This window comes from Winogradskya humida, from assembly GCF_016862215.1.
Lineage (GTDB): Bacteria > Actinomycetota > Actinomycetes > Mycobacteriales > Micromonosporaceae > Actinoplanes > Actinoplanes humidus.
Genome location: NZ_BOMN01000092.1, coordinates 1 through 57,671, shown reverse-complemented (window position 1 = coordinate 57,671; position 57,671 = coordinate 1). Strand labels below are relative to the sequence as shown.

Annotated in this window: 39 protein-coding genes (1 of these 39 running past the window's edge); 27 read left to right on the top strand and 12 right to left on the bottom strand. The window is 71.0% G+C overall.

The genetic code is table 11. From position 1 onward, the window contains the following. The 6 genes from Ahu01nite_RS32655 to Ahu01nite_RS32630 all read left to right on the top strand — a co-directional run. Positions 1-328 carry the final stretch of a fumarylacetoacetate hydrolase family protein gene (locus Ahu01nite_RS32655; protein WP_203840548.1) on the top strand. The gene continues 506 nt to the left of window position 1, outside the view, so the window shows 328 of its 834 coding nt (coding positions 507-834); its start codon lies beyond the left edge, outside the window; the stop codon is at positions 326-328. Beyond that, positions 325-1,605 carry an enolase C-terminal domain-like protein gene (locus Ahu01nite_RS32650; protein WP_203840547.1) on the top strand — a complete coding sequence of 427 codons (1,281 nt, stop codon included), beginning with the start codon at positions 325-327 and terminating at the stop codon, positions 1,603-1,605. Before Ahu01nite_RS32655 ends, Ahu01nite_RS32650 begins: the two co-directional genes overlap by 4 nt. A 188-nt stretch (positions 1,606-1,793) precedes the next feature. Next, on the top strand, positions 1,794-3,317 hold the full coding sequence (locus Ahu01nite_RS32645; protein ID WP_203840546.1) for an aldehyde ferredoxin oxidoreductase N-terminal domain-containing protein: 1,524 nt from the start codon (positions 1,794-1,796) through the stop codon (positions 3,315-3,317). Between the two features lie 12 nt (positions 3,318-3,329). Beyond that, positions 3,330-4,076 carry an SDR family NAD(P)-dependent oxidoreductase gene (locus Ahu01nite_RS32640; RefSeq protein ID WP_203840545.1) on the top strand — a complete coding sequence of 249 codons (747 nt, stop codon included), beginning with the start codon at positions 3,330-3,332 and terminating at the stop codon, positions 4,074-4,076. A 137-nt stretch (positions 4,077-4,213) separates the two neighbouring features. Continuing rightward, positions 4,214-6,448 carry a GH92 family glycosyl hydrolase gene (locus Ahu01nite_RS32635; protein WP_307794632.1) on the top strand — a complete coding sequence of 745 codons (2,235 nt, stop codon included), beginning with the start codon at positions 4,214-4,216 and terminating at the stop codon, positions 6,446-6,448. A 7-nt stretch (positions 6,449-6,455) separates the two neighbouring features. Beyond that, positions 6,456-7,730 carry a glycosyltransferase gene (locus Ahu01nite_RS32630; protein ID WP_203840544.1) on the top strand — a complete coding sequence of 425 codons (1,275 nt, stop codon included), beginning with the start codon at positions 6,456-6,458 and terminating at the stop codon, positions 7,728-7,730. 43 nt (positions 7,731-7,773) lie between these two features. Here Ahu01nite_RS32630 and Ahu01nite_RS32625 read toward each other — a convergent pair whose 3' ends face one another. After that, complete coding sequence (locus Ahu01nite_RS32625) at positions 7,774-8,673, bottom strand: LysR family transcriptional regulator (RefSeq protein WP_203840543.1); 900 nt, start codon at positions 8,671-8,673, stop codon at positions 7,774-7,776. 142 nt (positions 8,674-8,815) lie between these two features. Between Ahu01nite_RS32625 and Ahu01nite_RS32620 the strand changes: the two genes are divergently transcribed. After that, positions 8,816-9,682 (top strand): amidohydrolase family protein, encoded by an 867-nt coding sequence (locus Ahu01nite_RS32620; RefSeq protein WP_203840542.1) that lies wholly within the window; start codon positions 8,816-8,818, stop codon positions 9,680-9,682. 56 nt (positions 9,683-9,738) lie between these two features. Then, positions 9,739-10,548, top strand: coding sequence for an SDR family NAD(P)-dependent oxidoreductase (locus tag Ahu01nite_RS32615; RefSeq protein WP_203840541.1), 810 nt, complete (start codon positions 9,739-9,741; stop codon positions 10,546-10,548). A 9-nt stretch (positions 10,549-10,557) separates the two neighbouring features. Here the strand turns inward: Ahu01nite_RS32615 and Ahu01nite_RS32610 are convergent, their stop codons facing one another. Beyond that, complete coding sequence (locus Ahu01nite_RS32610) at positions 10,558-12,420, bottom strand: AfsR/SARP family transcriptional regulator (RefSeq protein ID WP_203840540.1); 1,863 nt, start codon at positions 12,418-12,420, stop codon at positions 10,558-10,560. A gap of 294 nt (positions 12,421-12,714) precedes the next feature. On the opposite strand from Ahu01nite_RS32610, the gene Ahu01nite_RS32605 reads away from it, so the two are divergent. Further along, positions 12,715-14,163 carry a glycoside hydrolase family 16 protein gene (locus Ahu01nite_RS32605; RefSeq protein ID WP_203840539.1) on the top strand — a complete coding sequence of 483 codons (1,449 nt, stop codon included), beginning with the start codon at positions 12,715-12,717 and terminating at the stop codon, positions 14,161-14,163. Here Ahu01nite_RS32605 and Ahu01nite_RS32600 read toward each other — a convergent pair. Next, complete coding sequence (locus tag Ahu01nite_RS32600; protein ID WP_203840538.1) at positions 14,153-14,527, bottom strand: helix-turn-helix transcriptional regulator; 375 nt, start codon at positions 14,525-14,527, stop codon at positions 14,153-14,155. The genes Ahu01nite_RS32605 and Ahu01nite_RS32600 overlap by 11 nt on opposite strands. 210 nt (positions 14,528-14,737) lie before the next feature. Here Ahu01nite_RS32600 and Ahu01nite_RS32595 point away from each other — a divergent pair, with 210 nt between their 5' ends. Beyond that, positions 14,738-15,337 (top strand): DUF998 domain-containing protein, encoded by a 600-nt coding sequence (locus tag Ahu01nite_RS32595; protein WP_203840537.1) that lies wholly within the window; start codon positions 14,738-14,740, stop codon positions 15,335-15,337. Between the two features lie 11 nt (positions 15,338-15,348). Here the strand turns inward: Ahu01nite_RS32595 and Ahu01nite_RS32590 are convergent, their stop codons facing one another. Then, positions 15,349-16,005, bottom strand: coding sequence for a TetR/AcrR family transcriptional regulator (locus tag Ahu01nite_RS32590; RefSeq protein WP_203840536.1), 657 nt, complete (start codon positions 16,003-16,005; stop codon positions 15,349-15,351). Between the two features lie 101 nt (positions 16,006-16,106). On the opposite strand from Ahu01nite_RS32590, the gene Ahu01nite_RS32585 reads away from it, so the two are divergent. Then, positions 16,107-17,594 (top strand): MFS transporter, encoded by a 1,488-nt coding sequence (locus tag Ahu01nite_RS32585; protein WP_203840535.1) that lies wholly within the window; start codon positions 16,107-16,109, stop codon positions 17,592-17,594. Positions 17,595-17,628: 34 nt separating this feature from the next. Here Ahu01nite_RS32585 and Ahu01nite_RS32580 read toward each other — a convergent pair whose 3' ends face one another. Continuing rightward, the gene (locus tag Ahu01nite_RS32580; RefSeq protein WP_239159316.1) at positions 17,629-18,966 is read right to left on the bottom strand and encodes a serine hydrolase domain-containing protein; all 1,338 of its coding nucleotides are present in this window, start codon (positions 18,964-18,966) and stop codon (positions 17,629-17,631) included. Positions 18,967-19,107: 141 nt separating this feature from the next. On the opposite strand from Ahu01nite_RS32580, the gene Ahu01nite_RS32575 reads away from it, so the two are divergent. The 4 genes from Ahu01nite_RS32575 to Ahu01nite_RS51470 all read left to right on the top strand — a co-directional run bounded on the left by Ahu01nite_RS32575 (position 19,108) and on the right by Ahu01nite_RS51470 (position 40,993). Beyond that, positions 19,108-19,998, top strand: coding sequence for a hypothetical protein (locus Ahu01nite_RS32575; RefSeq protein ID WP_203840534.1), 891 nt, complete (start codon positions 19,108-19,110; stop codon positions 19,996-19,998). A 68-nt stretch (positions 19,999-20,066) separates the two neighbouring features. Further along, positions 20,067-24,962 carry a diguanylate cyclase gene (locus Ahu01nite_RS32570; protein ID WP_203840533.1) on the top strand — a complete coding sequence of 1,632 codons (4,896 nt, stop codon included), beginning with the start codon at positions 20,067-20,069 and terminating at the stop codon, positions 24,960-24,962. 51 nt (positions 24,963-25,013) lie between these two features. Then, positions 25,014-26,318, top strand: a complete 1,305-nt coding sequence (locus tag Ahu01nite_RS32565; protein WP_203840532.1) for an MFS transporter — start codon at positions 25,014-25,016, stop codon at positions 26,316-26,318. 65 nt (positions 26,319-26,383) lie between these two features. Further along, positions 26,384-40,993, top strand: a complete 14,610-nt coding sequence (locus Ahu01nite_RS51470; RefSeq protein WP_203840531.1) for a non-ribosomal peptide synthetase/type I polyketide synthase — start codon at positions 26,384-26,386, stop codon at positions 40,991-40,993. Here Ahu01nite_RS51470 and Ahu01nite_RS32555 read toward each other — a convergent pair. Then, a complete protein-coding gene (locus Ahu01nite_RS32555) occupies positions 40,974-42,275 on the bottom strand; it encodes an IS256 family transposase (RefSeq protein ID WP_203840530.1) in 1,302 nt (433 codons plus the stop codon). The two genes, Ahu01nite_RS51470 and Ahu01nite_RS32555, sit on opposite strands and share 20 nt — an antisense overlap. A 298-nt stretch (positions 42,276-42,573) precedes the next feature. Between Ahu01nite_RS32555 and Ahu01nite_RS32550 the strand changes: the two genes are divergently transcribed. From Ahu01nite_RS32550 to Ahu01nite_RS32540, 3 genes are all read left to right on the top strand, one after another. Next, positions 42,574-43,428: a hypothetical protein gene (locus Ahu01nite_RS32550; RefSeq protein WP_203840529.1), complete on the top strand. Its 855-nt coding sequence runs from the start codon at positions 42,574-42,576 to the stop codon at positions 43,426-43,428. Between the two features lie 44 nt (positions 43,429-43,472). Next, positions 43,473-43,877: a DoxX family protein gene (locus Ahu01nite_RS32545; protein WP_203840528.1), complete on the top strand. Its 405-nt coding sequence runs from the start codon at positions 43,473-43,475 to the stop codon at positions 43,875-43,877. Positions 43,878-44,031: 154 nt separating this feature from the next. Next, a complete protein-coding gene (locus Ahu01nite_RS32540; RefSeq protein WP_203840527.1) occupies positions 44,032-44,340 on the top strand; it encodes a GlsB/YeaQ/YmgE family stress response membrane protein in 309 nt (102 codons plus the stop codon). A gap of 144 nt (positions 44,341-44,484) precedes the next feature. Here the strand turns inward: Ahu01nite_RS32540 and Ahu01nite_RS32535 are convergent, their stop codons facing one another. Next, on the bottom strand, positions 44,485-45,198 hold the full coding sequence (locus tag Ahu01nite_RS32535; RefSeq protein ID WP_203840526.1) for a hypothetical protein: 714 nt from the start codon (positions 45,196-45,198) through the stop codon (positions 44,485-44,487). Positions 45,199-45,324: 126 nt separating this feature from the next. On the opposite strand from Ahu01nite_RS32535, the gene Ahu01nite_RS32530 reads away from it, so the two are divergent. The 3 genes from Ahu01nite_RS32530 (at position 45,325) to Ahu01nite_RS32520 (ending at position 48,103) form a co-directional block, all read left to right on the top strand. Further along, entirely contained in the window at positions 45,325-45,651 is a 327-nt protein-coding gene (locus Ahu01nite_RS32530) for a hypothetical protein (RefSeq protein WP_203840525.1), read from the top strand. Continuing rightward, a complete protein-coding gene (locus tag Ahu01nite_RS32525; protein WP_203840524.1) occupies positions 45,651-46,607 on the top strand; it encodes a WXG100 family type VII secretion target in 957 nt (318 codons plus the stop codon). The genes Ahu01nite_RS32530 and Ahu01nite_RS32525 overlap by 1 nt, the downstream gene beginning before the upstream one ends. A 92-nt stretch (positions 46,608-46,699) precedes the next feature. Then, positions 46,700-48,103: a M4 family metallopeptidase gene (locus tag Ahu01nite_RS32520; protein ID WP_203840523.1), complete on the top strand. Its 1,404-nt coding sequence runs from the start codon at positions 46,700-46,702 to the stop codon at positions 48,101-48,103. Here Ahu01nite_RS32520 and Ahu01nite_RS32515 read toward each other — a convergent pair. The 3 genes from Ahu01nite_RS32515 to Ahu01nite_RS32505 are packed head-to-tail and all read right to left on the bottom strand — an operon-like array spanning position 48,096 to position 52,038. Further along, positions 48,096-48,497 carry a hypothetical protein gene (locus Ahu01nite_RS32515; protein ID WP_203840522.1) on the bottom strand — a complete coding sequence of 134 codons (402 nt, stop codon included), beginning with the start codon at positions 48,495-48,497 and terminating at the stop codon, positions 48,096-48,098. The two genes, Ahu01nite_RS32520 and Ahu01nite_RS32515, sit on opposite strands and share 8 nt — an antisense overlap. Continuing rightward, positions 48,494-48,973 (bottom strand): hypothetical protein, encoded by a 480-nt coding sequence (locus tag Ahu01nite_RS32510; protein ID WP_203840521.1) that lies wholly within the window; start codon positions 48,971-48,973, stop codon positions 48,494-48,496. Before Ahu01nite_RS32510 ends, Ahu01nite_RS32515 begins: the two co-directional genes overlap by 4 nt. Positions 48,974-49,032: 59 nt before the next feature. Further along, positions 49,033-52,038, bottom strand: coding sequence for an ATP-binding protein (locus tag Ahu01nite_RS32505; RefSeq protein WP_203840520.1), 3,006 nt, complete (start codon positions 52,036-52,038; stop codon positions 49,033-49,035). A gap of 142 nt (positions 52,039-52,180) precedes the next feature. Between Ahu01nite_RS32505 and Ahu01nite_RS32500 the strand changes: the two genes are divergently transcribed. Next, positions 52,181-52,747, top strand: a complete 567-nt coding sequence (locus Ahu01nite_RS32500; RefSeq protein ID WP_203840519.1) for a hypothetical protein — start codon at positions 52,181-52,183, stop codon at positions 52,745-52,747. On the opposite strand, the gene Ahu01nite_RS32495 is transcribed toward Ahu01nite_RS32500, so the two are convergent. Then, entirely contained in the window at positions 52,688-53,521 is an 834-nt protein-coding gene (locus tag Ahu01nite_RS32495; protein ID WP_203840518.1) for a hypothetical protein, read from the bottom strand. The two genes, Ahu01nite_RS32500 and Ahu01nite_RS32495, sit on opposite strands and share 60 nt — an antisense overlap. A gap of 126 nt (positions 53,522-53,647) precedes the next feature. Here Ahu01nite_RS32495 and Ahu01nite_RS32490 point away from each other — a divergent pair, with 126 nt between their 5' ends. Then, a complete protein-coding gene (locus tag Ahu01nite_RS32490) occupies positions 53,648-53,788 on the top strand; it encodes a hypothetical protein (protein WP_203840517.1) in 141 nt (46 codons plus the stop codon). A gap of 28 nt (positions 53,789-53,816) precedes the next feature. Here the strand turns inward: Ahu01nite_RS32490 and Ahu01nite_RS32485 are convergent, their stop codons facing one another. Further along, positions 53,817-54,503 (bottom strand): NUDIX hydrolase, encoded by a 687-nt coding sequence (locus tag Ahu01nite_RS32485; RefSeq protein WP_203840516.1) that lies wholly within the window; start codon positions 54,501-54,503, stop codon positions 53,817-53,819. A 105-nt stretch (positions 54,504-54,608) separates the two neighbouring features. Here Ahu01nite_RS32485 and Ahu01nite_RS32480 point away from each other — a divergent pair, with 105 nt between their 5' ends. From Ahu01nite_RS32480 to Ahu01nite_RS32465, 4 genes are all read left to right on the top strand, one after another. After that, positions 54,609-55,250, top strand: coding sequence for a DedA family protein (locus tag Ahu01nite_RS32480; protein ID WP_203840515.1), 642 nt, complete (start codon positions 54,609-54,611; stop codon positions 55,248-55,250). A gap of 98 nt (positions 55,251-55,348) precedes the next feature. Then, positions 55,349-55,843, top strand: a complete 495-nt coding sequence (locus tag Ahu01nite_RS32475) for an RNA polymerase sigma factor (protein ID WP_438874848.1) — start codon at positions 55,349-55,351, stop codon at positions 55,841-55,843. Then, positions 55,840-56,868: a hypothetical protein gene (locus tag Ahu01nite_RS32470; protein WP_203840514.1), complete on the top strand. Its 1,029-nt coding sequence runs from the start codon at positions 55,840-55,842 to the stop codon at positions 56,866-56,868. Before Ahu01nite_RS32475 ends, Ahu01nite_RS32470 begins: the two co-directional genes overlap by 4 nt. Positions 56,869-56,899: 31 nt before the next feature. Further along, complete coding sequence (locus tag Ahu01nite_RS32465; protein WP_203840513.1) at positions 56,900-57,586, top strand: hypothetical protein; 687 nt, start codon at positions 56,900-56,902, stop codon at positions 57,584-57,586. Positions 57,587-57,671: the final 85 nt, after the last annotated feature.

Below are 57,671 nucleotides of genomic sequence, written 5' to 3'. Positions count from 1 at the left end.
CAAATCGTGCGAGACGTTCAACCCGCTCGGGCCGTGGCTGGTCACCCCGGACGAGACCGGCGACCCCGGCAAACTCGGGCTGCGCAGCTGGGTCAACGGCGAACCCCGGCAGAACTCCGGCACCACCGACATGATCTTCGACGTCCCCTACCTGATCTGGCACCTCTCGCAGTACACCGTCCTCGAACCGGGCGACCTGATCAACACCGGAACCCCGCAGGGCGTGGCACTGTCCGGCCGCTTCCCGTACCTGTCGGCCGGCGACGTGATGGAGGTCGAGATCGACGGCCTGGGCCGCCAGCGCAGCATCCTTCGGGACGCCTCGTGAAGATCACGGCGGTCGACACGTACGACGTCCGCTTCCCCACCTCCCGCGAGCTCGACGGCTCCGACGCCATGAACCCCGACCCCGACTACTCCGCGGCGTACGTCATCCTGCGCACCGAAGCCGGGTTCGAAGGGCACGGCTTCACGTTCACCATCGGCCGCGGCAACGAGGTGTGCCGCGCCGCGATCGACGCCCTCGCCCCCATGGTTCTCGGCCAGGACGCCACGGACCTCGGCGAATTCGCCCGCCGGCTCACCCACGACTCCCAGATCCGCTGGCTCGGCCCCGAGAAGGGCGTCGTCCACCTCGCCGCCGCCGCCCTCATCAACGCCGCCTGGGACCTCGCCGCCACCGCCGCCGGGAAACCGCTGTGGCGCCTGCTCAGCGACCTGACCCCGGACCAGATCGTCGACCTCGTCGACTGGCGCTACCTCACCGACGCCCTCGCCCCGTCCGAAGCGCTCGATCTGCTGGAAAAGGCCCGGCCCGGCCGTGAGCAGCGGATCGCCCACCTGATCGAGCACGGCTATCCCGCGTACACGACATCGCCCGGCTGGCTCGGCTACTCCGACGACAAACTCGTGCGCCTGTCCCGCGAGGCGGTCGCCGACGGCTACACCCAGATCAAACTCAAGGTCGGCGACAACCTCGAGGACGATGTACGCCGCCTCGCACTGGCCCGCCGCACGGTCGGGGACGATATCCGCATAGCCGTCGACGCCAACCAGCGCTGGGATGTCGGGCCGGCGCTGGACTGGATGCGATCGTTGGCGCCGTACAAGCCGTGGTGGATCGAGGAGCCGACCAGCCCCGACGACGTGCTCGGGCATGCCGCGATCCGGCGCGGGCTCGGTTCATCCGGCATCAAGGTCGCCACCGGGGAGCACGCGCAGAACCGGATCATCTTCAAGCAGCTGCTCCAGGCCGAGGCGATCGACGTCGTGCAGATCGACGCGTGCCGGGTCGCCGGCGTCAACGAGAACCTTGCGATCCTGCTGCTGGCCGCGAAGTTCGGTAAGCCTGTGTGCCCGCACGCCGGTGGGGTCGGGTTGTGCGAGCTGGTCCAGCACCTGTCCATGTTCGACTACGTCGCCGTCTCGGCCAGCCTGCAGGATCGCGTCATCGAGTACGTCGACCACCTGCACGAGCACTTCGAGAACCCTGTTGTCATTCGGCGCGGTGCTTACCAGGCGCCCGTTGCGCCAGGCTTCTCCGCCCGGATGAAGGCGTCGTCGCTGGAGCGCTACTCGTTCCCGGACGGGCCCGCGTGGGCCTGATCGCGGTCAGCCTCGACGGCTCTCCGATCCCCGATGTTCCGGATGTCGACGGCGACTTCGACGGGCCGGTCGCAGCCGCGCGGCATGTGCTCGCTGCCACCCGAAACGTTGTGCACAACCAAATTGCGCACAACTTAGTTGTGGGCAATCAAATTGCACACAACGGAGTTAGTGGCGACGAGCAAGCTGTGGACGAACAGCCTGTGGACGAACAGCCTGTGGATGAGCGGGTTGTGGACGGCCGGCTTGTGGATGAGCGGGTTGTGGACGGCCGGCTTGTGGATGAGCGGGTTGTGGACGAGCGGGCTCTGGACGCAGCGGCAGAAGCGCCGTTGGCGATCGTTGCCGGAACTGTGGCCGGTGCGGGGGCGCCCGGGACGGCACGTTGCGCGGCGGTCGGGTTGTCGCCGTTGTCCGGGGGAGTGGCTGAGACCAGGGCCGAGGGACCGTACGCGGCGGGGCTGCGGAAAGCCGGCGTCACCGGCATCGTGCTCTACGGCCGCGCATCGCACCCGGTCTGCGTGGTGGTCACCGAGGGCACCGCGCGCCTCGAGCCGGCGGCCGACCTCTGGGGACTGACGACCGGCGCGGCAACCGACAGGCTGCTGGAACGCCACGGGGCTGACGCCGCGGTGGCGGTGATCGGGCCGGCGGGCGAGCGCGGGGTCCCGTACGCCTCGATCATCACCTGCCGGCACCATCCACTGCCGCGACTGGGGCTCGGAGCCGTGCTCGGTCGTAAGAACGTCAAGGCCGTGGTGTGCGTGGGCGACGCGGTCCCCCCGGTCGCGGACCCGGCCACCGTGGCGACCATCGCTGCCGAGTACGCCGAAGCGGCCCGCACCGACGGCCTCTCGACCTGGCAACACGGGATGCCCGGCTTCGGTGTGTGGAGCGGTGAACCCGGGTACGCACCCGTGGCCCAGTTCACCGACACCAGCCGCCGCGGGGGAGTGGGGACCGTACCCGATGAGATTGCTCGCAGCGCGACCGTCGCGCCCTGCCCGGGTTGCCCGACCGACTGCATCAAGGTGTACGCCGGCGCAGGCCTGCACCAGGAGGCCCTCGCGATGCTGGGCCCCGGCCGGGGCGACCCGGACCCCTGGCCACAGCTGAGTGTCCACGAGCAGCAGGGCACCGACCCGGTCGACGCATCCGGCACTCTCACCGTGCGCGGCGTGGCGATCCCGCCGTTCGACCCGCGCGTGCAACCGAACCTCGGACTGGCCTACGTGGTCGCGCCGATCGGCCCGCGTTACGACATCGTGGAGCATGACCTCGATTTCGACCCGGCCGAGGGCATCCCCTCCGCGTATCCCGAGCTTGCACAGCTCGGCGTGCGGGTGCCCCGGCCACGCGGTGAGCTTGACGTGTACCGCACCGCCCAGCTGATGCGGTTGTGGAGCGGGCTCGACGCGCTCGGCGTGTGTGTTTTCGCGGCGACCCCGACCCGCCCGCTCACCCTGCGCCGCGTCACCGACCTCGTCGAGGCGGTAACCGGGCGGCGCCCCGACGTCCTCGCGCTCGGAGTCACCCGGCTACGCCTGCAGCACGAGATCAACACGAGGCTGGGCGTCGACAAGATCGGGACCTTGCCCGATCTGTTCTTCACCGAGCCGGTCCGGGCCGGCGGACGGTACGCGGGCGCGGTCCTCGACCGGGACGCGTTCACCGCCGCGGCCCAGGACCTGCACGACCACCTGTTCTCCTAGAGAGGAATCACCATGGCTTCGATGGACACACTGGTCGCGGTCGTCACCGGCGGCGGCTCCGGCATCGGCGCGGCCGTCACCGCCGAGTTCCGGGCCCGGGGTGCCCGCGTCGGCGTTCTCGACCTCGACCCCGGCAAGCCCGCGGACGGGCTGCTGCCGGTTGTCGCCGACGTCGCCGACCGCGGCTCGCTCGAACGGGCGGCGGCCCAGGTCGCGGCCGAGTTCGGCGGCATCGACATCCTGATCAACAACGCCGGGATCAGCGCCGTCGGCACGGTGGAGGCCAACGACGACGACGAGTGGCAGCGCGTGCTCGACATCAACGTCGTCGGCGTCGCCCGGACCACGGCCGCGGTGCTGCCCTACCTGCGGCGCAGCAATCACGCCGCGATCGTCAACACGTCCTCGATCGCCGCGACCGCCGGGCTCGTGCAGCGCGCCCTGTACTGCGCGTCGAAGGGAGCCGTCCACGCGCTGACCCTCGCCATGGCCGCGGACCTGGTCGGCGAGGGCATCCGGGTCAACTGCGTCGCTCCGGGTACGGTCGACACGCCCTGGGTGGCCCGCCTGCTCGCCCGTACCGACGATCCCTCCGGCGAGAAAGCCCGTCTGGCGGCGCGTCAGCCGACCGGTCGCCTGGTCACCGCCGAGGAGGTGGCGACCGCGGTGGCATACCTCGCGGCCCCGGAGTCCTCCGCGACCACCGGCATGTCCCTGGCGGTCGACGGTGGCATGTCGGGCCTGCGTCTGCCCCGGTGAGGTCAGGTTACGACTTCGTGTCGGAGCCCAGCAGTGCCTGTACCGGCCCGGATACGGTCCTGGCCGCCCGGGAAACGTGACCGGCCCCGCAGCTGGTTAACCTCGTTGTAACCAGTTGCGGGGCCGGATCTGGGTAGATTGTTGAGATCTTTGAACACATAGATCCCTTCATCGGCACCGCGGCGACCGAGTTGCCGCGGTCGCACGGCCTCGCCGCCAGCTGGTGGTGGCCGAAACCTCAGGTCGGCAACACCCACCCGGGCGCCACCTCGCCGCTGGGCATGGTCTCGGCCTGCGCCTACTCCGGTGCATACCCGACCGGTTACGGGCGTTACAAGAAAGGCACCGAGGGCCTGCCGGAGGAGATGTTCGACCGGCTCCAGGCCTCGGGCTTCACGCACTTCCAGCAGTCCGGCACCGGCGCGATCCGCAAGTATTACAACTATGTCCGCGTGACGCCGATGGTGCAGCCGCTCGACGAGCTCGGCCAGTCCTGGCCGCTGCACGACGAGATCGCCAGCCCCGGCTACTACGCGGCGACGCTCGACACCGGCGTGCGCAGCGAGATCACCGTCGGCGAGAAGGTCGCGGTGCACCGCTACACGTTCCCCGAGCAGCGCAGCGCCCGCGTCGTCATCGACCTGTCCATCGGCGGGCTGTCCATCGACCTCGGCCGCACGGTCCCGCTGCGGGCCCAGGTCGAGAGCATGGGGTACGGCTGCGCGCAGGGCACCGTCGTCATGGAGGGCGTCCCGCTCTCCGTCTACATCGAGGTCGACAGCCCCGGCTGGCGCCAGATGCTCTGGTACGACAGACGCCTCGTCGACGGCGGCACCCGACTCGACTTCGACAGCATCCGGCACACCACGCTGCGCCCGTTCGGCCTCATCTTCATGGGCCCCGCCACCGCGGGCCAGACCATCGAGGTGCGCCTCGGCTTCTCCCTGCGCGGCCACGAGCAGGCCCGTAAGAACCTCGAGCGCGAATGCGGCCAGACCCGTCCGGCCTTCGACACCGTGCACGCCGACACCCGCGACCGCTGGCGGGACACCGTCGGCAAGGTCCAGGTCGAGGGTGGCACCACGGCACGCCGCACGGTCATGTCGACCGCGCTCTACCACTCCCTGATCAAGCCGTGCGTCGCCGATGACGAGAGCCCGTTCTGGCCCACCTCCGGGCCCTACGCGTTCGACATCTGCACGATGTGGGACATCTACAAGACCCAGCTGCCGCTGATCGCCGCCATCGCCCCGGAACGCCACACCGCGATCCTCGAATCGCTCATCCGGGTCTGCGAGGAGGAGGGCAACTTCCCGATCGGCTACCGGATGGCGCGCGGTGCGGACCGATTCTTCCGGCAGGCGAGCGCACTCGCGCACACCGCACTGTCCGACGCGTACGCATTGCGCCCGCAGAGCATCGACTGGAGCTGGGCGCTCGTCCACATGGTCGACGATCTGCGCCGGATGTACGGCGAGGACTTCTTCGAGCACGGCGTCGTGCACCCGATCACGCACACGCTCGACCTCGCGTACGCCCATCACTGCACCGCGCAGGTCGCCCGCGCCCTCAACGACCACCGTCTCGCCGACGACCTCGCCGACCTGAGCCGCGGCTGGATCAACGCGTTCGACCCCGCCACCGGTCTGCTGCTCGACTCGTCGTTCTACGAGGGCGGCAAATGGAACTACTCGTTCCGGCTCGTGCACGACATGGCCGCCCGCATCGCCCTCGCCGGCGGCGACAAGACGTTCATCGACATGCTCGACCAGTTCTTCGGCTACGGCGCAGCCCCCGTCACGCAGCCCGGGGTGCGCCCGCTGCCGGCCGAGATGCGCCGCGGCTTCGCCCTGAACAGGTTCGAGGGCCTCAACAACGAGCCCGACATGGAAGCGCCCTGGTCCTATCACTACGCCGGGCGCCCCGACCGTACGGCCGAGGTGGTCAACGCCGCGCTCACGTGGCAGTTCGGCACCGGGCGCGGTGGCCTGCCCGGCAACGACGACTCCGGCGGCCTCTCCTCCTGGTACGTCTGGGCGTCACTCGGCCTTTTCCCGGTCGCCGGCCAGAACCTGTTCCTGATCAACGCCCCCGCGTTCGAACGCGGTGCGCTCACGATCGGTGACCAAGAGTTCGTGGTGGAGACTAGCGGTCACCGGGAGACTCCGATCGGTGCTGACGGCATCGACCGCACCCCACCGACACAATATGTTCAGTCGGCGACCCTTAACGGGAAAGCCTTGCATGGTGCACACTTGAGCGCCGCCGACGTGCACAAGGGCGGACGGTTGCACCTGAAACTGGGTCCGGAACCGTCGGCTTGGGCGCAAGGCGTGCGACCCCCCTCAGTGTCGGATCTGCACGCACCCTAGGAACCTCATGAAACACCCCCCTCGTCGCCTGATCATCGCCGTACGCGCCGACCCGGTCATCTGCGGTCACTCCGGTGAGGCCCGCAACCTGGCCGAGGTCGCGCTCACCCGCGGCTTCGACGACGTCCGGATCCTCACCTGGCCGATCGCCGCCCTCGAAGCGGCCGGTCTGCCGTTGAAGCCGCTCGACCGGTTACTGCCCTACAGCCCGGGCATCACCGTCGAACGCCCCGAGCCGGTCGGCGACTACCGGGTCCCCGACGGGCGCTACCAGGCCGGCCTCACGGGCCGCCTGGTCGAGCTGCTCGCCGAGCCGGTGCCCACGGTCTGCCTGTCGATGTATCTCGTGCCGCACACCGCGATCATGGTCGACGCCGTCATCTCGGCCCGCGCCGCCGGCTTCGACCCCGACGTGCACACGATCGCCAAGGCAGTCGGCTCCGACGTCACCAACGTCATCAAGTCCTGCCTGCGCGACGGCAGCTTCGGCGCCGCGATCGCCCTGTTCACCACGTTCCTCGCGAACGACGAGCTCACGGCCGTCTCGGAATACACCCGCGACGAGATCATCGCCTCGGCCGAAGAGGTCGACGAGAAGTGCGGCACCCACTTCGCCGAGCAGTGCCGCCGCCGCGTCACGGTCAGCTACCCCCCGATCGACACCAGCGCCTACCTCGACCTCGACGAGAACGCCGTCGACGCCGCCCTCGCCGCCCGCGGCCTCGAACGCGACGGCTACGTCCTGTTCCTGTCCCGCGTCGCACGGGCAAAGGGCATCTACGACCTGGTCACCGCGTACGGCCAGATGCGCTGCCGCTCCGACGTCAAACTCGTCGTCGCCGGCACCGGCCCCGCCCTCGAACACGTCCAGGCCATGGCCCTCGAGGACGAGCAGGTCATCTTCCTCAGCGACGTCGACGACACCGAGAAGGCCCTGCTCATGCGCGGCTGCGCGGCCTACGTCCTGCCGACCAAACCCGAACCCGAGTTCGTGGAGACCTTCGGCATCGCCCTCTCCGAGAAAATGCTCGCCGGCGGCGGCCCCATCATCACCACCCTCACCGGCGGCACCGGCGAAGCAGTAGGCGACACCGCCATCATCGTCGAACCGGGCGACGTCGTGGCCCTGGCCGCCGCGGTCGACGCGGCAGTCCTCGAAATGCCGGCCGAGGAACGCAAGGAACGAGAGACCCGGGCCCGCGACTACGCCCTGGCCTTCGACCGGGGCCGAGTCTTCGACGACCTCTTCTCCCGCATCCCCCTCACCCCCGACCCCGCCTGACGGTCCCAGCCCGGCGGAGGGTACGCCTTCCGCCGGGCTCGGCTCACCGATGCTGGTCGTCGCCCGCGTAATGATCCGTGGTGATCTCGCAGAATGCCTCGACCAGGGCGCTGTGCTCGCCGGCGCGGGTAGCGAGCACGATGCTTGCTGGTTCGACGCCTTCCAGCGGGACGGCGGTGACTCCTGGGCGGAGGCGGCCGAGGTGTTCCCCGCCCGGGACGATCGCGAGGGCGTGGCCCGCTGCGACGAACTCGGTCTTGTCCTCGACGTGGTCTGCCAGGGGGCCGGTGGGCACGGGGCTTCCGTCCGGGCGGGGGTCGATGCGCCAGAACGCGTCCCATTCCGGGTCGGAGGTGCGGGGGAGAGCGACGCCCGCGATGTCGGCAAGCGTGACGGACCACCGGCCGGCCAGATGATGGTCATCGGGGACCAGCAGGACCCGCGGTTCCCGGTAGAGGGTGGTGACGTTCAGTCCACCGGTACGCAGGGGCATCCGCGCAAGCACCGCATCCACTCGCCGTTCGAGCAGGGCAGGGCGGGGCTGGTTCCAGGCCAGGTGTAAGGTCTTGATCTCCGCGCCGGGGTGGCGCCGGCGTAGCTCGCCGGCCGCCGGGGTGACGATGATGTTCGTCGTGTAGCCGATGGTGATCCGGCCAGGGCGGGCGGCGGCGCGGGTGCCGATCACCGCCTGCGCGGCCGCGTCCAGCAGCGCCTCGGCGTGAGAGAGCAGGACCTCGCCGGCAGCGGTGAGGTCGGTGCCGCGCGCGCCACGGTCGAACAGGCTGACACCCATCTGCTGCTCGAGGCGGCGGATCTGCCGGCTCAACGCGGACTGGGTGGTGTGCAGGACCAGCGCGGCCCGGCCGAAGTGGCGGTGCTCAGCGACGACGGTGAAACTGCGCACCAGCCGCAGGTCGAGCTCCTCCGGCAGCGGCTCAGACATGCCGGAACCCTATCCCGGCCCGCCCGGAGGCCCGGCCCGCCCGGAGGCCCGGCCCGCCCTGAAGTGGGGTGATGCGGGAAGCGCAACGGCACGTGCCGAACTTTCATTGGCCACGGCGGGGGTTGGCGCCCAGCATGAGGGCGTGGACATCATCGACGCGCATCTGCATCTGCCGGCCCCGTGGACACCGTGGGAGCACGGCGAGGAATCGTTTCTGGATCTGCAGGCCGAGTTGCTGCTGGCCCAGATGGACGCGGCCGGGGTGGACGCGGCCGTTCTGATCAGCGGTCCGTTGTTCGCGCCGGCCGGGTGGTGCAGGGCGGTTGTCGCCCGTTATCCGCAGCGGCTGGCGGTGGTGCTGCCGCTCGACGAGACCGCGCCCGACATCGCCGAGCAGGTCCAGGCTGTCCGGGACACCCCCGGCGTTCCCGGGATCCGGATCACGACGGCCTTCCCTCCGGAGAATGCCGGGCGGCTGCGGGCCGGGGCGTACGACGCGCTGTTCGACGCCGCTGACAAGTACGGCGTACCCGTCGGGGTGCTGGGTGCTGGAACCCTGCCCGACCTGGCGGCCGTCGCACGGGCCCGTCCCGGTCTTGCGCTGGTCGTGGATCATCTCGGGCTCGATCAGCCGCCCTACCTGCCGGTCAGCGACTCACCGTGGCGTGGTCTCGATCAGTTGGTGGCGCTCGCCGAGTTCCCGAACGTCACCGTGAAGCTGTCGGGTGCGCCGACGCTGTCGGCCGAGCCGTATCCGTACCCGGATGTCTGGCCGCATCTGCGCAGGGTGCTGGATGCGTTCGGCGCCGACCGCTGCATGTGGGCGACGGATCAACACCGGGTCTCCGGGCGGCTGCTCGGCTTCGACCCACTGCCGAGACACCCCGCCTATCACTCGTACGCCCAGGGCCTGCACTACCTGCTCGACCGCACCGACCTGTCCACGGCGGAGAAGGTGGCCCTGTTCGGCGGCACCACCCGGCGGATCCTGGGCTGGCCGACGGAATAATTCGAGTCTCGAAGCTTGTGCTAGCGTACTTCGAGACTCGAAGTATTGGGGGAACGGTGGACGACTACCGCGCACGGACCGCACTGGTCACCGGGGCGTCGAAGGGCATCGGCCTGGCGTACGCGAACGAGCTGGCCCGCCGTGGCGCCGACGTCATCCTCGTGGCCCGGTCCCAACCCGACCTGGAAGCGGCCGCCGGCGAGATCCGGGCGCAGCACGGTGTCACCGTCACACCGATCGCCGCCGATCTCGCAGCATCGGACGGCCCGCACCGGCTCCTGAGCGAGCTGGACAAACGCGGGCTCCGGGTCGACCTGCTGATCAACAACGCCGGCATCGGGGCGGTCGGGCCGTTCCTCGGCACCGCACTCGACCGGCACCACCGCTCGATCGATCTCAACATCACCGGGCTGCTCACCCTCACCTACGAGACGAGCCGGCAGATGGTGGACCGCGGGGACGGCGGCATCATCAACGTCGCCTCCACCGCGGCGTTCCAGCCCATGCCGTACCAGGCGAGTTACGCCGCCACGAAAGCCTTTGTCCTGTCGTTCACCGAAGCCCTGGCCGAGGAGCTGCGCGGCACCGGGGTGCACGTGATGGCCGCCCACCCGGGCGCCACCGACACCGGGTTCTTCGACGGCACCACTGCCGAGATGGTCGCGGGCCGCACCGACACCACAGCCTCGGTGGCTGCCCGGACCCTCGACGACTACACCCGGCGGCGGGCCGCGTCGTACCCGGGCCGGTTCAGCAACCGGGCACAGACGTGGGCGTCGCGCTTCGTTCCGCGTACGACGGTGGTCAAGGGTGTTGCCGCACTCAACCGCAGGATCGGCCTGGCGGCCGCGCACGATCTGAGCTGATCGCGGGTCCTATCCTCCGCGGGGGACGAGGTGGCCGAAGTCGTGGATGGCCTCGGTGGCGAGGGCCATGGTCTCCGGTGAGGCGCGCAGGACGTCGTCGTCGCGGAAGCTGAAGGCGAAGAGGCCGTGTGCGGTCAGGCGGGACAGCGCCCCGGGGGTGAAGGTCTCCCGCAGATCCTTCTGGTAGACGGGGACGGGGTCCTCGTGCGGGCCGAAGTACGCGACCATCACCGGGCCGTAGACCCCGAGGACGTCCACCATCTGCCGGATGTCCTCGGCGTTGCCGTGCTCCTCGAAGGCGTTGAAGCTTTGGAAGTCCGAGGCGCTCATGGCCTCGGCGAAGTACTGGAACATCGACAGGCCGGCGCCGTTCTCCGGTTCGTCGTGCGAGGCCGTCCAGCCGTCCCAGTTCAGCGCGACCCGGGCGTTGGGCGCCTCGGTGTGGAAGAGTTTCAGCAGCTCGGAATAGCGTTCCTTGAGCGCCATGTAGTAGCTGGTGGTGGCCGGGTCGGCGAGATATCCGTTGTTCGCGCAGGTCAGCTTTTCCAGGCCGTGGAACATCGAGATGTAGAGCGGCGGTCCGTCCGCCCTGCCGGCGAAGGCCCGGGCGAGCCGGCGCATGTCGACGAGAAAATCCGGTGACAGTGGGTACGCCTGACCGCACGCCCGGCCGAACCGGGTGTCGAGCGACTCGGGGTCGTCCCAGGTGGCCACGACCAGATGGTGGGCCCGCCCCGAGCGGTAGATCTGCGGGATGAGGTCCGCGCGCCAGCCCTCGAACTGGCTGAGCTGCTTGGGGCCGTGGTACCAGGTGGTGACCATGCCGATGCCGGCGGACATCAGTGGCGACCTGGTCGCGGGCACCGCGTCCGCGCCGAGTCCGAACAGGATCCTCGGTTGCGCCGCCGCGACGGGCGCCGCGTTCAGCGGTGCCAGCGCCCGGCTCGAGTCCGGGACCCCGGCGGAGCCCGCGACGGAGAACAGCACCACGGCGAGGACCGCGACGAGAAGACCACGGGACCTGGCCATGGTGGGGGTGGCGGGAACCTGCGCGGGGACGCGGACGGGGCCGGGCGCCGGGGCTGGGGCCGGGGCGTCGGCCGTCTCTGACAGCAGCGTCCGGTAGATCTCCTGCAACCGGCTGCCGGGCTCCGCACCGAACTGCTCCAGAAGCACCGACCGGGCCTGCTCGTAGCTGGCCAGCGCGTCGACCTGCCATCCCGCCTCCCGCTGCGCCAGCAACAGCCGTTCCCAGCCTGGCTCCCGCAACGGATCCTCGACCAGCGCCGCGCGCAGCACCACGATCGCCTCGGTGACGTCGCCGCTGTCCAGCAACGCGTCCGCCAGGCAGTAACGGGCCGTCAGCCGGACCTCGGCAAGGTGCCGGGCGGCGACCACGTCGATGCTGTCCTCGTCGGGGGCACCCCGCCACAACGCGAGCGCACGCCGCTGGATCGCGACGGCCTCCTCGGGCCGCTTCTGCACCCGCGCCTCGGTACCCTGCTCGACCAGCGACTCGAACAGATCGATGTCCAGCTCACCCGGGTGCACCACCAGCCGGTACGCGCCCCGGCGCCCGGCCAGTCGCTCCCCGGTGGCGTCCGGCGGCAGGTCCTTGCGCAGCTGATGCACGTACGTCTTGACGCTGCCCCCGATGGAGCTCGGGTACGCCGCGCGATCCCACAGCGCCGCCGCCAGATCGTCGACCGTCACCCAGGCGTTGCGATGCCTCAGCAGCACGGCCAGCAGGTCCCGGCGCTTCCCGGGCGCGATCGTCAGGGGCTCTCCCCGCGGGCCGGTGACGCTCAACGGGCCCAGCGCGGCGAAGACGGGCGCGCGAGCTGGCTCTGCGGCGAAGGCGGGCTCGGGCACATCCGCTCCTTACGACGACGGTGGGCTACGGCGGTGGGCTACGGCGGTGGGCTACGGCGGTGGGCTATGGCGGTGGGCTACGGCGGTGGCATCGATGGTGACGGATTCAGCGTAGGGCAACCCGGCCCGGCGTACGGATGCCGAAATTCGCGGTGACCAGGCACTTGACCCGGACGTGACCGGTGTCTGACCGGGTCACGCCGCGGTCGCACTACCCGTTCAGGGGTCAGGCGCCGATCGACGGACGACACGAGGCTTGCTCATAGCGAGAAACAAACCTCGACAGGGGGAGCGATGCATCCATCATCGACGGTCTGGAGCCGCCCGGTCGCCACCGCGGCGTGCGGTCTGCTTGCCCTCACCACGATCGGCGCCGGGATGGCCGCCGAAGCAAAAAATAATGCGGACACGCGTACGGGCACAGTGGTCAGCGCCTGCACCAACCCGCTGCTCGACCGTGACACCACGGGCTGGGGAGCGCACAACGCCGGCGCCGCCGGTGCGCGGACCGCGGTCGCCGCCCACGTGGTCGCCGACTACGCCTACGTGCAGCCCGCGGCCAACGGCGCCAACCCCGAGATGTACCTGCCGCAGAAGACCGTCACCGCCGGGGAACAGTGGCGCTTCGCGATGGACACCTGGGCGTCCGGGCCCGCGAGCACCGCAACCGTACGCATGCAGGCCGACTGGTACGACGCCGCCGGCACCTACCTCGGGCACTCCATCGGCGCGGACGTGCCGGTGCCGGTGAGCGCGGCCGAGCAGTGGACCCGGATCGCCGCCGACTTCACCGCCCCGGCCGGCGCCACCCGAGCCAACGTGACCGCCCGCCTCGCCGCCCCCGCCGGCATGACCTGGGCCGCGACCGCCTGCGACTACCGCCCACCGACCGGCCCCGACCCCACCCAGCCGACCAGCCCGCCGACCAGCCCGCCGACCAGCCCGCCGACCAGCCAGCCGACCAGCCAGCCGACCAGCCCGCCCTCCAGCGCGCCGCCGTCGCCGACCAGCCCGCCGCCGACCACGCCGCCGCCGGCCACCGACACCGCCGCGGCCCGGTTCCAGTGGGGGGCGCCGCTGCCGGGCTCCGACGAGTTCAACTACGGCAGCACGAGCGCCCCGGCCGCACCCGACGCCGCGAAGTGGTCCCGGGCCGCGGAATGCTGGCCCGGCCACGACGGCAACGGGCGCCGCTGCGAATCGAACAGCCGGGTGCTCGGCGGCATCCTGCGCATGACCGGCGAGTCCGGCGGGGACAGCGGCTGGCTGGCCAGCGAGACCGGGCAGCGGTACGGCCGCTGGGAGATCCGCGCCCGCTCGCAGGCGACCGGCGCGAACAACGGCCACCAGTACCACCCGGTACTGATCACCTGGCCGGACTCCGACGAGTGGCCGGAGGGCGCGGAGTACGACTACCTCGAGAACAGCGCCCCCGGCGAGCGGTGCGCCGGTGCGTTCCTGCACTTCCCGAACCATCAGCCCCGCACCCAGGAGCACGCGGAGAAGTGCGGCGTCGACCTCGGCCAGTGGCACAATTTCGGGTTCGAGTGGACCCCGCAGCACGTCAAGGGCTACCTCGACGGCGTCGAGTGGTTCAGCTTCGGCGCCGACTGCGTGCAGTGCGCACCCGGGCCGATGCACCAGACCATCCAGCTCGACAACTTCTACGGCACGTCGATGCAGCCGGCTGTCTTCGAGGCCGACTGGGCCCGGGTGTACGCGATCCCGGGCGTCAGCCGTTGACGCGCGTGCCCGGACCGCCGGGAAGGACGCCCGTACCCCCGAGTTCGATCAGACCGTCCTCGACGGCACGGGCGAGCAGGTCGGCCTTGGTGGGCAGGAGACAGCCCGTCTCGGCGTACTTGGCCCGGATCCGTTTGATGTACATGTCCACGGTGTGCGGTGACACCCCCATCCGCCGGGCCACCGACGCCTTGGTCATCGACCGCAGCCACCACACGAGCGCGGTGAGCTCCCGGTCGGACAACCGGGGCACCGGCCGCCTGGCCTGCGGACCCATCTCCCGGGCCGACGCCACGACCGCCTCGACGACCTGCGGCGGCTGCACCCGGAGCCACTCCAGCACCGTACCGACCGACATCTCCATGCCCCGATGTTCACCGCGGCGGTCACCGCCCGGTGAAACCCCACTTCAGGAAACTGGCGGATCGTGAAGGGCCAGGCCAGCGGCCACTCCCTGAGGGGCGGCACCATCGCCTCCTGAGGGCCGTCCGGGACCGGGCGCCGGCACCTCGGGGGAGCCGGCGCCCTCACCCGTTGCCGTGCCGGAAGCCGCCGGGCGAGCGAAGCTGGTCCGATGGGATCTCGCAGACTGCCGGGCCGCACGATCGGAGCGACCCTGATCGGTACGGCGTTCGTGCTGGTCCTCGTCCTGCACGCGAGCATGCGAGCGGTCAATCCGGTGCGCGACATGATCAGTGACTACGCGCGGCAACCGCACGGCTGGCTGTTCGGCCTCGCGGTCCTGCTCGTCGCGACAGGCTCGGTCCTGACTCTTCCGTGGCGGCGCTCCGCGCGAGCGGACGTGTTCTTCGCCGGCTGGTGCGCGGGCCTGGTGGTCCTGGCCGTCTGCCGTCGCGACGTGCCCGGCGGCCTGCCGACCGTCATCGGTCAGATCCACCTCGTGGCGGCCCTGGTCGCCCTGATCAGCCTCCCGTTCGGCGTTCTGGCGGCACCGCGGCGGCACACCCTGCGGTTCGCAGCCGTCGCCTGCCTGGTGATGCTGGCACCGCTGTTCGCGTCGTTCATCCTCGGCCCGCCGCTGCGCGACGTCCTGGGCCTGCTCGAACGTGTCCTGCTGGTCGCGGAGCTCGCGATGGTGGTCGCGTCCGGCTCACCTCGTGCCGCGCGTCGCGACGTGGCCGTAACGAACCCGGGGCTGAGCCGGCAGAGCTGACCCCGGCCGGATCAGGCCGGTGTGCGGGCCGGAAGCCGGCCGTAGAGCAGTCGGAGCTGGGCGGCGACCAGGTCCTCGATGAGCTGGCCGGGATCCGTGACCGGGGAGCTGTCGTCCTGGGAGGCGAAGGCGTCGCAGAGCAGCACGGTCCGCAGCTGGATCATCGCGGTGGCGAGCGCGGCCGACGACGGTGGTCCGGCGGGGGCGAGCCCGGCGGCGCGTTCGCGTTCGATCCGTTCGGTGTTGAGCCGGGTCAGGCGTTCCTGGTAGCGCTTGCGGTATGCGAGGACCTCGGCCGGGACGTCCGTGGCGAAGTGGATCAGGCGCAGCAGCGGGCCGCGGGCCTTCCAGAGGTCGACGATGTAGCCCATGTTCTGCCGCAGCGACGCCTCGGTGTCGCCGATGCCACTGCCCCTGTACCAGTCGGCCTGCGCGGCGCTGACCTGTGTCTCGATCTCGTGCAGCAGCGCGGCGAGGACGGCGTCCTTGCTCTTGAAGTAGAAGTAGAACGTCGGCCGGGACAGGCCCGCACCGTGCGCCAGCTCGTCGATGCTGATCGAGGCGAGGGTCCGCTCGGCGATCAGGGCCTCGAAGGTGCGCAGGATGTCCGCTTCGCGGGCGTCTCCCTTGCGGGGACCGCGGCGGCGACCGGTGCTCGTGTCGGACATCACCCCAGGTTAGTCGGCTTGATCACCGCGCAGTCAACGTGGTGCTCGTAATAATCAACACGCTGTTGATTAATGACGTTGCCGAGGTCGCAGGAGTCCGCATGACCAGTTCCATGCCCGCTACGAAACGGACGGGGCTGCTCACGCTCGCTCTGGCCGTGGCGGTCGCCAACGTGTCGATCCTGCAGACCCTCGTGGTCCCGGTGCTGTCGATGATCGCCCAGCAGCTCGACACCAGCCTGTCGGCCGTGGGCTGGGCGCTGACCGCGAACCTGCTCGCCGCCGCGGTGCTCACCCCGCTGCTCGGCCGGCTCGGCGACGTCTACGGCAAGCGCCCCGTGATGATCGCGATCCTGGTCACCGTACTCATCGGGACCTTGATCGCCCTGACCACGACGTCGCTGCCACTGCTGATCGTGGCCCGGGTGCTGCAGGGCTCGTCCTACGGGTTGTTCCCGCTCGCGATGAGCGTGCTCCGTGAGCAGATGCCCCCGGCGCGCCTGACCATGAGCATGGCGGTCGTCAGCGCCACCCTCGGTGGTGGCGGCGTGATCGGCCTGCTCGGCACCGGCCTGCTCACCCGCGGCGGCGGCGACTACCACCGCCCGTTCTGGCTCGGCCTGGTCATCACCGTGCTCGCGCTGATCCTGTGCTGGTTCGCCCTGCCCCACCACGTCCGCGACAAGCAGGCCTCCACCTCCGTCGACTGGCTCGGCGCGGGCATCCTCGGCGTCGGCCTCGTCCTGCTGCTGCTCCCGATCTCGCAGGGCGCCGACTGGGGCTGGGGCTCGCCGCAGACCATCGGCTGCTTCATCGCCTCGGCCGTGGTCCTCGTCGGCTGGATCCTCGCCGAGCGCCGCATCAAGCAGCCCCTCGCCAAGCCGTCGCTGCTGGCCCGCCGCGCCGTGATGCTGCCCAACCTCGGCGGCCTGTTCGTCGGCTTCGGCATGTTCTGCGCGTTCCTGACGATCACCAACTTCGCCGAGACCCCCGACAAACTCGCCGGGTACGGCTTCGGCGCCTCGGTCCTCTCCGCCAGCGCGATCTACATGCTGCCCGGCGGCGTGCTCGGCGTCGTCCTCGCCCCGCTCATCGGCCGCTTCGTGCAGCGCGCCGGCGGCAACCAGGCCCTGCTCGTCGGCGCGGGCCTCGGCCTGGTCGGCTTCCTCGGCATGGTCGGCTGGCACGACGAGCCCTGGGAGTTCATCGTCTTCGGCACGTTCGCCCAGCTCGCCGTCTCGTTCGGCTTCGCCACCCTGCCCGCCCTGCTGGTCGCCGCCGTCGACCCGGCCGACACCGGCGTCGCCAACAGCGTCAACTCGATCGCCCGCTCGGTCGGCAGCGCCATCAGCAGCGCGCTGATCGTTGCCCTCCTCGAGAGCACCATCAACCCGCTCACCGGCTTCCCCAAGGAGGCCACCTACCGGATCATCATGATCCTCGGTGCCGCGGCCTTCGCGGCCATCGCGGTGATCGGCACCATCGGCATCATCACCGGCAACCGCGACCGCCGCCCCGACCCGAAGGCCGCGGAGGAGCAGGCCCAGGCCTACGCCGGCGAGTTCGCCGAGGTCTCCGGCGTCCGCTGACTCCCTCAGCCCGGCGCGGCTCGCCGCGCCGGGCTCAAGCGATGGCGATGGCGTTGTGCACGGCCACGCGGTGGGTGTCCGGGTCGGACCAGCTCCAGTTCGGGTGGGCCCGGTTGGTCAGGAAGACAACAACCATTTTCTTCGCGGGTACGACGAGCAGGCTCGTCCCCGTGAATCCGGTGTGACCGAAACTGGTGGCACTCGCGAGCCTGCCCATGAACCAGGTCTGATTCATCTCGACGCCGAGCCCATGATCGGCGGTACGCTTCGGGCGCTCCGCGTCGATGGCCTTCTTGCCTTTGTTGACGTTCGTCAGCGCTTTCCTGAGCACCTCGGCGGACAGCACGCGCTTGCCGTTGTAGGTGCCGCCGTTGAGCATGAGCTGCCCGATGACCGCGACATCCTTCGCGGTGGCGAAAACCCCCGCATGCCCGGCGACCCCACCGAGAACATTCGCGACATCATCATGCACGGTCCCCCGCAGCAGACCCCGTGAGGTACGCGCATCCGTGGCCACCAACCGCTGTTTGTCGCCGACCCATTCCAGCGGCAGAAACCCGGTGTCCTTCAGCCCCAGCGGCGTGACGAGGTTGTCCTTGAGCGCCCTGTCCAGGCTCTTCCCGGTGAGCTTCTCGACGAGCCGCCCCAGCACCATCAGCCCGACACTGGAATAACGGAACGTGTCCCCGGGCACGCCCCCCTTCACCAGAGCCGTGCTCATGACGGAATTCCACCGGGCGGCGTTGTCGCTCATCCCGGTGACCTTGGCGCCCACGGGCAGCGCCGACGTGTGCGCCAGCAACTGCGCGACGGTGATCGCCGCTTTGCCCGTACCCGCGAATTCCGGAAGGTATTGCTGGATCGGCGCCTGCAGATCGACCTTGCCCTTGTCGACGAGCTGCAGAACGAGCAGCGCGGTGTAGACCTTGGTGATCGAGGCCAGATCAAAAATGGAGTCGGTACGCATCGCGACGCGCTTGGCCGCCGCCAGTTCCACGGGACCCGCTTTATACCGGAGAGCGTTACCGACCGCGGTGTGCAGCGTCGTTCTACCGTCGACCACGACGAGTGCGACGGCTCCCGCGTACCCAGGATGCCTGGGATTGTCGGCAGTCGGTTTGAGGTATTTCGTCATCGCCGTCCGCACGCGCCCCGCATAGGCCGGCGCAATCGCCACATGCCCCGGGGGAGCGGCCGTCGTCGCCCCGGGCCGCACCGGCTTGACCGCCGCCGCCACCTCGGCCGGAGCCGCACCCGACGGGGCCGACGGCTCGGCCCACATCGGCGCTTTCTCGGACGAACCGCACCCGGCGAGGGTGGCCGCGACCGTGGTCAGGCCGGTGGTCAGCGCCGCACGGCGAGAAATCGACACTGCGGCATCGTGCCACAACGGCAGGCTCCGAGGCGGTCCCGGCAGCCTGCTCACCTCCGGAGAGCTGCTGCGGTGGGCGGATCCACGGTGGACCGCCAGCGGCCCGGCGGGCGGCGATCCGCATCGTGAGAGAATGGCCGGATGGGAAACGAACGCGTGAACGGCGACATCGATACGCGGGTCTCCCTCGCACAGGACCGCAAGACCGCCCCCTCGGTGCTCTACGAGCTGGCCTCCGACCCGTCCGCCCTGGTGCGGGCGGCCGTCGCGGCCCGCCCCGACGCCCCGGCCGAGGCGCTGCGCCCGCTGGCCCGCGACCGTGACCGCAATGTCCGGGAAAAGGTCGCGAGGAACCCCTCCGCCTCCCAGCACAACCTGCTGCGGCTGCTCGGCGACAACGACCGGTGGGTGCGCTGGGCCGTCGCGACCAACCCGGCCTGCGACAACCGCCTGCGCAACACCATGGTCAAGGCGGACGACAAGGAGCTGCGCGGCCTGCTCGCCGAGCGGCCCGAGCTGGAGTCCGACATCGCGGCCATCCTGGTCAAAGATGTCTCACCCGAGGTCCGCGAGCGCCTCGGCGCCCACACCCAGGATCCCACGATCATCGCGACCCTGCTGCAGGACAAGACCGTGCGGGTGCGCAAGGGTGTCGCCGTCAACCCACGGACCACCGCCGAGCAGCGGCACACCCTGGCCGGCGACTTCTCGCCCGACGTCCGCGCCGCGCTGGTCCGCGCGCTGGAGCTCGACGAGGCCGACCTGCAGACCCTGCTGACCGACCGCTCGGTCGAGGTGCGCCGCTCGCTGGCCACCTCCGACCGCACCCCGGCCCACATCCGCGAGGCGCTGACCAACGACCCCGACGAGAACGTGGCCGAGGACGCCCGCCGCTACGACCCGGCGGCCGCCCCGGCCCTGGCCCCGGCCCCCGCCCAGCCCCCGGCAACCACCCGCGCCCCGGAGTCCACCGCCCGGGTCGGCGGGCGTAAGCAGGCCGGCAAGCGCTTCCCGGGTAAAACCACCCGATAACTCCTTCTCGTCCCGCGCCGGGCCACGCTGCGGCATCGTGGCTGGTAGGCGACGGGGCGGAGGAACGCATGACCGTGGCAACGGCGCCCGGCCCAGCGGCCGGCGGCCGTGACGAGCCGCGCGGCGGCGACGAGCTGCCGGGACCAGTGGCCGGCGGCCGGGATGAGCTGCTCCGGGTGAGCGGCCGCTCCCGGCTGCGTCGCGTCTGGCTGCCCGGCGACGCCGGGACCGTGCTGCTCAAGGAACCGCTCGGCGCCGGGGCCCTGGCCCGCGCCCGCCACGAGAACATGATCCTCGAGCGGCTCCGCGGCATCCCCGGGATCGGCGGCCTCGCCGGTATCACCGTCGCCGACACCGTCGTCCTGCACGACATCCGCGGCGAACGGGTGGAGGCCGTGCTGCGCGACGGCAAGCTCAGCCCCGCCCAGGTGCTCACCATCGCCCGGGACCTCGCCGCGACGATCGCGGCGATGCACACCCGCGGCGTCGTGCACCTCGACATCAACCCCGCCAACGTCCTGCTCACCGGCCCCGACCGGCACCCGATCCTGATCGACTTCGGCGCCGCGACCAGCCTCGCCGACGACGACTCCGGCTTCGTGCACCATCGTGACATCGTGGGCACCCTCGCGTACCTGTCACCCGAGCAGACCGGCCGCACCGGCCGGCCCATCGACCACCGCACCGACCTGTACGCCCTGGGCGCCACCCTGCACGAGATGGTTGCCGGGGCCCCGCCGTTCCTGCCCGGCGACGACCTGCGACTGATCCGTGACATCCTGCTGAGCACCCCCGAACCGCTCACCACCCTGCTGCCCGGCTGCCCGCCCGCCCTTTCGCAGATCGTGACGCGCCTGCTCAGCAAGGAACCCGACGAGCGCTACCAGAGCGCCCAGGGCCTGCTGCGCGACCTGAACCGCGCCGCCGACCGGCCCCGGGAGACCTTCGAGCTCGGCCGCTGGGACTTCCCGTTCCCGCTGAGCGCCCCGGCCCGACTCATCGGGCGTGACCGTGAGATCACGGCGCTGCACGCCGCCTTCACCCGGGCCATGCTCGGCAACCGGCGGGGACTGCTGATCACCGGCGTACCCGGCGTCGGCAAGACCGCGCTGATCAACGAGCTGCGCCGCCCGCTCACCGCCCGCGGCGGCTGGTTCGTCTCCGGCAAGGCCTCGCAGTACCAGGAGGCCGCCACCACGGGCCCCGTCCAGCAGGCCCTCGGCGGTCTCGCCCCGCTGCTGCTCGCCGAACCCCCCGACGTGCTCCTCGGCGTCCAGCACCGCCTGCGGGACGCGCTCGGCCCCCACGCCGGCCTGGTCGCCGCCGCCCTGCCCCCGTTCGCGCCCCTTCTGGGAGACACCGACACCACCACCGAGGTGGGTACGGGCTCCAGGTTGCCCCGCGCCCTCGTGGAGCTGACCCGGGCGATCGCCTCCGCCCAGCGCCCCGTCGTCCTCGTCATCGACGACCTGCACTGGGCCGACCCGGTCTCCCTGACCCTGCTCGACGCCCTGATCACCGAGCCCGACCTGCCCGGACTCATGATCATCGGAGCGTTCCGGGCGGACTGGGCCGACACCGGCCACCCCCTCACCGCCCTGGTCACCCGCTGGCGGAGCCTCGGCGTGATGCCGGCCACGATCCCGCTGGAGAACCTGCCCGCCGACCGGACCACCACGATGCTCGCCGACCTGCTCCGGCTCCCGGCCGCCGCCGCCGAACGCCTGGGCACCTGCCTGCTCCGGCACACCGCGGGCAACCCCTTCGACACCCTCGAACTGCTCAACGCGCTGCGCCGCGACGACCTGCTCCACCTCGGCGACGACGGCTGGACCTGGGACGAGACGGCCATCCGGGACTACGTGGCGCGCGGCGACGTCCTCGACCTGCTGCAGGACCGGCTGGCCCACCTGCCCCCGGCGACGCGCTCGCTGCTGCACACGATGGCCTACCTCGGCAGCGCCGTCCCCGCCGGCCTGCTCGCCGTAGCCGCGGACCTGCCCCTTCCCGAGCTCGTCCAGCAGCTCGGCCCGGCCCTCGACGACGGGTTGCTCCTCTGGCAGCACACCGACCTCGACGACCACGGCCAGCTCCTCCGTTTCCGGCACGACCGGGTGCACCAGGCCGCGTTCGACACCGGCGACATCCCCGGCCGCGCCGGTCACCGCCTCGCCCTCGCCCGCCGCCTCGCCCAGGACGCCACCTGCACGGTCCCGGCCGCCGAGCAGTATCTGGCCGCGGGCGCGGACCTGCCCGTGGACGAACAACACCGCGTCCGCTCGTACTACCGCACCGCCGCCGAACACGCGCTCACCGCGGGCAATCACGCCACCGCCAACCGCTTCCTCACCGCCGCCGCCGACCTCCTCGACGGCGAGGACCTCACGGAGGTACGGGTCCGGCGCCACGCCGTCCGCTACTCGCTCGGCCTGCTCGGCGCCGCCGATGCCGACTACGCGGCGATCGAGGATGCGATCACCGACCCGATCGACCTCGCCGGCCCCGCCTGCATCCAGATCGGCAGCCTCACCCAGCGCAACCGTCACCGGGCCGCCCTCGACCTCGGCCTCGCCCTCCTGCGCCGATTGGGCCAGACCACGCCGGACCCCGCGGAGCCCGTGCCGGCCGGCCGGGTCGCGGAGCTGACGCGGTGGGCGGGGGAGCTGAACCTCAGCCGGGACCTGGCCCGGCCCGAGGCGGACCGGCCCGTGGTCCTCGCGACGGCACGGTTGTTCAACCGGCTCAGCCCGACCGCGTACTTCCTGCAGGAACAGGCGCTCGTCGCGTGGTTCGTCCTGCAGGGCCAGCGGATGTGGGTCCATGAGGGACCGTGCGCGGAGCTCGCCGCGCTGCTCGGCGTGATCAGCCCGATGGTGACACCCGCGCTCGGCGACCTCGCCCTGAGCCAGGCAGTCGGCGACCACATGCTCGCCTTCTGCTCGGCGCGCGGGTTCGACCCGCTCACCGCGATGCTGCGGCACCGCCAGTCGCTGCACGTCATGCCCTGGACCGGCCCGCTGGAACGCAGCATCGAGCAGGCCGCGCTGGCCCGCACGGCGCTGCTGCGCGGCGACGACCCGCAGATGGCCGGGCACGCCGCCCTCACCCTGCTCGCCGCGCAACTCGAATGCGGCCGCACCCTCGACACGTACGCCGAGGAGATCGCCACCACGGAGGCCTTCACCACCCGCAACGGCCACACCCAGATCCAGCCCGTCGTCGCCGCCCACCATCACCTGCTCCGCACCCTCCTGGGCACCCGTGAGGAGACGCCGCCGGGCGATGAGGTGCTGCCGGTCCGTGAGGCCGGTCCGTTCGCCGCCGGCATCGATCACACCTACCGTGCGTTGGCCGCCGCGCTCACCGGGGACACCGAGGCGCTGCACGTTCACGCAGCCGAGGCCTACCGGCTGCGCGCCGCGGTGTCCGGTTATGCAACGGCCCTGATCCGCCTGCTGCGCGCTCTGTCGCTGACCGAGCAGCGCCGCGACACGGGGGAGCCGGACGGCGACGCCGAGATCGAGCGGTGCCGTGACCATCTGCGCTCCTGTGCGGCGACCGCACCGGGCAACTTCGCTCATCTCGCCGCGCTGGTGGATGCCGAGTACGCGTGGGCGCGAGGCGATTTCCGGGCCGCGCTCACGGCGTACGATCAATGCCGGAAGCTGGCCGCCCTGCAGCAGCGACCCTGGCACCAGGCCCTGGCCGCGGAGCGTCTCGGCCGGTTCCAGCTCACCCAGGCCCTGCCCGACGCGGCCCAGCGGACCCTCCTCCAGGCCCGGCAGGCATGGGCGGCCTGGGGCGCGACCGGCAGGACCGCCCAGCTCGACGACGAGTTCCCGGCCCTGCGCGGGACCGCGACCAGCCAGGGCGGCACCACGGTCACGAGCGCCCTGCGCGCCGACACGATCGACACCCTCGCCCTGCTGCGCGCGTCCCAGGCGATCAGCTCCGAGACCAACCTGGAGCGGCTGCACCACAGCATCATCGACCAGCTGGCCGGTCTCACCGGCGCCACCGACGTCGTCGTGACGATCCACGACCAGGACACCGGCGACTGGTACGTGCCCCCGTCGGAGCACACCGGCGGCCGCCCGCTCGGCGTGGTCGAGGCCGCGAACCGGGGGCTGCTGCCGATCGGCGTGTTCCGTTACGTCGAGCGCACCGCCGAGCCGGTCCTGGTCGACGACGTCACCCGCGACGACCGGTTCCTGCGCGACCCGTGCTTCGCCGGGCTCGACCGCTGCTCGCTGCTGGCCGTGCCCGCGCTGCACCACGGCGCGGTGAACGCGATCCTCATCCTGACCCGCTCGCACAGCAGCGCCGCGTTCACCGCGGACCGCCTCGACGCCGTCAAGATGATCACCGGTCAGCTGGTCATCTCGATCGAGAACGCCCGTCTCTACGCGTCGCTGGAGGCCAAGGTCGCCGCGCGCACCACGGAACTCGAGGCCGCCAACCGCAGCCTGGAACAGCTCAGCACCACCGACGCGCTGACCGGCGTCGCCAACCGCCGCGGCTTCGACCGGGCGCTCGACCGGGAAACGCGGTTCACCCTCGTCCTGCTCGACGTCGACCACTTCAAACTCTTCAACGACGCGTACGGTCATCCCGCCGGCGACGACTGCCTGGCCCGGGTCGCCGCCACCCTCGCCGGGAACGTGCGCGACTCCGACCTGGTGTTCCGCTACGGCGGCGAGGAATTCGCCCTCCTGCTCGCCGACACCCCGCCCGCCGAAGCCCTGCGCGTCGCCGAACGGGTCCGCGCCGCGGTCGAGGCCCTGCGGATCCCGCACGAACGCGGCCTCGGCGGCGTCGTCACCGTCAGCGCCGGCGTCGCCGCCCACGACGGTGACATTTCTCCGAGCCTGCTTCTCTCCCGCGCCGACACGGCCCTCTACGAGGCCAAAGGCGCAGGCCGCAACCGGGTCCGCAGCTACGCCGCCCAGGACCGTCCGTTATAGATTCCCATCGACGTCATTGATCGATGACCTTGAGACTGTCATGCTGGCCGCGTGGCAGACCTCACCAGCCTGACCTCATCGCCACAGCCCCCGTCCGACCGCCCCACCGCCGCCCTTCGCCGGACTGAAGGCCCGTCCTTGTCACGGTTCCGTCTGCTGGCCGCCGGGAGCATGATCTCCACGTTCGGCGGCTTCCTCAACATGGTGGCCCTGAACCTGTTCGTCTACCAGGCCACGGGCAGCGCCGTCGGCGTCGGCGCGTTCCTCGCCCTGCGCCTGGGCTGCGGATTCATCGCCGGGCTCGGCGCGGGCTGGATCGCCGCCCGGCTGCCCCGGCGCCCCGTCCTGATCGGCTGCAACATCGTGCAGGCCGCCACGCTCACGGCGCTGGCGGTCACCCCGCAACAGACCCAGTTCGTGCTGCTGCCGGTTGTCGCCGTGGTCGCCGGGCTGCTGGGCACCACGTCCGCGGTCCTGCTGCGCAGCAGCGTCCCGGATCTCGTCGGCGCCGACCAGCGGGTCGCCGCCAACGGATTGCTGGTCACCGGGCGCGCGGTGGCGACCGCAGCCGGGTTCGCCGCCGGTGGCGTGCTGGTCGGATGGCTCGGTTACCGGGCCGCCTTCGCCATCGACGCCGCGACCTTCCTCGTACCCGCGGCGATCCTGATCCTCGTCCCGATGAATTTCACCGCGCCGCGGCAAGAGTCCACCGTGGAACGCCCGCGCCGCACCAGGAGCTGGGTCGTGCTCACCGCCGTGCCCGCGATCGGCGTCATCGTCGCCATCCGGGCCGTCGACGCGTTCGGCTCGGCCTCGCACAACGTCGGCCTGCCCGTCTACGCCACCGAGAACCACCCCGGCGACCCGGCCGGCTTCCTGGGCCTGTTCTTCGCGGTCTGGGCGGTCGGCCTCATCATCGCCCACCAGGGTGTACGCGTCGTGCGCCGCCGTCTCGGCGACCGCTACGACGAACCGGGCCGCACCCAGCGCGGCTTCCTCATCGGCACCTGCGTCATGTCGCTGGCCTTCGTCGCCGCGTTCACCGGGCTCCCGTTCCCGGTGATGCTCCTGGTCGCCCTGATCGCGGGCATCGCGGACGGCTACACCGAGATCACGTATTCGACGCGGATCCAGGCCGAACCCGAGCCGTACCGGGGCTACGCGTTCGGCTTCACCGCGATGGCGGAGAACGGCGGCCTCGGCGCGGGCATGCTCGTCGCCGGCGTCCTGGTCGAACTCTGGAACCCCCTGTGGACAGCAGCCCTCATGCACGGCCTCGTCATCCTGCTGGCGATCGTCCCACCACTGATCATCGGCCGTCGCTCCCTTCGGAAGCGGAACACATCACAAGCGTGAGCCTTCGAGAGCGTGACTTTCGCGAGCGTGACGCAGCGAGACAAGCCTGAGCAGAAAGGCCTTCCATGCCAGAGCTCGACGAGTTGACCGCCGCGCTGGTCGCCTGCAGGGAGATCGCCGACTTCGCAGCCGGCCCCGACGCGGCCGGCCCCGGCATGGTCTTCGTGGTGCCGGCGCCGGGAGTCGACGCGAGGGATGCCCGGCGCATCGTCACCGCGGCGGTACTACCGTTCACGCGGGAATTACCCCAGGTCACGGCGGTGACGGGCATCGCGCGTACCGATGAAGGCACTGTTGACTGGTCTGTCATGCATGCCCTGTCGGCTCCATCGGCCCGGCAGGAAACACCGGTCACCCCGGAAATACCGGAGGGGCCGGCCGCGATCATCGGCGGCGGCACCCTGCCCACCGGACCCGGCGACCCACCCGACCTGGTCCGAGCCCTGCTGCGCGCGGCCGACCGCTTCCCCGACCGGGGCCTGACCCTGGTGGAAGCCGACGGCACCCGCCACCTCACCTACGCGCAGCTCCGTGACGCCGCCCTGCGCACCCTCACCGGCCTGCGCGGCGAGGGCCTGCGCCCCGGCGACCCGGTGATCCTGCACGCCCCTACCCTCACCGCCCACTTCACCGCCCTCTGGGCCTGTGTGCTCGGCGGCATGCAGCCCGTCGCCGTCGCCCAGGCACCCGGATACGAGCAGCGCAACGCCACCCTCGACAAGCTCATGCACGCCTGGCGCACGCTCGGCGAACCCCCGGTCCTGTCCGGCGGAGCCACGGTCGCGGCCCTCACCGGATACGCGGGCGGCGACGGCATGCGCGTTCACGACCTCGCGGCGTACGCCAACGCCGCACCCGCCACCGACCCGCACCTGCCCACCGCCGGTGACGTCGCCGTCCTGCAGCTCTCCTCGGGCAGCACCAGCCAATCCAAGATCATCCCGCTGACCCACCACGGCCTGCTCCGCTACGCCCAGGGCGCCCGGCACGCCGGCCGGTTCCGCGACGGCGACACCGCCCTCAACTGGCTGCCGCTCGACCACGTCGCCGCCCTGGTCATGACGCATCTCGGCCCGGTCCTGCTCGGCAGCCCGAGCGTCCAGGTCGCCACGTCGCTGATCCTCGCCGACCCGCTGCGCTGGCTCGACCTGCTGCAGGAATACCGCGCCGAGCACAGCTGGTCCCCGAACTTCGGGTTCAAACTCGTCGCCGAGGCCCTGCGTCGTGGCGATCCGCGCAGCTGGGACCTGCGGCACGTACGCAGCCTGGTGAACGCGGGTGAACAGTGCACCGAACCGGTAATGCGCAAGTTTGCAGAAACGACCGGACAGTTCGGCCTCGGCGCCCGTCCGTTGTTGCTCGCCTGGGGCATGGCGGAGACCTGTACGGTCACCGGCTACCAGCCGTTCGACGACACGGCCGCTCAGCACGTGCGGGTCGGCGCGGGCGGCGTACGACTGGACCTGCACGACCGGCCGGCCCAGGGCGACAGCACCCTGCTCAGCATGGGCCCGCCCGTGCCCGGAACCGAGATGCGCGTGACCGCCGCCGACGGCCGCACCGCCCTGCCGGAACGACACATAGGCCGGCTCCAGGTCCGCTCCGAGCGCGTACTCCCCGGCTACCTGCACAACCCCGGCGCCAACCGCGAGGCGTTCCCCGACGGCGACTGGTTCGACACCGGCGACCTCGCTTTCGTCCACGAAGGACGAATGACCATCACGGGGCGCGCCAAGGAAGTCATCATCGTCAACGGCGTCCACTACTTCTGCCACGAGATCGAGGACGCCGTCGGCGAGGTGGACGGCGTCGCGGTCAGCTTCGTCGCGGCCCTGGGCGTGCCCGACGCCGAGGGCATCGAACGTATCGCCGTCCTGTTCGTCCCGACCGGCGCCCCGGATCCCGAACTGCTCAGCCGCATCCGCCGCCACCTCGCCGAACGGCTGCAGATCATCGGCGCCACGGTCGTCGCCGTGCGCCCGGACCAGTTCGGCAAGACCACGAGCGGGAAGATCCAGCGCGCCGGGATGCGCGCCCGCTGGATCGCCGGTGGCTACGACACCGGCTCTGTCTTCCGCGGCCGCTGGTCACCCTTTCCTGTGCGAGATCGGCCCTCGGCCGTCACGACCAGGATCATCCCTGACGACCTCGGCCTGGCAGCGCAACTCGCCCTCCCCTCGGGAGACGATCCCGACCGCATCGTGTACGCAGCCAGCTACGTCGGCCCCGAGTCCACCGACGCCGCCCTCGCCGCCTGCTCCGACCGCCTCCTCGACCTCATCCACGACCTGCTCGACGACGGCTGGACCGGTGAACTCGTCACCGTCAGCCGCGGCCTGCACCGCATCGACGGCACCGAACCCGGCAGCGCCCCCGCCGCCCTGACCGCGTCGATCGGCGAGAGCCTCGCCCTCGAACACCCCGGCCTGCGCGTCTGGCACCTCGACCTGCCCGGCCACGACGTGGCCGCGGACGCCGCCGCCCTGCAGCAGGCCCTCGACGCCAACTGGCAGCACCACGAACCCGTCATCGCCTGGCGCGACCGCCCCCTGGTCTGGCGACTGCACGACGCCGAACCCGCCCCGGAAAATGCGGAACCGTTGCTGCGTAGGGGCTCTCGCTGGCTGGTAACCGGTGGGCGTGGGGGAGTAGCGGCCGCCCTGCTCGGGTCACTCCCTTATGGACTCAATCTGCTGGTGACAGGTCGTGGATCCGCCTCCCCGGACACCGACCCCGCGCTCCTCGTCCTCACCGCCGCCGGCCATCGGGTCAGCTACGCCTCAGCCGCAGACCTGGAACAAGCCGTGACCGCCTTTGAGGACGACGACGGCGGACCCCTCGACGGCGTGCTGCACCTCGCCGGCGACTACACCCTCGAACCCCTCGCGGACACCGATACGGCACGCTGGCGCGCTCACACGTACGCCAAGGTGGAAGGCTCTCTGGCAGTCGCCGCCGTGCTCGCCCGACGGCCCGGCTGCCGCCTGGTCGCGTTCTCCTCCCTCGTGGCCCGCGTCCCGGTAGCCGGCGCCGGCGCCTACGCGGCCGGGAACCGTTTCCTGGAAGCCCTCTGCGACCAGCTCGCGGCGACCAACCCCGTCTGGTGCCTGTCCTGGGGCGCGTGGCGGGGCACCGGCATCTCCCAGGGCCAGCGAGGAATCGAAGACACCCTGCGCCGGTACGCCCGCGTCACGGAACCCGCCGCAGCCGCCGCCCAGACCCTAACGGCACTGACTCTCGCCCCGGGCCACCTGCTGCTCGGCGTGGACCCGGCAGCCACCCGCTTCCGAGGCCTGATCCAACCCCCGTCGCTCCTGACGCCGTCGGCCGCCGTTCCGGCCCCAGCGACCCCGTCACCCACAATGGACTCCGGCATCCAGCGCCTCGTGCGCGAAGCCCTCCCGCCCGGCATCCCCGACCACACCCCGTTCTACGACGCCGGCCTCGATTCCGTCGCCATCCTGCGCGCCCACACCCTGCTGGAGCAGTCCCTCGGCCGTACCCTCCCGCAGACCCTGCTCTTCGAACACGGCACCCCCGCCGCACTGACCGCCCACCTCGCCGGCAACCAGCGCCCGGCCGACTCGCCGCTCGCGACGACCGCCGACACCCGCATCGCCGTCATCGGCATCGCCCTGCGCTTCCCCGAAGCCGACACCACCGCCCAGTACTGGCAGAACCTCCTCGACGGCCGGATCAGTATCCGCCGCTTCACCCGCGACGAACTGCTCACCGCCGGCCTGCCCGCCACCCTCATCGACGACCCGCAGTTCGTGCCCGCCAGCGGCGCACTCGACGACATCGCCGGCTTCGACGCGGAACTCTTCGGCATCAGCCCCCGCGAAGCCGCGCTCATGGACCCCCAGCACCGCAAATTCCTCGAGGTCTGCCACGAAACCCTGGAAGACGGAGGGTACGCGGGAACGAGCCGCCCGATCGCGCTGTACGCCGGATCCGGCATGCACCTCTACTCCCTGCGTACCTATCTACGCGAACAGCTCGCCGGGCTCGACCCCGCCGACCAGGTAGCCGCACTGCAGGCCACGATCGGCAACGAGAGCGACTTCCTGGCGAGCCGCGTCGCGTACAAGCTGGGTCTGACCGGCCCCGCGGTCAGCGTCCAGACCGCCTGCTCCACCTCGCTGGTCGCCGTCCATCAGGCCGTCCGCGCCCTGCTCGCCGGCGACGCCGAGATGGCCCTCGCCGGTGCCTCGGCCCTGCACATCCCCGGCATCGCCGGCTACCGCTACGAGCAGGGCTCCATCCTCTCGCCCACCGGCACCTGCCGCGCGTTCGACACCGCGGCGGACGGCACCGTAGGCGGCAACGGCGTCGCCGCCGTCCTCCTCAAACCCCTCGACCGCGCCCTCGCCGACGGCGACACCATCCACGCCGCCATCACCGGCACCGCCATCAACAACGACGGCGCCGACAAAGCCGGCTACGCCGCCCCCTCGGTCACCGGCCACGCCACGGTCATCCGCCGCGCCCTGACCGCAGCCGGTCTCGGCCCCGACGACATCGGCTACCTCGAAACCCACGGCACCGGCACCCCGGTGGGCGACCCCATCGAAATCGAAGCCCTCCGCGCGGTGTACGCCACCCGCCGCCGCCCCCTCGCCCTTGGCGCTGTAAAGCCCAACATCGGCCACCTCGACACCTGCGCCGGCATGGCAGGCCTCATCAAGGCAATCCTCGCGATCCGGCACGGCGTCATCCCGCCGATCGCGGGCCTGCACCAACCCAGCCCCGCCCTGCGCCTGGACGACAGCCCGTTCGTCCTGCCCACCGCCGCAGCTCCCTGGCCCCTCGGACAACCCCGCCGGGCGGGCATCTCAGCCCTGGGCGTCGGCGGCACCAACGCCCACATCATCATCGAACAAGCCCCACCCACCCCAGCGTCGCCCGCCGCGCCGATCCTGCCCTCCACCCCGGCCGCGTCTTCGATGCCCGGTTATCTCATCCCGCTGTCGGCTGTGGCCGCTGAACCCCTTGCGACACTGGCCGAACGCCTCGCCGACCGCCTGGACGAGCCCGAACCACCGACTCCTCCCGACGTACTGACCACCCTCGGCGAAGGCCGCCGACGCCACGCCTCACGCCTCGTGGTCTGGGGCGAAACGCCCACCGAGACAGCCAAATCCCTGCGGGAGCACGCTGCCGCACTCCGGTCCGCCACGGTTCCACTGCCTCGCAACGGCGTCACCGGAAGGGCGACGGCCGCACCGGATTCAGTGGTCTTCGCCCTCTCCGGACAGGGCACCGACACCACCCGCGCCGCCGCCGACCTGATGCGCTACCCCATCGCCCGCGACACACTGCGCGAATGCGCAACACTCCACGACCGTTGGTGGGGCACCGACCTGTTCACTTCCGCACGCGGCAACACCGCCCTGGAACAACCCGCCCTACTCGCCATCCAGGTGGCCCAGGGCCGCCTGCTCTCCGCCATGGGCATCACCCCCGACATCCTTATAGGACACAGCGCCGGAGAGTACGCAGCCCTGTGCCTAGCCGGTGCCCTGAACCTCCCGGACGCCCTGTTCCTGACCGCCCTGCGCGGAAACCTGATGCGCCACCGCACAGCCCCCGGCACCGCGATCGCGGTCTTCACCGACGACACCACAGCCGCGGAGATCTGCGAAATCCTCCCGGGCCTGACCCACACCGTCCGCAACGGCCCCGACAACCAGGTCATCGCCGGCGCCCCCGAAGCCATCCACCAGGCCCGCGCAGCCCTCGACGACGCCGGAATCCGCTACCGCCCCCTCCCCGCCGAGCACGCCTTCCACTCCGCGGCGATGGACCCCATCCTGACCGACCTGGCCACCCAAGCCGACCTCCTGGACTGGCACCCTCTCCAAATCCCCTTGGCGAACCACCCCGCCGGCACCCTCCTCAACGGCACCCACGTGGCCCACCACACCCGCTCCCAAGCGGACTACCGCACAGCCCTGCAATCCCTCCACACCGCCGGCCACCGAACCTTCATCGAACTGGGCCCCGCCGCCACCCTCACAGCCCTCGGCCAATCCTGGCCCGACACCACCTGGATCCCCCTCACCCGCAAAACCGGTGGCGTCCCCCAAGCCGCCGCCGACCTCTTCCGCACCGGCCTCCCCATCACCTTCACCCCCCTGACTCCACCCGCCCACCGGATCCCCCTGCCGACCACACCCTTCCGCCCCACCCCCCACTGGCACACCCGAGCCACGCCTCCTCACCCCGCCGCCCCACCGACTCCCACATCCGGTGCGGCCGCTGACTCCGAAGCCGGCGCAGGCCCCACCGCTACCGTGCTCAACCCCCTTACCCTCGCCGATGTGCTCCCTGCCGCTGGAGGTCCCGCCGCCATGCCTTCCCACCCCTCAGCAGCAGCAGCCCCGGCCGTGGCCACCATCGTCCTCACCCGGGTCCAGGAAATCACCGCCCGCCACCTCGGCGCCGACCCAGCCGACCTCCCCACCGACCGCCCCTTCTTCGACCTCGGCGCCGACTCCCTCCTCATGATCAACATGCTCCGCGAACTCGAATCCACCTTCGGAATCCGAGTAGCAATGCGAGAACTCTTCGAGGACTACGACACCGCCGCCCTCCTAGCCCAAACCATCACCACCCGCATGACGCCCACCCAACAAGCCACCCTCACCGCCCCCACCGTCCCGTCCCCATCTCCCCTCCAGGCTCCGGTTCCGGCGATCGCGCCACCCTCATCACCTCTCCTCGCTGCCGCCCCGCTCGCTGCCGCCCCGCTCGCTGCCGCCCCGCTCGCTGCCACCTATCCGGCTGCGGAGCCCGGCCCGGCAGCCGCCCCAGCCCCGGCGGTAAATCCCATGACCACCCCGTCCGCCCCGGTAGCCGCTCCCGCATCCGTCCCGGCCGCCGCTCCGCCTGCTTCACCCGCGGCGTCGCCCCCTTCCGAGGCGCCCGCATACCTCTCACCCCCGCCCGGCTCAGCCTCACCCGCCCGGGACGAGATAGTCCGATCTCAACTCGACCTGATCGGCCGCTTCACCGACCTCATGGCCCAGCAGCTGCAGGCGATGCCCGCGAACCCCACCGCCCCGTCGCCCCCCGCATCCGCCCTGCCCACCCCTGTTTCAGCCGCTGCCTCATCGGCCCCCTCCCCGCTGCCCCCGCCCGTCTTGTTGTCCGCACCGCTCCAGCCCGCCCCCGCGCAGCCTCCCTCCCAGCCCTTGCCGCAGCCCTCGCCCTTGCCCTTGCCCTTGCCCTTGCCGCAGACCTTGCAGCCGCAGCCCTCACCGCAGCCGCAGCCCTCACCGCAGCCGCAGCCCTCACCGCAGCCCTCACCGCAGCCGCAGCCGCAGCCCCTGCCGCAGCCGCAGCCGGCGTCCGTGCCGCCGGCTCCATCCATTCAAGGCCCGTCCGCCGGCGCCCAGTTCGGCCCGCGCCCGCTGGCCATCCCCCGGGCCGCGACCGCAGGACGGCTGAACGAGCGGCAGCAACACCACGTCGACGATCTGATCAAGCGCTACACCGCCCGCACAGCAACCTCGAAACAGATCACCCAACGCCACCGCCGCAGACTGGCCGACAGCCGGGCGGTGGTGGGTTTCCGCCGGGCGACCAAGGAGATGCTCTACCCGATCGCGGCCCGCAGCTCCGAGGGCGCCCACATAATCGACGTGGACGGAAACCCCTATGTCGACATCACGATGGGGTTCGGCACGCTGTTGTTCGGTCATGAACCCGCGTTCGTCACCGATGCGGTCCGTACGTTTCTCGACGCCGGGATGCGGTTCGGCCCGCGCAGCGAGGAGACCGGAGAGGTCGCCGAGCTACTGTGTGAATTGACCGGCATGGACCGGGCGGCGTTCGCGACCACGGGCACCGAGGCCAACTCGGGCGCGTTGCGGATCGCGCGGGCGTACACCGGCCGTTCGGTTGTGGTGACGTTCGAGGGTTCGTACCACGGGCACATCGATCCGGTGCTGAGCCGGTCGGTGCCGGACGGCGCGGGTCTGCGTACGGTGCCGGTTTCGGAGGGGATCCCGGATTCGGCCGTGGCGGAGATCCGGGTCTTGACCTACGGCGACCCGGCAAGCCTGGACGCGATCGCCCGCGAGGCCGGGCAGATCGCAGCGGTGGTCATCGAGCCCGTCCCGAGCCGGCACCCCGACCGCCAGCCCGTGGAGTTCGTCCGGCACCTGCGCGAGCTCTGCGACCGGCACGGCATCGTGCTCATCTTCGACGAGATGCTCACCGGTTTCCGCCCCCACCAGCAAGGAGCACAAGGCCTCTTCAACGTACGCGCGGACCTCGCCACCTACGGCAAAGTCCTCGGCGGTGGCTACCCCATCGGTGCGATCGCGGGCCGCGCGGACATCATGGACTGGGTCGACGGCGGCTTCTGGAGCTACGGCGACGCCAGCTCACCACCGCAGGACACCACGTTCTTCGGCGGCACCTATCTGCAGCATCCCGTGTCCATGGTGGCTGCGAAGGCGGTCCTGCAGCATCTGCGCGACGAGGGCCCAGCCCTGCAGGAGCGCCTGAACGCGCGAACGACAGGCCTGGCCGCCACCCTCAACGACTATTTCGCCGAGGAGGAATTCCCGCTCCGCGTCCAGCATTTCGGCTCGCTGTTCCGCTTCACTTCCACGGCGAGCCTCGACCTGTTCTTCCACCACCTCCTGCTGAACGGCGTCCACGTCTGGGAATGGCGCAACTTCTTCCTCTCCACCGCCCACACCGACGCCGACCTCACCCTCATCACCGACGCAGCCAAAACCAGCCTCACCGACCTCCGCTCAGCCGGCTTCTTCCCCCGCCCCGAACCACCCGCGCTCACGGCTCCTGCGCTCACGGCTCCTGCGCTCACGGCTCCTGCGCTCACGGCTCCTGCGCTCACGGCTCCTGCGCTCACGGCGCCCGCGCTCACGGCCCCCATGGCCGTGGCGGCCCCCGCGGCCATGGCGGCTCCCTCAGCCATGAGCGCTCCCGCACCCACGGTTCCCGCACCCACGGCGGCTTCCGCAGCTCCCGCAATTCCAGATCCCGCAGCCGCAGCGGCCACCACATGGCCCGGAGTTATCGCATCCCCCGCAGCAGCCAACGGGCCGTCAGACCGCCCCGCGCTCACCCATTCAACCCAGGTTCCTAGGACGCTCAACGCCACGAGACCCGGGACGCGAGCGGTAAAGCAAGCGCCGAGGCGAGCACCGAAGCAACCAGATCTGAGCCTCTACTTCTTCGGGGACTACCCGCGAGAGAGTGCCCAGGCGAAATACGCGGCGATTATCGACGCGGCGACGTTCGGTGATGAGCACGGACTGCACGCGGTCTGGTTGCCGGAGCGCCACTTCGACTCGTTCGGGGGTATTTTCCCCGATCCGGCTGTGCTGGCGGCGGCGCTGGCGACCCGTACCAGTCGGATCGGTTTGCGGGCCGGTTGTGTAGTGCTTCCTCTGCACGACCCGATCCTGATCGCCGAGCAGTGGTCCATGGTGGACAATCTGTCCGGCGGGCGGGTGGCACTCGGGTGTGCGAGCGGCTGGCACGCGCGAGATTTTGTGCTGGCCCCCCACGCTTACGGCGACCATCGCGACCGGATGTACGACGGCATCGACCGGATCAAACAGCTGTGGCGCGGTGAAGCGGTCACGGGCACGGCGGGTGACGGCACCCCGACCGAGGTACGTCTGTTCCCGCGCCCGGTCCAGCCGATGCCCGACTTCTACACGGCGGTGGTCGGCAACCCGGACAGCTATCGCCGCGCGGGCGCGGCGGGCCTCGGCGTCATCACGAACCTCATGGCGCAGACCGTCGAGCAGCTGGCCGCGAACATCGCCATCTACCGGGCAGCGCGCCACGACGCCGGCCTCGACCCGGAGGCCGGACGGGTGGTGCTGCTGCTGCACACCTACCTGGGCGACGACGGCGAGCGGGCGAGGGCAGAGGCGTTCCAGCCGTTCTGCGACTACCTGCGCTCGTCGCTGGCGCTGTTCGGACAGCTCACGAACAGTCTGGGCATGCACATCGACCTGGACTCGACGCCCGCGGACGATCTGGAGTTCCTGCTGCGCCGCGCATATGAGCGCTACACCACCGACCGGGCACTGATCGGTAGTGCGCGGGAGTGCGCGCCGCTGGTCGCCCGGTTGACCGAGCTGGGCGTCGACGAGGTCGGCTGCTTCGTCGATTTCGGTGTGCCGCCTGAGCGCATGCTGGCCGCGCTGCCCGGGATCGAACAACTGGGCGACCTGCTGAAGGTGGGGGAGCGGACACAAACGCTCACCCCGGCTCAGGAGCAGATGTGGCTGGCGGAGCAGACGGGGCCCGGTCCCGCGTACACAGAGTCGGTTTTTGTCCGTCTCACCGGCGACCTCGACGTCACCGCACTGAGCGCGGCCTTCGATCTGGTCGTGCAGCGGCACCCGGTCCTGCGTGCCACGTTTGCCGAGGTCGAAGGTGCTCCGCGCATGCGGGTCGGGGACGCCCGGACGCGCCCGTTGCCGGTCACGGAGGGCGAGACCGAAACCGAGGCGGTCGATGCCGAGACCCGGCACCGCTTCGACCTCGCTGCCGGTCCGCTGTTCGAGCCGCGCCTGATCCGCGAGGCCCCGCAACAGCATCTGCTGGTGTTGCGCATGCACCACCTGGTCATCGACACGCTGTCGGCGGAGATCCTCACCAGCGAAATCTCCACCGCCTATCGAGCCTATAAAGACGACAGGGATCCCAGACTTCCGGAGCTGCCCGTGGCGCCGAGGCCGGGAAGCGCCCGCAACGACGTGGACCGGCAGTTCTGGGTGACAACGCTGGCCGGCCGCGCGGCCCGTGCCGAGCTCCCGGCGGACCGTCCCCGGCCGCTGCGGCCGACCGGCGCGGGCGACAACGTGCGCGCCACCATCGACGACGCCCAGCACGACCAGATCGCCCAGTTCTGCCGCGAGCACCGCGTCACCGTCTACACGGTGCTGGTGTCGGCGCTCGCCATCGCCCTGCGCCGGCTGACCGGCGAGCCGGACATCATCATTGGCTCGCCCGTGGCCGACCGTCCCGACGGCACGGAACAGCAGGTCGGCCCGTATCTCAGCACCCTGCCGATCCGCGTACGCGTCAACGACCGCGACGGTTTCGCCGACCTCACCCGCTCGGTACGCACCACCGTGCTGGACGCCCACGACCACCGCAGCCTCGGCCTGCCCGCCATCCTCGCGGCGTCACAAGCGGACAAGCTCTTCGACGTCGTCATCCAGTACGACCGGGCCCCCGTCTTCGCCCTCGACCTGCCCGGAGTCGACGCCGACCCCCTCCCGCTGGCAGCCCGCCGAGCCCCGTTCGACCTCACCTTCTCCTTCACCGGCCGCGACCTGCGCCTCGACTACGCCACCGACCTGTTCGACGAGCCGACCGCCCGCCGCATGCTCGACCAGTTCCTCCTGGCCCTGCGCACCGGCCTCGCCCGCCCCGGCGCGGCACTGGCCTCCCTGCCGCGCCTCACGGCAGCCGACGCAGCCCACCTCACCCTCTGGCAGCACGGCGGCCAACCCGCACCGTACGCCCAGACGCCGATCACCACCCCCGCCCACGATCCGACCGCCGCCACCACCCCCGCGCCCGTCGTCACCACCCCTGTCACCGTCACCGTCCACGAGCCGACCGGCGTCACCACCGCGCCGCAACTCCAAGAGAGGGCAGCGGCACTCGCTGCCACCCTCCGATCAGCCGGCGCGGGCCCGGGCACCCTGGTCGGCGTCGAACTACCCCGCGGCGCGGACGCGGTGACCGCCATGCTCGCGACACTGTGGACCGGCGCGGGCTACGTGCCGCTCGACCCCGCACAGCCGGCCGCCCGCCGCGCGGAGATCGCCGCCGACGCCCAGCTAGTCACCGTGGTCACCCCGGAGATGATGTCCACAGTCGACACAAACGGCCGATTCGAGCCGGTGACCCCGAGCCTGGACGACACGGCATACGTCCTCTACACCTCGGGCTCCACCGGCCATCCCAAAGGCTGCCGCATCCCGCACCGCGCCATTGCCAACACCGTCGCCTGGTGGATCGACGACCTCGGCATCACCGCGGCCGACCGCCTCAGCTGGTACTGCAGCCCCGGTTTCGACGCGTCCTGCGTCGAGGTGTGGCCGGCCGTCCGCGCCGGCGCGGCCCTGTTCCCCGTGCCCGACGACATCCGCCTCGAACCGGAGAAGCTGCAACGCTGGCTGATCGACAACCGGATCACCGTCGCGATGTTCCCCACACCGATGGGGGAGCTGTTGCTGGATCTCGACTGGACCGGCGAGACCCCCGCACTGCGCCACCTCGTCGTCGGCGGCGACCGGCTGCGCCACGGCGGCCCGGCGAACCTGCCGTTCGAACTGACCAACATCTACGGCCCCACCGAGGCAACGGTCGCCTGCACCACCGCCCGCGTCACTCCCGGAACGGTAGAGGCGCCACCGATCGGCCGCCCGGTCCCCGGCATGTGGGTACGCGTCCTGGACGAGCACGGCGAACCGGTCCCGCCCGGCGTCCCCGGTGAGCTGTACGTCGGTGGCGTGCAGCTCAGCGACGGTTACCTCGGTGCCCCGGACGAGACGAAGCAGCGGTTCATCCAGCACGACAGGTTCGGGGCTGCGTACCGCACCGGCGACGTCGGGCGCTGGCGCAACGACGGGCAACTGGAATTCCTGCACCGCAACGACGAGCAGGTCCAGATCCGCGGCTACCGGGTCGAGCCCGGCGAGGTCGAGCACCGCCTGCGCAGCCTCCCCGGTGTCCGCGAGGCAGCCGTGCGCAGCCTGCCCGACCACCGCGGCGAGGTCATGCTCGCGGGCTACGTGGTCGCCGATTCGGACACGGTCACGCCGGAATCGCTCACAAACGCGCTGGCGACGGACCTGCCCGCGTACATGATTCCGTCACAGTGGACCCTGCTCCCGGCCCTGCCCGTCACCGCAAACGGCAAACTCGACCGCACAGCCCTGTCCACCCCGATCATCCCGGCCGCCACACCGATGAGCGCCGCGAACACTCTGGAATCCCGGGTGCACGAGTTGTGGTGCGCGGAAATCGGCCGCACCCCGATCGGTGTGCACGAAACGTTCTTCGCCGCCGGCGGCCATTCGTTAGGAGCGGTGCGGCTCCTCAACAGGGTGCGTGCGGAGTTCGGGCGCGCCCCGGGCGTACAGGAATTCCTGGCGCACCCGACCATCCACCGCATGGCGGAACTCCTGCGGAAAGGCGCCGACCCCGAGGTGGTACGCAGCGCCCCGGCGGCGGTGGTCCAAGCGCGTCAGCGCGAAAGCACCCTCGCCAGCGACGTCCCCAGCGTCCTGACCATCGCTGTGCGTTTCACCCTGACCGGCGCCGTCGACCGGTCCGCGCTCCAACAGGCCATAACCGCTCTGGCCGAGCGCCATCCCGCCCTCCGCACCCGCTACGCGGTGCAGAACAACACCGTGATCCAACAGGTCCTGCGCCCCCTCCCGGTCCCTTTGACCGTACGCACAGAGCCCCGCGACCACTGGAACACGATCGCCGCCCGGTGGGCAGCCCTCCCCTTCGCCCTGGACGACGAACCCGGCTTCCGCGCGGCCCTACTCACCACCCCGTCCCCAACACCCCCGCCCACCCCGTCCCCAACACCCCCGCCAGCCTCGGAGCCGACGCCCCGGCCCGCTCCCGAGCCCGCTGCGACCGAGCCCGCTGCGACCGAGCCCACTGCTGAACTGCTGCTGGCCATCCACCACGGCGTCTGCGACGGCTGGTCCCTCGGCGTGATGACCGAGGACCTCGCCGAGCTGTACCGCGCCGCACAAACGAACACTCCCGCCGACCTACCGGTGCTCGAAGCGGACTTCATCGACTTCGCCGACTGGGAACGCGCCTACCTGCAGGACCCCCAGACCCGCCAGGACCTGCAGACCTGGGCCGACACGGTCACCCCGGGCCTGCACACTCTTGTCCTCCCGACCGACCACCCGCGCACCCCCGATCAATCCCGAGCAGGCGCCGCGCACTACACCGATCTGCCATCTGCTCTTATGGACAAACTCTCGGCGTACGCAACTGAGCGAACGAGCACTCCGTACGCCGTCCTCGCCGCAGCCTTCGCCTGGTTCGCTCACCACCTGACCGGCGCCGAAACAATCCCGCTCAACTCCACCGTCGCCAACCGCCCCGACGCCCGCTTCGACCGCGTAGTCGGCGTCTTCGCCAACGCGGCCTGGCTGATCATCCCCACGACCGGCGCCCGCACCTTCAACGACCTCGTCGACCGCGCCACCCAAGCCACCTGGCAGATGCTGGCCATGCAGTCGATCCCGTCCCGCACCCAGACCGCAGCCCTGGCCCAAGCCGTAGCGTCCCCCGAACGCGTCTACTTCGCCATGCTCGACGAAGGCGACACCGAACTCCGCCTCCCCGGCCTCACCCCCGCCCCCGCCCGCCCCATCGACCTCCCCGGCGCCCGAGGCGACCAGGCCTGGCAACTCCAGCCCCTCCCCAACGGCACCCTCCGCCTCGAAATCATCTACGCCACCGCCCTCTTCACCGAACCCACCGTCGCCACCTGGGCCACCCGCTACCTCACCCTCCTCACCCAGGCCCTCACCGACCCGACGGCCCCACTGCCCCTGCCGGACAAGGGGGTCTGTAAAGAGAACGGTGTAACTCGATTTTTGGGGGTTAGTTTCGGCCGGTGGTGAGTCGACCGTCGAAGGCGAGGTCGAAGGCGTTGAGGGCGGGTTTCCATCGGCTGATCCAGCGTCGCCGGCCGGTTCCGGTCGGGTCCAGGGCCATCACCGCGAGGTAGACGCATTTGAGAGCGGCTTGCTCGTTGGGGAAGTGCCCGCGAGCTCGCACGGCCCGCCGGATCCGGGCGTTCACGCTCTCGATCGCGTTGGTCGAGCAGATAACTTTACGGATCTCGGTGTCGAAGGACAGGAACGGCACGAACTCGGCCCAGGCGTTCTCCCACAGCCTGACGATCGCCGGATACTTGGGGCCCCACGTCTCGGCGAACTCGAGGAAACGCTGCTCGGCGGCGGCGACCGTGGGTGCGGTGTAGATCGGCTTGAGTGCTTTCGCGACCGCGTCGTAGTCCTTGCGGGCCGCGTATTTGAACGAGTTGCGCAGCAGGTGGACCACACAGGTCTGGACCACGGTCTCCGCCCAGACGGTGTTGATGGCGTCGGGCAGGCCGGTCAGGCCGTCGCAGACGGCCATCAGCACGTCCTCGACACCGCGGTTCTTGAGTTCGGTGCACACGTTCAGCCAGAACTTGGCGCCTTCACCACCGTCGCCGGCCCACAACCCGAGGATGTCGCGGCTGCCCTCGGCGGTGACCGCGAGAGCGACGTAGATGGGCCGGTTGGCGACTTTCCCGTCTCTGATCTTGACGTTGATCGCGTCCAGGAAGATCACCGGATAGACGTTGTCGAGGGGCCGGTTCTGCCACTCGGCCATGCCGTCCATCACCTTGTCGGTGATCGTCGAGATCGTCTGCCGCGACACCTCAGCGCCGTATACCTCGGCCAGATGAGCGCTGATCTCCCCGGTGGTCAGGCCCTTCGCCGACAGGGACAGGACCATGTCCTCGACCCCGGTCAACCGCCGCTGCCGCTTTTTGACGATCTGCGGCTCGAACGAGGCGTCGCGGTCACGCGGCACGGTGATCTCGACCGGGCCCACATCGGTGAGCACTGTCTTGGTGCGTGTTCCGTTACGGGAGTTCCCGCCATCCTTACCGGCCGGATCGTGCTTGTCATAGCCGAGATGGTCAGTGATCTCCCCGTCCAACGCGGCCTCGATCACCCGCCGGGTCAGCTGCTGCAGCAGACCGCCTTCGCCGGTCAACTGCAGGCCCGCCGCGCGGGCCTGCTCGACCAGCCGACCGACCAGCTCGGCATCCACGCCCTCCGGCGTGCTCGCCGAAGTTCTCTTCTTCGCCACCGCGGAAGTATCCACGGCGTCTGTCGTCACGCTCATCAAGTGTCTCCTTGATCAGGAGTTACACCGTCTTTTTTACAGTCCCGGACAAGACCCTATGAGTCGCGAGTCCAGGTCCAGGTCCGGGGCTGGGGCTGGGCAAAGCCTCGCGGCCGCGGCTGAGGTCGGAGTTGGGCCTGTGCCTGTGCCTGTGGCTGTGGCTGTGGCTGTGGCAAAGCCTCGGGGCTGAGGTCGAGGTCGGGGTCGGGGTCGGGGTTGGGGCTGGGGTCGGGGCGGGGGCTGGGGCCGGGCACGGGTAGGGCGCTGAGCAGGGCTGCTCCGGGTTACGGTGGCGTCCGTGGACAGGATGAACATCGCGGGCGGGGGCGTGGTCGCGCTGGACGTGGCCGGGCGGCGGTCGGCGGGGTTGCGGTTCGAAGTTGGTGGGCGGCGGCGGATGGTGCTCCGGCAGGGTGCGGCGGTGGTGATGCTGGGCAGCGTCGGCAGGGATCACTATGGCGTCGACATCTACCGGACCGGCGTGTACCGGTCGCCGGTTGCTCCGATCACAGCTGTGGAAGCTCGCCGGCGCGGTGCCTGGCTGCACTGGTTCGCGTCGGCGCTGGACGACAGTGATGCCGGTCCGCTGCATGACGGGTCGTGGTTGCTGGCCGCGAGCGGGCTGCCGTTCGACGCCGTGGGCAGTGACCTGGTCCGGGACTTTCCCAGCGCCTACCTGGACTGGTTCGGCGCCGGGTGGCGTGATGTGGTGCCGCTGCGGCCGTTGCCGGGGGACGGCGACGGGCGCGTGAAGGCGTACCGGAAGCTGGTTCTGGACGGGATCCTGCCTCCTGTTTTGTTGTGGGAGGTCAGCGCGCTGGACGGGTGGGTGCTGCTCGACGGGCACGCCCGGCTGGCCGCGGCCCTGCTGGAGGGCGTGCGGCCCGCGATGCTGGTGCTCAGCCGCCGGGCCGATCCGGACCAGCGGGAGGGGGCGATGCAGGTGGCGACCCAGCAGACCGAGGCGATCGTCCGGTCGCAGCCGGCGGCGGCGTTCAACCCGCTGGTGCGCGCGCTGGCGGACGCACACGACCAATTCGATCAGATGAGCGGCCGTACGCGCGCCTGGCCCCTCGCCGGCGGTGAGCAGGCCTGGCGTTCCCTGGCCGGAGCCGCGTCGCCGGAGTGGCTGGCGGAGACGGACGCAGAGTGACAAGCAACGGTTGGCGGAGACGGACGCCGGGTAGTCGGCACGGTATGAACGTTCTGCGTAGTCTCGGGCAGGCCGCCCTCGGTGCCGTGCTGGTCACCGCTGGGACGGGGCATCTGACCACCCAGCGTGAGGAGTTCCAGGCGCAGGTGCCGTCGTGGTCCCCCGTCGACCCGGATCGGGTGGTGGTCGCGTCGGGGTTCGTGGAACTGGCGCTGGGAGCGGCGCTGCTGGCGACATGGAAGCAGCCGGCGCGGCGCCGGCTGGGGATGCTCGCGGCGGGCTTCTTCGTCGGGGTGTTCCCGGGCAACATCGCGCAGTTCGCAGAGCGGAGGGACGGCTTCGGGCTGGACACCGACACCAAGCGCGCCCTGCGCCTGCTCGGCCAGCCCGCCCTCGTGGCCTGGGCCCTGGCCGCCACGCGCGCCGAAAAGCCGCCACGCGCGCAGTGAGCCTCCCACGCGCGCAGTGAGCCTCCCACGCGCGCAGTGAGCCCGCCCCGCGCGCAGTGAGTCCGCCCCGCGCGCCGAGAAGAAGCATTGACGTTTGACCGCATGTGCACACTGGGCAACGTGCTTGACGTTTGATCAAGGACGGAGGCGAGTGATGCACGCACAGGACTATGTGGTGGCGATCATCTTCGGTGCGGTGATCGGCGTGGTGGCGCGGATCCTGCTGCCGGGTCGGCAACGGATCGGTGTGATCCTCACCGTGCTGATCGGCATGGGAGCGGCAGTGGCCGGGACCTGGGTGGCCGACCACTGGGACCTGCACAGCGACCACTTCCTGCACGTCGCCGGGCGCAGCTTCGACTGGCTGGTCATCGCCGTCCAGGTCGGCATCGGCATCCTCGGCGTAGCCGTCGCCGCCCTCCTGGCCCGCGCGTTCTCCACCGAGCCCGCAGACCGCGACTGAGCCACCGAGCCCGCAGACCGCGACTGAGCCACCGAGCCCGCAGACCGGGGGCTGAACCACCGAGCCCGCAGACCGGGGGCTGAACCACCGAGCCGGCAGGCCGCGGGCTGAGCTATCGAGCCCGCGGACCAGCGACTGAAAGCGCTAGGCGAGCAACGCCTCGCGCATCTCTTTCCCCGGGTTGATCGAGCCGACGATCTGGCTGCCGGCCGGGTCGTACACGTCGATGCTGTTGTTGCGGCGCATCTGCTCACGCACAGGTGGCGGCAGCGGCGGCGGGTCACCCATGGCGTCGCGGATGTCGCGGGCGGTGAAGATGAGCCGGTGGACTAGGGCGGCGCCGTCGGCGTCGACCCAGACGCGGCCGTGTTCCCAGCCGTCGACGACGAGGTCGAGGATCTCGAAGATGAGGGCGAGGAGCGGCTCGGGCGCGGTCACGCGTACGGTCCGGCGGGCCTGGGTGCCCAGGACCGTGACCGCCGCGGCGACCTGGACGTAGGGGTGCAGGCCGACGGGTAGTTCGAAGAGCGGCCACCGCAGGTGCCCTCCGGCTGCCTGCCACAGCGGACGGTAGTTGCGGCGGTCGACCACGAAGCCCCGGCCGGTACGCCGATGCAGCTCAGCGACCTGCGCGAACAGCTCGTTGTGCGCGGAGTCCGCGAACTCGCGCACCACGACGGCAGCCACGGCGAGCCCGTCGTCGCCGTCGAGCAGCCGGATGACCTCGCCCGCCTGCTCCGGGAACCGCACCTGTACGTGCCCGCCGAACCGGTGCCGGACATCCTCGAGCAGCGCCCGCTGCAGGTCAGGGTCGTGCTGAGCCTGCGCCCTGCCGGCCCCGCGCCGTAACCACCGCATGTCGCCTCACTTCACAGAGCCGCTTGCCGAACGCGGCAAGAGTAGTGGAGATCGGGTGAACAAGCCCGCCGCCCCGTCCGTGTACCTTGCGAAGGCAGTGACACAGCGTGGGTACGGGGAGGGCGAATGCCGAGCACAGAGATCGATGTTCCCGAACTGATCAAGATCGGTGAGGGGATCGGCGGGGTCGCGGAGCGGTTGCACCGGACGGCGGCAGATGTCGAGGGCTGGTCGTCCCAGGGCGGGAACGCGGTGGAGGGCTCGTATCTCTGCGCGGGAACGATGTATTCGACCGCCGCCGCCTGGTCCCGGGAGCTCGACCAGCTCGCCGGTACGGTCAAGAAGCTCGGTGCGGATCTCACGACGACCGCGACCGACTACCAGTCGTACGATGATCTGACCGCCCAGCAGTTGCGGCAGATCAGCGACCCGACGTTCGGTCCGGCGTACTGATGCGCAACATCACGCTGAAGGGGCTGCTCGAGGCCGACACGGCCACCCTGCGTGCGGTCGCCGATCACTGGCTGAAGCTCGTCGACTCGATCGACACCACGGTCGGAGACCTCGGCGCGGAGACCGGTGACCTGCAGTTCTACTGGACGGGCGAGGACTCGGTGGCCGCCCAGGAGCGGGTGGCGAAGCTGCGGACCCAGATCGGCAACGCGCACGTGAAGTGCGCGGTGATCGCCGACGCGATGCGTGACTTCGCCGACGATCTCGACCACTACAAGAAGATGCTGCACAACGTCGTCGACGAGGCGCGCGGCGGCGGCATGACCATCGACCTGGCAGCCGGCACGGTGACCGCGCAGCTCAGCGCCGTAAGTGATCAGCAGCAGGCCCGGGCGAGCGTGGACGCGTACGTCTCGCAGATCACCGAGATCCTCGAGAAGGCCTCCGACGTCGACATGAAGACCCGCAAGGTGCTCGACGCGAACTCGGTCGGCGAGAACGAGGACCTGTCGTCGACGCTCGACTATCGCGAGGAGATCGACGCGGTCACGCTGAGCTCGTTCCCGACCCTGACCGAGACCAGTCAGGCCTCCATCTGGCACTACTCGCACCCGATGGAGAAGGAACGCCTGCTCAACGACTATCCCGAGATGATCGGCGCGGCGCGGGGCCTGCCCAGCGAGGACCGCGACCGGGCGAACCGGGTCCTGCTCGATCGGGAGCGGACAGCCCTGATGCGCGAGCGGACGTCCCCGGACAACGGGGCCGTGAGCAGCCGCCTCGCCGCGATCGACCGGCTCGAGAGCCGCCTCGACGACCCGGGCAGGCCGAAGGTGTATCTCGTCGACTACAAGCCGGGCGACGAGGAGAACACCGAGCTCACCGCGGCCGACCCCATGGTCGACGACGCCTGGTCCGGGTCCCGCTCGACCTACGAGAAGTACTACAACGACTGAGCGGAGCGGGAATGTGATCTCGCCGAAACGCCATGGATTCGATAGGTATCGATATCATGGCGGTAAATACGGCACGCTCCTGGAGGTCATGCATGGCAAGCAGGCTAGGTCGACGGCTCCTGGCGATCGGCGCCGTCGCGGGGATGACGGTGGTGGCCGGTGCCACCGCGGCGAACGCGGCGCCCGCCCCGGACGGGCTCACCCTCATCGCCACCCGGCAGTCCCTGCTCGGCACCCACAACTGGTACCAGCAGACCTACCGCGGGCTGCCGGTCGTCGGCGGTTTCTACGCCACGCACCTCGACAGCCGCACCGGGAAGACCGAGATCCAGGACGGCAGGATCACCATCAAGGGTACGCCCGCAGCAGCCGCTTCCTACGCCCGCAGCCGAGCCGAGTCCACGGTCACCGGCCGCCTCGCGGGCACGCTGATGCGCTCGTCGGAGGCCGTCATCGAGCCCGGCACCACGGCGCGTCTCGGCTGGCGCACCCTGACCCGCACCGGCCACGGCACCGTCGAGACGATCACCGACGCGGTGAGCGGCACGACCCTGACCGAGCGCAACACGGTCAAGGAGGTCAGCGGCTCCGGGCAGGTCTTCAGCCCCAACCCGGTCGCGACCCTGCAGAACGAGAGCCTGACCGACAGCAGCAACGCCAACTCGACAGCGCTCGCGGCGGCCTACAAGACCGTGACGCTGACCCAGCTGACCAGCGGCGTCACCACGCTCAAGGGTGCCTACGCGAACAACACCAGCAGCAGCGCCGTCACCTCCAGCACGCGGACGTACACCTACAACCGCTCGCAGGCAGGGTTCGAGCAGGTGATGGCGTACTACCACCTCACCACCGCCCAGGAGTACATCCAGAGCCTCGGGTTCACCGACGTCAACAACTCCGCGCAGACGTACAGGACGACGGGCTACACCGCCGACAACTCGTACTACGACCCGTCGGCCGACAGCCTCACGTTCGGCACCGGCGGGGTCGACGACGCCGAGGACGCCGAGGTGATCTGGCACGAGTACGGCCACGCGATCCAGGACGACCAGGTGCCCGGCTTCGGCTCGTCGGCGCAGTCCGGGGCGATCGGTGAGGCGTTCGGTGACTACTGGGCGTACACGATGTCGTCCGCGGTCAGCGCCAACACCACCGTCACCCCGCTCGCCTGCATCGCCGACTGGGACGCCGTGTCGTACACCAGCACCACCCCGCACTGCCTGCGCCGCGTCGACGGCACCAAGGTCTACCCGGGCGACTGGGAGAACGAGGTCCACGCCGACGGCGAGATCTGGTCGCGCGCGCTCTTCGACATCCATAACGCGCTCGGGCGTACCCAGGCCAACAGCATCATCCTGGAAGCCCAGTTCAGTTATGCCCCGGGCACCACGTTCGCCGCCGCCGCCAACACCACGGTGACGACCGCGCAGACGCTCTACGGCACCGCCGCCGCCACCGCCGTCCGCACCGCCTTCCAGGCCCGCGGGATCATCTGAGGTTCCCATCGGCTGCGCCGGCCCGGGGACGGCGCAGCCGATGACCAGGACGCCGCTGCCACTCGCCCGGGTCGAGCGGCAGCGTGAGTTCGTCGGTGTCGGCCGGATCCTGCAGGCGGGTAGCCATCAGGTACGCCGCATAGCGCCGCAACTCCTGCGACTGCGCCCGGTGCAGCGTCACCATCGCCCGGTGCCGCTGCTCGTCCCGCGTCCGCGCCGCGGTCCTCGCCTGCAGGACGCCCACGGCCTGCTCGTAGCGTGACTGTGAACGTCCCAGCCGGTGCAGCGCCCGCCGATGAGCGCGCAACGCGGCCCGGTACTGCGCGGCCGGCGAATTACGGCCCGCAAGAAGCCCCGAGGTGGCGACACCGAGCGCGGCAAGGAACCCGATCACCGGGTGCCACCCGACGGCCATCGCACCTGGTACTCCTCCCGGCGCTGACCGGCGGGCGGCGGGAGCCCCTCGACCGGCCCCACGATCGAGCGCAGCGGCAGCGGTGCCGGCAGCCGCGGCGCCGCGGCGGGCACCGTCCCCGGCCGCCCGGTCAGCCGCTCGAACGCCAGGTTGAGCACCTCACGGGTGTGGGCCACCCGCGCCAGATCGGCGGAGTACGCGGGCTCGCGCCGGGCGACGTCCCGGCGCGCCGCCCCGATCCGTGCCTCCAGCTCGTCGAGTTGCGGTTCCCGGGCCGCGTCGAGCCGCGCCAGCGACTGGCCGAGCCACGAGTCGATCAGCGGATCGAGGGCGTGGCGCGACCCGGCGTCGAAGCCACCCGGATCCAGGCGCGCCACCAGATCCTCGATACGGGCCAGCGCGGCGGCGTGCCGCGCGCCGGCGGGGTCGGCGCGGAACCGGAGCCGCCACCTCATGCAAGGCCTCCCTGATACGTGTCGTCGCTATCAGCAAAGCCGCCGCGCCTACCGGATCCCTACCGGTGCCGCGCCGTCCGGTCCTGCTCCGGGACCTCACCGGCGGCGTAGAGGTGGTCCACCCGTGCCCAAGCCGAAGCGGCCGCCTCCGCCGCCCCTGCGGCCGTTTCGGCCTCGGCCAGTCGTGCCTGCGCCGGCACCTCCAGGTACGCGGCATCACAGTCGGCGAAACACCGTGCCGCCCGCCGCAACTCGGCGAGGTGTTCCCCGGCTCGGCCCTCGTCCTGCCACAGGTCGGCGAGCGAGAGGTGGACCCGCCCCTCGAGCAGCGCGTCGGCGTGCTCGTGAGCGACCGCGACGGCGAGACCGAGATGTGCGCGCGCGTCGTCGGGCTCGTGCCAGTGCCGGGCCAGGTCACCGAGGCCGTGCAGCGCGTACCCGTAGCCCACGCCGCGGTCCGGACCGAGGACCTCACGCACCCGGCTGAAAGCCAGTGCCGCGGCGGTCAGGTCGCCGACCGCAAGGCACGAATAGCCCGTCCAGTAACGGGTCTGCGCGATCAGGAGCGGCCGGCCCAGGTCGGCGGCGACCTGCTCGGCGTGGGCCAGCACCTCCGCCGCCGGCTTGTGGTCGCCGCGGTCCAGATGGACCTGCCCGATGAAGCGCAGCGTCTGACACTGCCCGACCAGGTCTCCGGCGTCCTCATAACCACCGAGGGCCTGTTCGAAGAGTACGAGTGCCCGCGCCGACCGGCCCCGGCGGCGCAGGGCGTTGGCCAGGGTGCGGCGGGCGATCGCCAGCCCGTGCCGGTCACCCGCCGCGGTGAGCAGCTCGACGGCCCGGCTGAGCTCCGCGATCCCGGAGACACCGTCGCGCCGGCCACCGGCCACCAGCGACGGCTGCCCCAGACACGCGAGCACGATGCCCTCACCGCGCCCGTCACCCGCCGCCCGGCAGGCCCGCAACGCCGTCAGATGCGTGGTCAGCCAGTCGTCGTGCTCGCTGCGCAGGGTGTAGAACTCGTGCGCCGACACCGCGAGATCCCAGGCCAGCGCGGCGAGCCCGAGCTGCGCGGCGACCTCGACGGCGGCGCGCAGCGACAATCGTTCGGCCCGGAACCAGCCGATCGGGTCGGCATCCACCTCGGCGTACGCCTCCGCGGGCAGCACGGCGTCCGGGATGTCGCTGTGGACGACCTCGAAGTCACCGCCGTACAACCCGCGGTGCGCTCGCCGGGCAAGGGTCAGCAGCGCCGTGCACACCCTGGCGAGCAAAGCATCGCGCTCGGCGGGGTCGGGGCGCTCGGCCAGCGCGCGCCGGTACGCGTACTCCCTGGTCAGGTCATGGAACCGGTAGCGCAACGGCGCCGTGGTCGTCTCCACCATCGACGCCGCCGCCAGCTCCGCCAGCCCGGCCCGGGCCTGCGCCGCGTCACCGGTCAGCGCCACCGCCGTCCACACCCCGAACGCGGGCAGCGGCACCAGACCCAGATCGGTGAACAGCCGGCGATGGGCGGGCTCGAGCGGCGCCAGCCCGGCTTCGAGGGTCCGCGCGAGGCTCGCGTCGCCGAACGCGTACGCCGCCGGCCCCTGCGCCCGCAGCCGCCGGGCCAGCTCCGCCGTCGGGCGTGGGTGGTCGTGCACCCGCAGCGCCGCGACCACCCGCAGCGCCAGCGGCAGGCCCCCGCACAGCCCGATCACGTCCCGGATCGCGTCCTGCTCGCCGTCCAGACCGATCCGTGAGGCCGCCACGATCGACGCGAACAGCCGCGCCGCGTCGTCGTCGCCGAGCGGCTCCAGCGTGCCCACGTGATGGGCGCCCTGCACGTCCGGCAGATGCCGCCGGGTCGTGACCAGCACCCGGCAGCCGTCCCCAGCCGGGATGAGGGGACGGATCTGCGCGGCGCTGCCGGCGTCGTCGAGCACCACCAGCATCCGCCGGTCGGCCAGCAGTGTCCGGAACAGCGCGCCGCGCTCGGCGGTCGACTCCGGGACCACCGGCGCGTCCAGCGCCCGCAGGAACTGCGCCAGGATCTCACCCGGGTCGGCCGGGTCCGCCGAGGCGCCGCGCAGCTCCGCCCACAGCTGACCGTCCGGATAGACCGCGAGACTGCGATGCGCCGCCTGCAGGGCGAGGGTGGTCTTCCCGATGCCACCGAGACCGGGCACCACCATGATCCGGTACGGCGACCCGGCGCGCAGCAACCACACCAGCTCGGCGAGCAGCGGCTCCCGGCCCACAAAATCGGGCGGCGCGGCCGGCAACTGCCGTGGCACCGCGTGTGCGCCGCGGACCGGCTGCTCGGGCAGCGGCAGCGCCTTCGTCACCCCGTCGTCGTCGCCGCGCCCGATCGCGTACTTCAGCATGCGCAGCTCGGCGTCGGGCTCACCGATCTCGGCCCGCAGCGCCTTCGCGTACCGCTCGTAGACCTCGATCGCCTCGGCCCGGTGCCCGCTGCGGTAGAGGGCCACCATCAGCAGCCGGTGCAGCTGATGATCGGTGGCGAACTCGTCCGTCACCCGCTGCAGGTCGCCCAGCACCCCGGTGAACTCGCCACGCTGGACCCGCAGCGTGAACAGTCGCACCGCGGCCCGCTTGCGCCGCTGCTGCAGCCCGTGGGCCACGGTCGCGAAGACCGGCCCCGGCACGTTGGCCAGCGGCCGCGGACCCCGCCACAGCCGCAGCGCCCGGTCCAGCAGGTCGGCCTCCTCGCCGGGCCGGTGCCGCTGCCCGGCCGCCTCGGCTGCGACGGTGAGCTTCTCGAAGGCGAGCAGGTCGAGCTCGTCGTCGGCCACCCGCAGCTCGTAGCCGAAGCGGGTGTGCGTGACGATGTCATGGGAGCGCCCGACCCGGCGCCGTAGCGCGGAGATCGCCTTGTGCAGCTGCGCCTCCTGCACGTGCGACGTACCCCACGCCATCCGCAGCAGCTCGGCGTGCGGCAGCCGCTTGTTCGGCTGGACCAGCAGCGCGGCGAGCACCTTGAGCTGCACCCCGGTCGGCAGCGGTAGCGGCTGCCCGCCGAGCGGGTCACGGAGCTGCAGCTCACCCAGGACTTCGTAGATCACGTCGCGCCTCCGCACCTCGGCACTGTCTCCACCGTAGGGGCAACCCGGAGCCATGGGTAGCGCTGCGGTAGAGCGCTGGTAGCCGCCCGTGACTGAATCGCCTCACGTGACTGACGGACGGCGACGATGAGGTGACGAGCGGATGATCGACCACCATCACGGCACCCTCGACCGGATCGTCGACACCGAACGGCGGTCGCTGCGCCCGATCGGAGCCACGGCGTACGAGGTCGCCGCGCGCACCGGCGAACAACTCACCGCCCTCGCGTGCCTGCCCGGCGTCCGTCTCTACCGCGGCGTGCGCCTGCCGGGCCACGCACCACCGATCCCGTACGCCCTCAGCGCCGGCACCCGCCTCGTCCTCGTCGACACCGTCGCGTGGCCACCCGGCTCGTACGCGACAACCCCCGGCGGGGCAGTGCTCTGCGACGCCACCTACATAGGCCAGTCGGCGCACCTGCTGCTCGGCGCCGTCCGCAGGCTGCGCCGCCTGCAACCCCGCGGCCACCGCGTCACGGCCGTGGTCGTCGTCCACCCCAGCATCGCGGGCACCCTCACGCTCCCCGCCGTCACGGGCACCGAACTCACGTGGACCCACGCCGCCTGCGCCGTCCCCGCCATCGCCCATCGCCTGCGCCGCCACCACACGTCACCCGGCCCGTCCCGCGCGCTGACCGCCCTGACCGCCGCCACCGCGCTCACCGGCTGATCCACTGAGCGGCAGGCGCGGGATCGTCTCGTAGGGCCGGCCGGCCGCCCAGATGCGGTCGAAGTCGCTGGTGAAGTGCTGGAACCAGCGGGCGTCGCGATGGGCGAACAGCGGCAGGGTCGGCTCGGCCGCGCCGTTGCGGTGCGAGTAGATGTCGATGTGCAGGTGGCCGTGGGGGGTCTCGGGGTCGACGGCGATCATCCCGAACGCCGGCACGAAGTCCAGCATCCGGATCTGCAGCGTGCCAGGGCCGGCCGCGGCCCGCGCGGCGAGGGTGTCGAGCAGGTCGACGGTCGGCCGGAGCCGGTGCTCGAAGATCTCCGGACTGCCGGGGACGGTGCTGCGGCGGGCGGCCTCGCCGAGCGGGGCGGAGTCCGGTGCGATCAGGACGATCCGAACGTCTGCGCCGGCGTCCAGGCGCCGCTGCAGGGTGGCGTGGTGGTTGCGCATCGTCCGGCCCAGGGTCACGCCGACGATCCTGATGTCCTGCGCCTGGCTGAGGTCGATGTCCATACCGGAGGTGGACGCGGCCAGCAGCCGGTCACCACCGTCCAGGTGCTCGCGGGTCAGGCGGCTGAGCTCGGCGACGTCGGCGGCCAGAATCTGCTGGCCGGTACGGCTGTGCAGGGAGCTGACGGCCAGCAGGCCCAGCATCGTGAGGGTGGCCCCGCCGGTGACGGCGGCGCTGACGACATCGAACGTGCCGAGGATGCCGACGGCGACGGCGGCGGCGATCGTCACGACCAGGTCGAGCTGACGGACGCGGAGCATCATGGTCCACCTCGTAGGGGTGCGTGGCGGGCTGAACACTCAGCGTAGCAGTCTTAATGTCGCGTTGACACAAACACCTTCGCCACTTAGTGTTGATGTGACACAAAGGCCCCTCCGAAAGGAAACGCCATGCGTAAGCTCCTCACCCTGATGATCACCGCGGTGACCGTAGGCCTGCTCGCGGCCACCGTCCCCGCCGGACCCGCCCTCGCCGAACCGGTCTGCCAGCCCGGCACCAACTGGGACGGCGTCCTGAAGATCTGCCGCTGACCCCTCCACCCCTGCGGCAGCGTTCCGGCTAGCGCTGCCGCAGGATCGGCGGGTTCAAGGTCGTCGCACCGCCCGCCCGGTAGAGCGCCGCCGGACGCCCGGTCACCGGCATCCGCCGCCCGCCCGTGGGCTCGACGAACCCTTCCGTGCCGGTCACCTTGCGACTGAAGTTGCGCGGATCCAGCGTCTCGCCCCACACGACCTCGTACACATTGCGCAGATCGCCGATCGTGAACTCCGCCGGGCAGAACGCCGTGGCGATCGTGGTCAGCTCCAGCCGGCGCCGGGCCCGCTCCACCGCCTCGTCCAGGATCAGGTCGTGGTCGAACGCCAGCCCCGCGCGGACCTCCTCCACCGGCATCCAGGCGGCGGTGCTCGCATCCGAGCCGGCCGTCGGGATCGGCAGGTCCGGCATGATGGCCAGATAGGGCACGCTGACCACCCGGCCCCGCGGATCCCGGTCCGGCTCGCCGTGGACCGCGAACTGCTCGAGCCGCAGCGCCGTGCCGTCCAGCCCGGTCTCCTCGGACAGCTCCCGCACCGCCGCGGCACCGATGTCCTCACCGACGCGCACGAACCCTCCCGGCAGCGCCCGCTTGCCCTCGAACGGGAAATTCCGCCGCGTGATGACCAGCACCTGCAGCTTGCCGTCCCGCACGGTCAGAATGACGAGGTCCGCCGCGATCCGCAGCTGCGCATGGTCTCGATCAGCCATCCGGCGAGCATATCTTGATGTAGAACTGACAAAAAGGTCCCCTAGGGGTTGATCGGGGGTATGACCCGATAGCTGGACGGGGGCCCGGTCGACGAGGCTCAACCCATGCTCGCCGACCTGATGAACGCCGCGACCGCCCTCGTCCAGTGGCTGTCCACACTCGACCAGGGCTTCGTCCTGCTCGCCACGTTCCTGTCCAGCGTCGTCGAGATGACCTTCCTGCTCGGCCTGCTCATCCCCGGCGAGTCCGTCGTCATGCTCGCCGCGTCGCTCGCGGGCAGCCCCGCCGGCTTCGCCCTGGTGGTCGCCGTCGGCACGGCGGGTGCGCTCACAGGCCAGATTCTCGGGTACGCCGTAGGCCGCACGTTCGGCCCGCGACTCCGTACCACCCGCCTGGGCCGCCGCATCGGCACCGACCGGTTCCAGCGCGCCGAGGCGTACCTGCGTGACCGGGGCGGACCCGCGCTCGCCGCCGTCCGCTTCGTCGCCGTCGTGCACGCCGTCGTCCCGATCGTCGCGGGCAGCGTACGCATGCCGTTCGGCCGTTTTGTCGGCTGGTCCGCCCTGGGCACCGTGATCTGGGTCAGCACCTTCGCCGGGGTCGGCGCGGCCACCGCGGGCCTCGGCTCCGCCGGGGGAGCGGCAGCGGTCCTCGCCGCGGTCGGCGCGATGTTCCTGGGCGTCATCCCGCTCGCTGCCAAAGCCCTGCGCCGCCCCCGCCGCGACGAGCTCACCCTGGCCGCCTGAATTCGTCGCAACGGTTCACCGGCCCGGCGCGTGTCACCCCCGTGACAGCTAATGTCGAACCGGTCAGAGCCGGTGTCAGGCAGGGGGAGCCGACGATCGTGGCTCCACCCGCGAACTTCGATCAGCTGTACGCCGCCCACTACGGCGATCTCACCGTGCAGCTCTACATGTACTTCGGCGACCGGCAGGAAGCCCACGACGTCGTCCAGGAAGCGTTCTGCCGGGCGTACGCGAGATGGCGCACCGTGTCGCGCTACGAGGACCCGGTCGGCTGGATCCGCCGGGTCGCGTGGAATCTGGCGCTCAGCAAGTGGCGGCGTACCAGAACCGCTCTGTCCTTCTTGAGCCGGCAGCGGCGCACCGAGGTCCGCATCGAGGGCCCCGGCCCGGAACGGGTCGCCGTGATCGCCGCCCTGGCCACCCTGCCCGAACAGCAGCGCCGCGTGGTCGTGCTGCGCTACATGGCCGACCTCACCGTCCCCGAGATCGCCGCACGCGAGGGAGTCGCCGAAGGCACCGTGAAGTCCTGGTTGCACCGTTCCCGGACAGCACTGGCCGCCCACCTGGGAACAGCAGAGGAGACACCGTCATGACCGACCGGACCGAACTGCTGCTCGCGGAGGCCCGCACCCAGGCGATGCGCGAGGTCTTCCCCCCGGGCACCGACCAGGTACGCCGTACCGTCCGCCGCCGCCAGGGAATTGCCGCCGGGCTCGGCGTGGTCCTCGCCATCGCCGCGATCACCTCGGGGATCGCCCTGGTCAACGACCGCCACCCAGCCACCAACGCCCCGCCCGCGGCCCCCTCGTCGGGCCCGTCCGAGAACCTGGACGTTTTTCCCACGCCCGATCCCACCGCCGAGGCCCGCATCTCAGCGGCCGATGACGCGCTGGGCGACCCGGACAAGCAACCCTGGGTCGTGGCGACGTCGGGAGTGGTGACCGCGGACTACGAGAACGCCGCCATGGACCTCGCCGCCGACGACTACCAGTTCTACCTCTACTGCGTGGGCGAGGGCACCGTCGACATCGTGCTCAAGGACGGCCAGTACGGCGACAAGAAGATGGCTGCCGGCACGGCGACCTGCTCCGACAACCCCGAACCGGCGATCCTCCCGTTCACCCAGCCCGCCGCCAACCGCTCGCGTGTCTTCCTCAGCGGCGACGCCAGGGCCGCGGAGAAGGCCAGCTTCTCCTTCAAAATCGTCCGGACCTCGGAGATCGTCACCGAGGCGAGCCAGGAGAGCAGGACGAACGCCACCGCCGCGGCCGGTCTGCTCGACGGTTCCGGGCTCCCGGAACCCGCGAAGATGACCACCGAACAGGACAAGACCGCAGACGTCACCAAACCCGCCGGGAACTACCGGGTGCTGGTCAGCTGTTACGGACCGGGCAAGGTCAGCTTCCTCGTGCGCACCGGCAAGACCCTGCGCGACGGTACGGTCGCCACGAACGGTCCTACTGAAGGCACCATCACCCACGAGTGCACCGGCGAAGGACAATTCAGTTCGTTCGCGTCGGTCACACTCGCAGCTGGTTCGGGCTTCTCCATCACCGCACAGGCGGACTCCGCGGCCCGCAACAAGGCCGGCTGGGCGTACCTCGTGATCCCCGGCTGAGTCCCTTGTGCCGTCGATCTACCCTGCGCGCATGTTTGACGGGGAGATCTCACGAAAGTCCACACGCGCATTCGCCGCGGTCGCTGCCCTCGCGGCGACCGCGGCGCTCGCCGCCTGCAATCCCGGCACCGACACATCAGCCGTTTCGTCGCCTTCCGCCTCCGTGGCCGCGCCTTCCTTCTTCGGCAAGGACGGGTACGGCAAGCTCACGATCGGGATGTCGGAGAAGGAGGCACTCGCCACGGGTGACCTGCGGACCGACCCGGTCTCCACGGTTCTCGACAAGAACGTCTACTCGTTCGCCGGCGGTCCCGAACCGGACGCCAAGCAGATGGCCTTCGACGAGAAGATCGAGAAGGCGGTCGAGGCCGCGGACAAGTCGACCGACACCTCCGCCGCGGGCAGCGCCAAGGCCGCGAAGGCCTACGCCGATTCCACCCAGCGCCTCTACGACCGTCTCATCGCCTACCTGACCGACGGCGGTGCCAGCTTCACCAAGGGCAAGCTCGTCTCGATCGCGGCGGACAGGGACGCCGAGACGGAGGCCGGCATCAAGCGCGGCTCCACGGTGGCCGAGCTCAAGACCGCCTACGACGGCAAGGGCCTGACCGGCAACGACAAGGACGGCTACGAACTCCCGATCACCGGCCACGACGGCTGGCGGATCCGCTTCGAGGCCGACAAAGGCACCATCAAGTACATGTCCCTGGGCAAATAGCTTCCCCCTATGAGTACGCCGTGAGCCCGGCCCGCCTCCGTCAGTCCACGGGGGAGGGGGCCTGTTTGGCGCTCGGGGGAGCAGC

Excerpts from the sequence above, each read along its gene's own strand:
- Ahu01nite_RS32640 (WP_203840545.1), top strand. The coding sequence starts at position 3,330 with ATGGCTTCGATGGACACACTGGTCGCGGTCGTCACCGGCGGCGGCTCC.
- Ahu01nite_RS32630 (WP_203840544.1), top strand. The coding sequence starts at position 6,456 with ATGAAACACCCCCCTCGTCGCCTGATCATCGCCGTACGCGCCGACCCG.
- Ahu01nite_RS32625 (WP_203840543.1), bottom strand. The coding sequence starts at position 8,673 with ATGTCTGAGCCGCTGCCGGAGGAGCTCGACCTGCGGCTGGTGCGCAGT.
- Ahu01nite_RS32605 (WP_203840539.1), top strand. The coding sequence starts at position 12,715 with ATGCATCCATCATCGACGGTCTGGAGCCGCCCGGTCGCCACCGCGGCG.
- Ahu01nite_RS32600 (WP_203840538.1), bottom strand. The coding sequence starts at position 14,527 with ATGGAGATGTCGGTCGGTACGGTGCTGGAGTGGCTCCGGGTGCAGCCG.
- Ahu01nite_RS32595 (WP_203840537.1), top strand. The coding sequence starts at position 14,738 with ATGGGATCTCGCAGACTGCCGGGCCGCACGATCGGAGCGACCCTGATC.
- Ahu01nite_RS32590 (WP_203840536.1), bottom strand. The coding sequence starts at position 16,005 with ATGTCCGACACGAGCACCGGTCGCCGCCGCGGTCCCCGCAAGGGAGAC.
- Ahu01nite_RS32585 (WP_203840535.1), top strand. The coding sequence starts at position 16,107 with ATGACCAGTTCCATGCCCGCTACGAAACGGACGGGGCTGCTCACGCTC.
- Ahu01nite_RS32575 (WP_203840534.1), top strand. The coding sequence starts at position 19,108 with ATGGGAAACGAACGCGTGAACGGCGACATCGATACGCGGGTCTCCCTC.
- Ahu01nite_RS32570 (WP_203840533.1), top strand. The coding sequence starts at position 20,067 with ATGACCGTGGCAACGGCGCCCGGCCCAGCGGCCGGCGGCCGTGACGAG.
- Ahu01nite_RS51470 (WP_203840531.1), top strand. The coding sequence starts at position 26,384 with ATGCCAGAGCTCGACGAGTTGACCGCCGCGCTGGTCGCCTGCAGGGAG.
- Ahu01nite_RS32555 (WP_203840530.1), bottom strand. The coding sequence starts at position 42,275 with ATGAGCGTGACGACAGACGCCGTGGATACTTCCGCGGTGGCGAAGAAG.
- Ahu01nite_RS32545 (WP_203840528.1), top strand. The coding sequence starts at position 43,473 with ATGAACGTTCTGCGTAGTCTCGGGCAGGCCGCCCTCGGTGCCGTGCTG.
- Ahu01nite_RS32540 (WP_203840527.1), top strand. The coding sequence starts at position 44,032 with ATGCACGCACAGGACTATGTGGTGGCGATCATCTTCGGTGCGGTGATC.
- Ahu01nite_RS32535 (WP_203840526.1), bottom strand. The coding sequence starts at position 45,198 with ATGCGGTGGTTACGGCGCGGGGCCGGCAGGGCGCAGGCTCAGCACGAC.
- Ahu01nite_RS32530 (WP_203840525.1), top strand. The coding sequence starts at position 45,325 with ATGCCGAGCACAGAGATCGATGTTCCCGAACTGATCAAGATCGGTGAG.
- Ahu01nite_RS32525 (WP_203840524.1), top strand. The coding sequence starts at position 45,651 with ATGCGCAACATCACGCTGAAGGGGCTGCTCGAGGCCGACACGGCCACC.
- Ahu01nite_RS32520 (WP_203840523.1), top strand. The coding sequence starts at position 46,700 with ATGGCAAGCAGGCTAGGTCGACGGCTCCTGGCGATCGGCGCCGTCGCG.
- Ahu01nite_RS32510 (WP_203840521.1), bottom strand. The coding sequence starts at position 48,973 with ATGAGGTGGCGGCTCCGGTTCCGCGCCGACCCCGCCGGCGCGCGGCAC.
- Ahu01nite_RS32500 (WP_203840519.1), top strand. The coding sequence starts at position 52,181 with ATGATCGACCACCATCACGGCACCCTCGACCGGATCGTCGACACCGAA.
- Ahu01nite_RS32495 (WP_203840518.1), bottom strand. The coding sequence starts at position 53,521 with ATGATGCTCCGCGTCCGTCAGCTCGACCTGGTCGTGACGATCGCCGCC.
- Ahu01nite_RS32490 (WP_203840517.1), top strand. The coding sequence starts at position 53,648 with ATGCGTAAGCTCCTCACCCTGATGATCACCGCGGTGACCGTAGGCCTG.
- Ahu01nite_RS32485 (WP_203840516.1), bottom strand. The coding sequence starts at position 54,503 with ATGGCTGATCGAGACCATGCGCAGCTGCGGATCGCGGCGGACCTCGTC.
- Ahu01nite_RS32480 (WP_203840515.1), top strand. The coding sequence starts at position 54,609 with ATGCTCGCCGACCTGATGAACGCCGCGACCGCCCTCGTCCAGTGGCTG.
- Ahu01nite_RS32470 (WP_203840514.1), top strand. The coding sequence starts at position 55,840 with ATGACCGACCGGACCGAACTGCTGCTCGCGGAGGCCCGCACCCAGGCG.
- Ahu01nite_RS32465 (WP_203840513.1), top strand. The coding sequence starts at position 56,900 with ATGTTTGACGGGGAGATCTCACGAAAGTCCACACGCGCATTCGCCGCG.